This is a genomic window from Nostoc sp. DedQUE08 (genome assembly GCF_034530895.1).
GTDB lineage: Bacteria > Cyanobacteriota > Cyanobacteriia > Cyanobacteriales > Nostocaceae > Nostoc.
In genome coordinates this window covers 1-57308 of record NZ_JAVRCD010000031.1, presented here as the reverse complement: position 1 = coordinate 57308, position 57308 = coordinate 1, and the positions used below count along the sequence as shown (strand labels likewise).

Here is a 57308-nt window from a genome sequence, read left to right as displayed (position 1 = left end):
TGCCAGGTCTTTTTTGCTAGACCTGAAGAATTTAGAACCTGCCGCCTACGAGCGGGTACATGATTTTGTTTTTATTGAGTTAGCCCAAAAGTGGCAGTTGAGCGATCTAAAAGAACTGCGACAGCTTGATAGTGAAGGCATTTTTCACCGCTTCACCCTAGACAATTATCTAATTGGTATAGAAATTAGGGGTGAAATTGTGAAATTTCTGCGTGTCATCCCTATGCCAGATGTTTAAAGTCAAGAGTCAATCAATTTTGGATTTTGGAATTGCGGATTTTGGATTTGTTCCACCTACGTTCGCTTTCTTGGCACGTTTGCGGTAGCGTCTGGTAAAGAAGTGCGGGGCATCAACCGAAATAATTTTTAATCTAAAACTTGTACTGAGCGGAGTCGAAGTATCTAAAATTTAAAATCTAAAATTGGCACGGTCAAAGGAACACTGAAAACTGTAAACTGTATAAGGCTAGGCAGGGATCGCTATAACCTTACATTAAACTGGTTTTTGAAAAACACTTTATTTGAGATTTCCCTATGGATGCTAGGGCACTTTGGCAACGATACCAAAACTGGTTATATTTCCACGAGGGATTGGGACTGTACTTAGACGTGAGTCGGATACGGTTCGATGATGCCTTTGTGGAATCGTTGCAGCCGAAGTTTGACAAGGCGTTTGCGGATATGGCTCAACTAGAGAAGGGTGCGATCGCAAATCCTGACGAGAACCGCATGGTTGGACACTACTGGCTGCGAAATCCTGATTTAGCACCAGCTCCAGAACTTACACAAGAAATAGTTCAAACTCTAGAACAAATCGAAGCCTTTGCGGAAAAAGTCCAAACAGGTGCTATCCATCCTCCTAGAGCAAGCCGCTTCACGGATATTATCTCCATTGGCATTGGTGGTTCCGCTCTCGGCCCCCAATTTGTCGCGGAAGCTCTCGCTCCTGATTTCCCGCCCCTGAAAATTCACTTTATCGATAACAACGATCCCGCAGGTATAGATCGCGTTCTCAATCATCTCCGAAATAGCCTCGCCAGCACTTTGGTATTGGTGATCTCGAAGTCTGGGGGAACACCGGAACCTCGCAACGGCATGATTGAAGTTAAAAAAGCTTATGCCGGACACAATTTGGAGTTTGCCCAATATGCGGTAGCTATTACCAGTGTTGATAGCAACCTCGATAAGCTGGCCAAAGATGAAGGCTGGCTGGCCAGATTTCCGATGTATGACTGGGTAGGAGGACGCACCTCAGAAATGTCTGCTGTGGGGCTAGTACCAGCGGCATTACAGGGGATTGATGTTCGCGCTATGCTAGATGGTGCAAAAGAAATGGATGACGCTACCCGCGTCCCAGATGTAAAAAATAACCCAGCAGCCTTGCTTGCTTTGTCTTGGTACTTTGCAGGCAATGGAAAGGGCGAAAAAGATATGGTTGTTCTACCTTACAAGGACAGCTTATTTTTATTCAGTCGCTATTTGCAACAGCTGGTGATGGAATCCTTGGGTAAGGAAAAAGATTTAGACGGCAACGTTGTCCATCAAGGTATCGCCGTTTATGGCAACAAAGGCTCAACAGATCAACACGCTTATGTCCAGCAGTTACGCGAGGGTGTAGCGAATTTCTTTGCTACCTTCATCGAAGTGTTGGAAGATCGTCAAGGCCCATCCACTGAAATAGATCCAGGAGTTACATCAGGCGATTATCTTTCCGGTTTTCTCCAAGGAACCCGACAAGCGCTTTATGAAAATCACCGCGATTCCATTACAGTCACGATTCCCCAAGTTAATCCCCGAATTGTAGGGGCATTAATTGCTTTGTATGAACGTGCTGTTGGTTTATATGCTAGTTTGGTCAACGTCAACGCCTACCATCAACCAGGAGTAGAAGCTGGCAAAAAAGCTGCCGCCTCTATTCTCGATTTGCAAACACGAGTGGTAGCAGTACTACAAAAAGAAAAAACTCCCCTTTCTCTTGACGAACTCGCCGAGAAGGCAGGCGCATCAGACCAAGTTGAGGCAATTTACAAGATTTTGCGTCACATCCATGCCAATCAGCGGGGTGTAGTTTTACAAGGCAATCTTCAGAAACCCGGTAGTTTGACCGTTTCTGCTAGCTGATAGCTCTAATCTAAATCTTAGATTTTGTCCAAAATTGTTGTCTCAACAACAATTTTTTATTGTGAAGCATCCTAAATAGAAGATATATCTTCTGTCTAGGATGCTTCACTGTATAATTCGTAATTCGTAATTCGTAATTCGTAATTCGTAATTCGTAATTCGTAATTAAGTTTGATCGCTCAATATCGTTCGTCTAAATGTTGCTTTCTTCTCTTCCTTTGCCTAATTACGAATTATTTTAATTATGAATTGCCATCAGGCGTTGATTAAAGTAACTCTTGGGTAAAAAACAGCGATCGGGTAAAAAAGGATTGTTGAGATTTTGACATAAGAAAGTGCTGGGTTTATCCCGATGACAAAATGGTGGCACGATTCCCCAATGTTCTGCTAGCCAAATCCAGTATCCTGTTTCAATTCTGCCGTAGCTTGATACTGTGAGAATTTCTCCAACGCTGTTGTTAATAGATACTAAATCTGATGATGATTTGATGTCAATTAACAGCCATGCTAACTCATCTATAGAAAAGTAATAGCCATTTTCGGCAGCGATGTCGATGAACTGTTGTGGCTCTTTAGCTATTAGTAATTCTTCTTTGAGAGATGGCGTTTTTTGGGCAATATCGAAAAGATCCCAAATCTGTCTTCTCGTAACTAGAAACCAGGCAAGTTCTTCTGCGGTCAAATTATAACCGTTTTCTCTTGCTAACTTGAGAAACGGCTCAAGGCTATCTGTTTCTGCTAGTTGACTTTTCAACTGGAAAGTTTGCTCTACTAGTGACAAGAAATCAATAATCTTTTGCCATGTCACTTTGTCAAAGTTTTTGTTAAATTTTATTTTTTCTTTCCAATAAATGTATTTATCTTCTTTAAGAAAGAAATTCCAAATTTGATAATACATGGGTCATCTTGCCTAAGTTGTAAACTTGGTAGAGGTTTATGATTAATGAACACCAGTGTAGTAAGTATAATGTGTTTCTTCGACAGTACTAAATTTTTATCTCATGTAAATGAAGTTACACAGTAGTTAAGTATAAGATTTTTGTAAAGTTTGTAACTATAAATAATAGTTACTGAGAAAAAGATGAAAGATTGCGATGCCTTGTGGTGGGTTGCAACTAAGATTTTTATTGCTTCTCATAAAATAAAATTAAGTCAATAAATAGTATTAATTATTCATGAAGTAATTAATTGTAAAGCAATCTGTAGTTTAGCTATTTTGAAAAAAACTGCATATTTCTACGGAGAATAAAGCTAAGTATAGCGTATTGTAGAGAAGGTAAGAGGTTAATTGAGGTTTTTTTTATAGCCATCTAAATAATAAAATTACATAGAAAGTCCCAGCGCTCGCCTGTATCTTCCTATTAACTAAAGTTAAGGCAGCACTAAAAAATGGGGTTAGTGAATTATTAGGTTTGTATCTCAACTTTAAGATAAATGCGATCGCACTTCAGTTATTTTTAAACGAACCGCCAATACGCAGAGAAGGCAGAGAGAAGAAAAGAGATAGATTGTACTCGCCTTTATATTTCTGTAAAATAAAGTTAAGACAGCATTAACAAATAGGGCTAATTACTATGGCTGAATCAACTGCAAAACAACCTGCACGTCGAGGCAGAATCTTTCCAGAACGAATTTTACCACCCGAAGAACTTGCTAGACGCAAAGCTGAAGATGAGGCATTTTATCATCGCTGTCGGGAAATTTTTGAGCGTGTACGTCCCGATTTGATTAAGGAACACTACGGCTGGTATATTGCAGTAGAGCCAAATAGTGGTGATTACTTAATTGATGTGGATAAAATGCAAGCTCATAAAAAATCCCTTGAAAAATACTCAAATAGTAGACATTGTGTATTCTGTTTAAATGAAACGGGAACAACTGGCACAATATGATTCAGGGGGACTTTGGAGATAATGGGCAACTATTTTTTGAAATTGATTTGATTACATCTGACGGATTAGATTTGTCTGTAGATGCTATGTTGGATACTGGTTTTACAGGCTTTCTCGCTATTAATAAACAAGATTTAGAGGGTCTAGACTGGTTTTATATTGGTGAGGAATCTCTACGAACTGCTAAGGGAGAATCAAGATTTGATATTTATTTAGGCAAGGTGATATTAAACGAAGAAGAGTATGAAATTAACGTTTATGTGGGCAATGAAATTACGGAAGTATTGTTAGGCTCAGAATGGCTAAAAATTCTGCCGTTGGTGGTGAATTATCAGGCTGGTATATTAACTTTAGGATAACTGCGATCGCAGTTATTTTTAAATGAACAGCAAATACACAGATAAAGCATAGGTAAAAAATAAACTTATTTCACTATCTTTAGTTAATAGGTAAATTGCGGAGAAAGTAAAAGCGATCGCTCTTCCAATCACTACCTTTAATTCGTCCTAAATAGCCTGTTAAAGGTGAGGAAAGCTCAATCAGAATTTCGTGCATTTCTGGTGTTTGTATTCGCTGTGGCGGATGTGAGCCGAAATACGCACCATGTAGAGCTTCAACACCAGCAGATTCTATACCTGAATTTTCTAAATAGTTTTTGACAAGCTGGGTAATGTGCGATCGCAACTTTATAGATTGTTCAACTTTATAAATATAAGTATTAATTTTATCTTCAGCTAAACCAAAGGGAGGTTGTTGCAAACACTCTTTTAGTTCTAACAAATTGATAGAATTTTTGTAGTGTACTTGCAGTTCAACTAACTTTTGTAATGTTTCAGGACGAATTACACTCATTTGATTATTTTTAGTAGTTAAAAGAGCATCAGAAGTTAATTCACCAGCAGCCACAATTATCTTGAGACAACTATCATATTTTTCTTGAAGATGATTTTTACCTAGTTGTATTAGTTGTCCCGGTGTTTTACTGGGAACATTTTCACTTTTGGTAGCTTTACATTCTCCTACTACTGGATAAGGATACTCACAATAAAAATCTACTCCTCCAGCGCCTCCTAATTTGTCAGGGTCTAGGTTTGCTTTAGGATTAGTGTTAGAACAAGAAAATCCTAGTTTTATCAAACTTCTACGAACTAGCCTCTCAAATTCATTACCATCACTAGAATTGCCTACATCAGCAATCTTCTTAATCCAAACTAAATCTGAATCAAATCTTTGATTAGAATGAGCGCTACTCCAACCTAAAAATAGTTTGATATCGTCGTCTAATTGTTTAGCTGCTGGTTGGCTAATGGTTAGGGATGCGATCGCACTCTGCAATTCTTCTAGTTCAGGATGTAGCAGGGGTTCTAGCTTTTCTAATTGGCGTTTGCGTTGGGCGAAGGTGCGATCGTTCAATACTGGTAAATCAACAGATACCTTCAACGGATCAGGTAAACCTATAAACTGGCTTTGTGGATTCACAGCTATTTCAATTGGCTCAGACAACAAATAGACACGCAAATAAGCAAGAAAGATATGCTTCCTTTGCAGCAAAATCTCTTGTAATCCTTTTGTTGTCCAAATATTTAATTGTGACAAAGCTTTTAACGATTCTGAGTTATTTACGATTTGGCACAGTTCACACTTACCCCAAGATTGAATACAAACTGTTTCCGAACTTATTTGAGTAATACTTTTCTGTGTAACCGTCAATAAATTTGACTTGTAGTATTCTTCATTGGGTAACACATTGGTTGAGTTTTCAGACGGATAGAGAGCAAAGGAACGCCCCGGATGAATAAATGTCCGGGGTAGAGCTATAATTATTCGACCCTGTAGCAAACCTTCAACATCGGGAGAAGGTAGACATAAGGCAGTATTGAGCAAAATTAGATTACTCATAAACCAAGTTTAATCATTAAATTATCAAGCATATCATCTAGTTGTTTGGTTACATTTTGATTTTGTATAGGCTGAGTTTCAGCAACACATTCCTCATTTATTAAGCCACTGGGAATTTGACCAGATGGATCGCTTAGAATTTCACGTATTAAGTAGTTATCAACTGCAATTTTGTGTTTAACTATAAACTGAGAAATTTCCTCTTCACTAATTTCATAATCTTTGCAAGCTTGTTTAACAAATAAAATAGCTAAAAGAGGCTTAATATCCTCAATATTAAGCTTTACAAATTCTCCTCCTAAATTTTTAGAAAGTAGTTCATCTAAATGTTCTTTTCCTTTCGTATTAGGTTTCACATCTTTAGCACGAACTAAGCAGCCACGAGTCATATCAAATTTTTTATAATCTATTAACCTTTTCAATGCAGCACTTACAAATTTATTGCTAGATTCTTGCACAACTGCTACTACTATTTTGACAACTCTTCCGTCTTCCTTACCAATAATTCTAAAGTTGAGGTAGCCTTTGTCTACACTTTTGACTATAACTTCCTCAACCTCATCAATTTTTACTCTCTCTACAGTTGCGCCTTTCAGAGTTAATAAACAAAAACTTATAGCATCAGCTATGGTATTACTGTCTTCAAAGTAATTTTCTATTGTGTTATCAAGTGCTGCAAGTTCTTTATTAAAAGCTTGTTCAATTTTATGTAGTGGAGCTGGATCTACTGGTGGTCTTAAAATACCGGGTAAACTCCAATTATTTGTACACCACTGTAAAACCTTTCTAATTATTGGTTTTTCTTTACCAAGCTCTCGTAAATTATTTTCATCAAAAGGATAAACAGGATGAGGCGGAGTTAAGTTATTCGTATCATAAAAATCTTTCAGCCAGTGTGAAACAAGAGTTACTACATCATCACTATTAAGATGCCTTAAATCAAATTTCTTTTCACCAATTCTATCAATAACTGAATCTGCTTGTGGTACAACTTTAACTTGTTGCGTCCAAGTTTCATCGAACATAGCTAGAATTAATACCCCACGTTTAATTCTGCTGTATATATCTTTTGCAAACAGAGCAATAACCTGTGCTCTTGTAAAACCCTGTTCATTACAATTGAGGCTTTCTAACTCATCAAAGCAGATGACTATTGTCCTGTAATCACCAATTAAGTCTAAAATTTGGCATACTGTTTGGAATGCTTCAGCTTCTTTATCGTCTTGGCTAGTATTTGGTAATCCCATAGAGTCCGCTTGTGACTGTGCTAAATCTCTGCCAGCAAGCCAATTAGTTGCAAATGAAACTTTATCTAAAGAAAGTGTCCATAGGATAGCCTGAATCAAATAAGGATTTTCAATATTTGACTTAAGTTTCAGTACTTTAGCAGTCAAGGCATCAACTATCTTGGGATGTTGAGCTAAAACGCCAGGAAATCGCTTCATTAACTCTTGAGGAGTGTAGCTTGACTTATATACCTCATTGACTAAAGTAGTTGCGATCTCTTGCCATTGCATTACACTTTGATTACCAGCTTGTTTTAGACTAGATGTCAATGTGTTTAGAAATTTAGAATGTATTTTGTTTAAGTCACCATAATCAACTTCGCTCATATAGACAAAAAAACTATCACCTTCATCCTGAATATGGTGACGAATCCGACTCATTAAGTGACTTTTACCCAGTCCTTTTTCAGCTTTAATAGTTATACCAATAACTGAACGTTTTCCTGTGCTGATTTGCTCTATTGCCTGATAAACAGCATCTGATGCATGAGCATTTATGGAAGGAACATCAGGAAAAGTTTGGTTCCAGATATCATAATTTCTGACTACTAGTGATCTATCAAATGGGTTATGACTTGTAATAGCTTTGTTGATGTCTGAGTATGAAGAGAAAGAATTAATCATGATTGTGCATCTTCTGAAAATAATTACTAAAAAATAAAAGGGGAAAAAACCGAGTAACTTAGTTTAAAAATTGAGGCGTTTAGCATAACAGCGCAATCCACTGACTTTAGTAGTAATAGAATCTTCAATCTTGTCGGGGGCACTATCTTCTATGCTTCCACCCTGAAGTTGCAAAATGTCCTTCTCCTGAATTTCTAGCAGCCATGTGTTGAAATCTTCACGACTAACCCGATCGCCTATTTCTCTCCTGATACGATAAATTGGCACAAGATCATCTAGGTTATAGTTTTGGTTCAGCTTGTCGTAGACTTCCAACGCCACAGATTTAAACTCGTCGTAAGATGCGATTCCTTCTCTTCGAGACGCTACGCGAATAGAAAGCTCGGCTAACGCACTCTTCCCATTAACTGGTACATCTGCACCAACTACCGCAACATCTATCTGACTAATCCACTTCACCAATGCATTCGCCACCCAAGTGCTAACAGTTGTCTCTTCAAACTTAAAATCGCCACTTTTCAAACCCTCGCCCAATACCTCTAAACCCTTGGGAGATATCAGAGAATATCCCTTTTTGGAAATTGCGATCGCACCCTGCTTCTGTAATTCCTCGAATATGCCCTGATAATCTGCCACCTTCTGGCTTTTGGCTACAATTCGCTTAGTGAGTTGACCCTTCTTAACTTCCTGCTGCGTTCCTCCCAAATCCCACAAAGCCAAAAGAAGACGAGTGCTAGTATTTTTTGATGTCATATTGAGTGTACTTTTTGACAAAAAGCATCATAGTAACTGTATCTTTCTAAGATATTTACATAGAAAAAATAACCGAGAAATTGCTGAATATTTCAGCTAAATAGATTTAGAAAAAATCAACAATATATTTCTTTGGGATGAATGCAGTTTCTCTCAAAGGCAGGATGGAAGACTTGAAAAAACCAATCATCATGAAAGTGAAACGCTGTAGCTGGTGCAGTTACAAATTAAGTGAAATATGTTTTTTCAATCCCAGGTGAAATAACAGGATTTCTAACTTGGTTTTTGCAACAGCAAGGCTTTTAGCAAATACAGGTGATGAAGAAATCCAATGAACACAATATATAAAGAACGTAAAATAGTTTCGCGTCTATTTGCAGTGCTGCTTTCGGCATTGCTAATGGTACCCTTGCTGAGTAGCTGTGGAGGCGGTTCCCAAAAAGCTTCAGCACCACCACCTGTTGATGATACCGTCGGTAGAACAGTGAGCGATCGCCAAACCGAAGCGAAGAAGGGCTTGTCTACAGGACAGAAAGTTGCTATTTTGGCAGGTGCTGCTGGACTTTATTACCTCTACAACCAACATAAAAATGCTCCCCAAGAAGGAGCGCAAGGTAAGTACTATCTTTCCAAGAACGGACGTGTATATTACCGTGATGCTGAACATCGCGCTCACTGGGTAACGCCACCAGCAGAAGGAATTCGAGTACCGGAATCTGAAGCACAAAAGTATCGGGAATTCCAAGGCTATAACCGGAGTGCTACAGGTCGCGATCTAACTGGTATAACTTCATCCGCAGCTCCAGCACTCTAGATCGGCGAAGCGTGTGTACAAAGCGGGTTTCCTGGAGGATAACGCCGATCGCGCCCGTCGGAAACACGAACTTAAATCAGGAGACAGATTATGGTAAATGAATTTTTCCGAAAGGCGAAAGACTTACTTTTGGGATCGAACAGCGATCAAGCCGATCAAGATGCCGAATTCCGCGATCGCAATGTACGTCCAGCTAGCGAAGATCCCTACGGCGATCCCGCAGACCCAGCATCTTACGGCAATGTTCGCCCAGCTAGTGAAGACCCCTACGGCGACCCCGCAGATATCTCGTCTTACGGCAATGTTCGCCCAGCTAGTGAAGACCCCTACGGCGACCCCGCAGACACAGGGGAATTTGGTGATGTCCGCCCAGCCAGCGAAGACCCCTACGGCGACCCCGCAGATCAAGATTACCGCCGTTAACGCAAAACCAATCTGGTGATATTGGTTTTCATAAGGTGATGAATTTTGGAATAACAAATAAGGCAGTGGGATTAGAACCTACTGTCTTTTATTTTGGCTGCTATAGCTGTCGCCAAGTAGTTTAGGACATAAACCTAATATAAAACCTAGACAACAAGCGGCTTTCGGCCCTGTTCCCTGTTAAGAGTTCCCTGTTCTCTGTCCCCTGCTATATTTATACAAATTACGAATTACGAATGATTTCTTGCGATCGCTCAATATTTTGACGCACAGATCGAGCCGAAGTATGCAAACCCTTTCTTTCTTCATCAGTCAGCGTCAATTCCCCTAGCTTCCATCAAATCCAGCGCCAAACCTTGAGGCATTCCCGCAATAATGTCTAGTAAAACTACATCTGCCAGATTTTTTTCTGCAACGCGTTGAGCTAAAGTACTGCCAACCCTACCCGCACCCACGATGGTAACACGGGGTAAATTACAGATAATTGAGGAGTTAGGGAAAGAAGACATAAATTAAGATGCGATTTTTCTCAGCAAAAATTCAGGAGTCAGAATAAATGCCGAATTCTGACTTCTGACTCCTGAATTCTTGTTACTTATTTAAATTCTTCGAGTTGATCCACACGTAACCAAATATTAGGTGTTGGCACTTTCCCAAACTTAATCAAGGCGTAATCACCTTTGATGTCTACAATTTCGCCCTTGCTTTCAAACAAATAAGAAGGAAAGCGAGCATCACTGGCTTTAGCCTCCAGGCTGTTTTCTAGTTTTTCGCGCACAGCGCGAACCATATCTCCTTTTTTGACTGCCATGAGTTCCTCTCTCAAATTTGTAACGTCTTTCACCTGCATTTTAAAAGAGTTTCGAGTTAAAATTCCTAACTCTTGTACAGACGCAATTAATCCCGTCTCATGACTCCCCGCAACGTTTGACACTCGGAGCAAAAATGACTAGATCGCCCAGCTAACCTGATCCGTTGAATTGCTGTACCACAAACTCGACAGGGTTCTCCAGCGCGGTTATAAACCCAGGCTACACCACCATAATTGCCGTTAGTACCTTTAACATTTAAGAAATTACTAAATGTCGTACCACCAGCCTCAATGCTAGTTTCTAACACTTGAATGATGGCGGTTCGCAAACGTTCAATTTGCTTTAGCTGCAAATTTATACACAAGGTTTCAGGTAAAATCCCACTTTTAAATAATGCTTCATCAGCATAGATGTTACCTAATCCCGCCACCACCGATTGATCTAGTAGCGCAGTCTTAATCGGACGGCGGCGGTTTTGGAGTTTGTTTGCTAGATATTCAACAGTAAATTCGGGTGAAAATGGATCTGCTGCCAGTTTTGCCAAACCAGTGATAATGCTTTCTACAGCAACACCAGGCGGAACCCACCATATTTTACCGAAGGTTCGCTGGTCAACAAAGCGTAATTCTTGCCGATCGCCAAAGAATAATCTAACTCGCGTGTGCTTGTGTAATGGTTCATCTCTATCCAGCCATAATAGTTGACCAGTCATTCGCAGATGAACTCCTAGCCAGCCGGAAGACGAGGAGAGTTCGGCGAGGAGATATTTACCGCGACGATGCCAAGTAGCGATGGCTGCGCCAACCCCTCCGGGGTACGCATTATTTTTAATTCCATTAACAAACTCACCAACAGAAAACGGGTAGGCGATGGTGCGATCGAGCAACACATCTCCTCCCGTGATTTCTTGGTTGAGGGTCAATTGATTTAGACCCCTTCGGACTGTTTCAACTTCAGGCAGTTCGGGCATTCAAGCTGAGTTAAGCAAGCAATTGTGATTTATTTGAGGGTTCGAGGAAGAAAAGATGGGGTAGTAACTTACATAGCCGTAGATAGCTCGTATTACTACCCAAAAGAAACCGTAAATACCCGCAGGGCGGCTCTCGTAGATTAGGGTAGGCTAGGACAAAGAATGAATGAACTGAAATTTTCAGACTTCATACTTCAGACTTTAAGACTACCCTTCATCATCGCATCAAACAACTCCCTTGTAGCTTTGCAGCTATTTTTTCGGTGCTTTAGCCTTTGGTGCTTCAACCTCGACTAATTCATCCTGGGCAAAGTTGTTGGTATTGATACCAGAGTAATTGACCTTTTCAAAGCGGACAATTACAGGGTATTTGATGCCGCTTTGGTCGATGGAAGCCACAGTTCCTAGATCCTGAAACCAGTAGGATTCAGGGCGGAGAATACGTACTTTAGAACCACGTTGAACCATGATTATTTTCCCTTTTAGTTATCAATCGCCAATCTAGAGGGCTAATTGATTTCACTCTACAACCTCAAGGTCGCAGCAAGAGTCTTTGTTAAGTTATTTGTCTGAATTGGGGAGTGGGCATTGGATTAGGGAGAGGTTACAGGTGAAAGGTGATAGGGAATAATCTGTACCCTGTAACCTCCTCGCCCCGATCTATTTTTTGAACTCACTACAGGTGAAAGGTGATAGGGAATAATCTGTACCCTGTAACCTGTACCCTATTCCCTTCTTCACTCCCGACTCAATAGCACATCCAAAATTACAAAAGGTATTAGACCCCACTTGACAAGGTACACGTTATAGCGTACCTTCGTTCGCAAAAGGTTATTTGTGCAAAGCTTATGTTTTAGTTAAGACAAACACACTTCCCTCATTACCTCTGCCGATCCGTAAGTCGTTATCTATATAAGTGATATCTAACCAGCCTTGCTGTTTGTCACTCTTGATGGCAAAATCAATTCCGGGAAATTTTCTACCTTCTTCAATTTGTTGGATAAAAGTTACCGGAGAATTGTATTCTATTAAACGTTGTAAGCCGATAATAGAACGCTCAAATTTCACTTGGATACGCCGACCTGAAACTGGCTCAAATTTAGCAGCAACGCTGACTAATCCTTCTAAAAAAGGTAAGCCATAAATCTCAGCGATGTTGTAAACACTGGTAGTATCTACCCGGATATACTGATAGATTTGACCCAGTTTACATAAAGGTAAACGATCTAAGTTTAAAAGAGCCTTGCTAGTGGTGTATAGTAATCGCCAATTGCCATCTAGCAAATTACTAGCTTCCACCGGACGGGGTGTAGGATTAAAGTCTTCTAAATTGGCGATCGCTGCTAAGATAGCTTGTTTCTGTTCTTCGGTCGCCAGTAGACCGCGATTAGTAAGTGCGATCGCATCCATAAGAGCCGCTTTTCCCATCATCGCCTGTCACCTCAAAAATCACTCACTTTCCATCAGCATAAACAAGATATTAATGACATATATGTAGAGCCATAAAAATTACTAAGAATCGCTTGAACTAAGCCTTATGCTTATTAAATAAAAAAATTTCTATCTGAATGCGGATTTATCAACTAAAGGGTTGAAAAGATAACTAAATTAATCCGTGTCAAGTGATAGACTCTAAATGTCAACTTACGTAAACCTTTTCTTGCCCTGACTCGATATGTTGAACTCTCCATTACGTGAAGCAGCTCGTAACCAACGAGCCGATGTCATCCCCCTAAAGCCAGAGTCCTCTTTGTTGGACTGGTTACAAAACAACGGTCGCATCATCGCCCGTGACGTTCACGAACCGGATTTTCAAGCTGACGAAGAAGGAATAGACTCCCTAATGGGTGTAGATGATGGAATTGGCTACGACCTCGATGATGATGAAGATGATGATATAGGAATCGCTGAGAATTAGCCTTTTCAGGCTAGGGACTTGGTAGTATCCCTAGTTAATGGTATTCAATTTTATAAGTGTGGAGTGAAGGGAAACTTCTGTGGACGCTAAATTATCTCCTGAGCAAGGATTAAACATTTCTGGAATCGCTCTAGCCTCTTTATTAGCCGTAGGGTTAGGTACAACAGCATTTTTCTTGGATTCGATGGCCAATCGGCTACCGTGGCAAAGTATGTCGCTAACTCTGCCATTACTGTTGTGTGCGTTGGGTTCAGGTTTGGTGGGCTATTGGGTAATACCTTTACTTCAAGCACTTAAAACTGGACAAATAATTCGTGAAGATGGGCCTCAAGCTCATCTCAAAAAGGCAGGCACTCCCACAATGGGCGGTATATTTTTTATACCTGTATCTGTGTTGCTTGCCTGCATATTGTCTAACTTTTCTAAAGAGGTGCTTGCAGTTTCGGCTTTGACAATCAGCTATGGATTGATTGGCTGGCTCGACGATTGGCAAATTCTGCGCCGGAAATCAAATAAAGGTATATCTCCACAAACAAAACTGGCTTTGCAGGTGAGTTTTGCGGCTATGTTTTGTCTATGGCTGATGTTTAATCAACCTTCTAATATTACAAATATTGCTTTGCCTTGGGTGAGCTTCACACTACCATTAGGATTCCTATTTTGGCCTTTAGCAGGTTTTGTACTAGTTGCAGAAAGTAATGCGACTAATTTAACAGATGGTATTGATGGCTTGGCAGCAGGAACAGTAGCGATCGCACTTTTGGCTTTAGGTGCTTTAGTCGCCCCAACAGCACCAGGATTGATGGTTTTCTGTGCTGCTTTAAGTGGCGGGTGTTTAGGTTTCTTAGCCCATAATCGCAACCCAGCCCGCGTTTTCATGGGAGACACTGGTTCCCTGGCACTGGGAGGAGCTTTAGCTGCTGTAGCACTATTAACAAACAGCTTAGTAGGTCTGTTTATTCTCAGTGGTATATTCTTCGTAGAAACCTTGTCGGTGATGGCACAGGTAAGTTATTACAAAGCCACGAAGGGCCCCGATGGCAAAGGTAAACGTCTCTTGAAAATGGCACCTTTACACCATCATTTAGAACTTACTGGCTGGTCAGAATTACAAGTAGTTGGAGTATTTTATATAATCGCTGCTATTTTGGCTACTATTTGTTTAGCGATCGCTCCATTCTAAATGTTTTAAAAACTGCTTGAATATAAAAAACAACTCCCATATCTTCAGGGAGTTGTTTTTTTATAGAGTAAATTTATAAGTTTCTGATTTCTATGGCAACTGAAGCGCAAAGGATAGTCATAGAGTCAATAGACCTCTTGCAAAAGTTATTTTTGCAAGAGGTGGGAAAAGGTTAAAGGGGAAAGGGAAAATAACAAACCTTTCCCCCTTTTCCCGACTTCTGCAAGAAGTCTAATGTAAAATCTCAAATCTCAAATCTCAAATCTCAAATCTCAAATCTCAAATCTCAAATTGTTTGACTGCTTGAGGTATTCTAAATTTTTTATTCTTCAATTATAAGTATTTACATATTCCCTAACTCGATTCTTCCCTGTTCGCTTTGCCTCAAGCATCGCTTGATTCGCCCGATTTAGAAAATCCTTAACCGTAATCCCTGGTTCTGATACAGCTATTCCAAAAGAAGCGGTGATGCTTTCGAGGAGCCGATCGCCGTCCTTCAATTGCATTTGTTCAATATCTAGCCTTAATTGTTCTACTCGCTTTCTGAGCGTTTCCAGTGTCATATTAGGCATGACAATTACAAATTCTTCACCACCCCATCTGCAAGCAATGTCAAAGGAGCGAATAGATTTTAACAGTAACTGTGCTAATCCCTGGAGAACAATGTTGGCAGTCACGTGTCCATAGCGCGAATTGTAAGATTTGAAGTTATCGATATCAAGAAAAATAATACTAAGAGGTTGTCCCAATCGTTCAGCTTCAGCTAGCCTTTGTTCCGTTATGCTTTCCATATAGCTTTGATTGAATAGTTGAGTCATCCCATCCCGCAAGTTTTCATGGGTTAGACGTTGTTTGATCGATAAATTATTCAGTGCAATGCCTAATGTTCTAGCAATAATCTCAGAAGTTTGTCGATCTTCTAGACTGATTTCATCAAGTGCGTCGAGGTGTAAAATCCCAACTATTTCGCCTTGTCCAAACAATGGAACGCACAAATGTGCGCCGCTAACTGGCTGTATTAAGTGACTACAAATTAATCCTGAATTCCGAGACGATAAAAGATTGAATTTTCCTCTTCGTAATGCCCAACAATCAGATAGTGAAAATATTTCTTTACTGCTTATTTCATCTCCCCAAATCCTATTAATTTGAACATAATTCTTGGAATTAGCAATTATACAGATACAACCACTCATTGTAGGAAACAGCTTGGAACAGGTTAAAGCTACTACTTGATAGACCTCATCTTCAGACTCACAGGAATAAAGCATATCCGCCATATCTGAGAGATATATAAGTTCTCGTTTTTTTGCTTCCAATTCCAGTGTTTTTTCTTTTAGCTGCCGATTTAAGTCAGTTAGCGATCGCTGTGCTTCTATAGATTCTGTAATATCAATACTGATCCCACCGATACGGTAAGCGCCCGTTGCGTAATCGCTAAACGGAAACTTAAACGATAGCCAATAGCACGGCTGATTGTTACCAGATACTTTTACCTCTTCAATTAGCTTCAAAGGACGTAGAGTCTTCAAAACAACTCGATCGTTCTCCATAACCTGCCGTCCCTCTTCTGGATCTGGCAAGAATTCACTATCAGTTTTTCCCAACCATTCTTGTGAATTTATAGAAAATCTAGACTGTATTTCCTGGTTGTAATAAAGCAGTCTAGATTGCTCATCTTTGATATATGCTGCAAAAGGGCCCCGATCTAGGAATAGCCGTTGCATCTGCTGGCTACGTTGCAGTTCGCGGGTATCTTCTTGATATCTAGCGATCGCCTCTACAATTTGATAAGCGGTTGGCATTAGGTAGAGTAAAGCAGATAAAGAAATAAACGCCATTACATCAAGTACGCCTAAATGCAGCAGGGAAACTGCCATATATGGCTCAAAGATTGCCAGAAAGTGATGAAATCCGCAAAATAGTACGAATCCACCCGATAAGAAAAAGGCTAGCCAAAACTTAGGAGGGATAGTTGCCTTAGTTTTGCCAAAGAAAACCCCTATTACTATGGGTATACCAAAGTATGAAAATGCAGTAATGCTATGAGCAATTATGCAATTCCAGTAAATAGGTTCCATTACTGATCTGGTATTAATATTTCATTCGTTTGACTATAATTCTGGGTAGCCTCAATATGTAAGTAGATAAAGGATGATTTCAGTGCCTCATGGCTTAGTTTTACAAAAGTTATCATGGTAACTTTTTGAACGGCTGCTCATGTTACCCCCTTAGCAACCTGACTTACCAAGTGAGTGAGTTCGGGTAAAATCAGTTTTTCCATCGCCAGTCGCACAGCATTACTAGAACCAGGAAGCGAGAAGATTAATTTATCTTGATAAACACCAGCAACAGCGCGAGAAGCGATCGCCCGCGAACCAATTTCTTGATAACTTAAAAAACGAAATAACTCACCAAATCCCGGCAAAGTTTTCTCTAGTAACTTCTCAATAGCATCATAGGTGGTATCTCTTGGTGCAATACCTGTACCACCATTAAAAATTACAGCATCCAAATTTGAGCTTTTGCCCAGATTTTCTATCTGCCCTTGAATTTGTGTTGGTTCATCTTTGATAATCGTGTAGGCTCCTACAGCATGGTTTGCACCAAGGAGTAACTGCTGAATTAGCTGGCCACTTTTGTCTGTTTCCAAAGTGCGTGTATCGCTGACAGTAACCACAGCACAAGTTACTAAAACTCCAGGCAAGTCTGGATGGGGTTGTGGCATTATATGTCACTCATGAACTTTTAATAATGGATAATTGGGCATGGTAAATGGCGCATTCATTGAACATGACAATTACCGATGCCCTATGCCCTAAGCCCTAAGCCCTATGACTCATTTTTACTCAGTCCCAGATCGTTTTCTTCAGCATACCGCTCCATGAAGCGCATAAAGCGATCCCATTCTTGGGCAGATTTCATTACATAAAATGCTTCTAATTCTTCCGGTTTCCCGTTAATAAATTTAGCTTTAACTTCACGGGTAATTATCTCGCCTTCTTCGTCAATCAAGTACATTCCGGTAATATCTTCGGTAGTACCTTGATCTAAAATTTTCGGATTCGTAAAAGTAAACGTCGCTGTACCACTATCCCCAGTACGCGATCGCGTCAAGCGCACATCTGGAGTTACCTCTTCGTCAAGACCTCTAGAAAACTGGATTTTCGCCATGATGAATGAATTTAAACTTTGCTGATGGTTAATTTAATATTCTCTCATCAATTAGAACACCACAGTCTAGAAGCTACTGTGATTCACTTTTTAGTGTATATACTTAAATTGCTTCTTTTTCAAGTAACAAAGTTACGGGGCCATCGTTTTCGATGATAACTTGCATCATTGCACCAAATTTACCTGTTTCTACCTGCAACCCGCTAGCTCTTAACTTACTAACAAAACAATTATACAAATCTTCTGCCGATTGGGGAGGCGCTGAACGGTCAAAAGAAGGACGGCGACCTTTACGACAGTCACCATAAAGGGTAAACTGACTGACTACTAACAAATCACCACCAATGTCTTGTATAGATTTTTGCCATCGGTCGTCTCCTCCTTCGTCAGGAAAAAGCCGCAATTCTAAACATTTACGCACCATCCAGTCGATTTCAGCATCAGTATCGGTATTAGCAATACCTACGAGCAAATTTAGCCCCTGCCCAATTTTACCGACAATTTCATCATTCACTGTAACTTGAGATGATTTAACTCGCTGGATAACAACGCGCATTTTAATCAGAACATTTATCAACGTTTTGATTTTAGAGCAATATATAAAAACTAAAAACAACGATTTTCCATTGCTCAAAATTGATGGCGGAGCCATTGAGAATGCATTCCCAGGTTCCACCTGGGAACGAGTAGTAAGTTTCTAACTTCTAACTTTTATTTGCCAAACCCTTTACCGCGAGAGGTTGAAGGTAGACAAATGCATTTTTCGAGTTGACTAATTAAAGTCTCACGATCCAAATTTTGACCAATCAGTACTAACTGGTTTTTCAGTTGGCCTTTCCATTCATCATCATCCAAGGTGAAGCGTTTACCGCAAAGGTGGAAAATATGACGCTTCGGGCTTTCATCAAACCACATAATCCCCTTGGCTCGGAAGATATTTGAGGGTAGCTGGTTATCTAAGAAATACTGAAACTTCCTAATAGAAAAAGGCTTGTCACTTTGGAAAGAGATGGAAGTAAAACCATCATTTTCTAAATGGTCAGAATGATGGTGATGATCGTGATGGTCGTGGTCATGGTCGTGATGATCGTGACCGCATGTTGAGTGGTCATGGTCATGGTCATGGTCATGGTCGTGATGATCGTGATGGTCGTGTTCATCCACCACTGTGTCAAAATATTTATCTGACTCAAACAGACCAACACTCAGAATTAAAGGAAGTGGCACTTGCGATCGCGTAGCGCGGATAATCCTTGCTCCTTCCTTGACTTCGTTAATTTTTCTTTCTAACTCGTTCAAAGTGGCTTCATCAACCAAATCTGCCTTGTTCAGCACAATGACATCGCCATAAGCAATTTGGCTGTATGCTGCCTCAGAGTTAAATAAATCTAGGCTGTAATTAGCCGCGTCTACCACGGTAATAATCGAATCTAAGCGAGTTAAATCCCGCAATTCTGTACCCAGAAATGTTAAAGCTACTGGTAGCGGATCTGCCAATCCAGTTGTTTCCACTACTAGATAATCTAGATGTTCTTGGCGTTCTAAAACTTTGTAAACTGCATCTACTAAATCATTATTAATAGTGCAGCAGATACAACCATTATTTAGCTCCACCATGTTCTCACCAGTGGAAACAATTAGCTCGTTATCGATGCCAATTTCGCCAAATTCATTTACGAGAACAGCGGTTTTTAACCCCTGTTGGTTGTTGAGGATATGATTAAGTAAAGTCGTCTTGCCACTACCGAGAAAACCCGTAATAATTGTTACTGGCATTCCTTGTTTGGGCGTATCCATTGCCGAAGATTCGGGTGTAACTGCTGATTGCATAGCGCTGTTATCAAATAGTCAAAAAATAGTAATGTAGCGCAGATAGTCCAGAAAACACTAGCATAGGGATGCTGGACTGTCATCCCAGCTGCCTTACCCTATTATTACGTATCTCCCTATTTCAGCATTACTCTGTTATGACCCTAACCCTTTACAATACCCTCACCCGTCGTCAAGAACCGTTTGAAACAGTCGAAACAGGCAAGGTTAAGATGTATTACTGCGGCGTGACGGTGTACGATTACTGCCATTTGGGTCATGCTAGAGCTTGCATCGTTTGGGACGTAGTACGCCGATACCTCCAGTTTATCGGTTATGAAGTGCGATATATCCAAAATTTTACTGATATTGATGACAAGATTCTCAATCGAGCCTGTGCTGAACATTCTTCAATGGAAGCTGTGGCCGATCGCTTTATCAAAGCATATTTTGAGGATATGGCGCGATTGGGAATCAAAGAAGCTGATGAATATCCCCGTGCTACTCATACTATGAATGGCATTTTGCGGTTAATTCATGAGTTGGAAAATAAAGGTTTTGCTTACCCTGCTGATGGTGATGTGTATTATCCAGTGCGGCAGTTTTCTGAATATGGGAAACTTTCGGGACGCAAGTTAGAGGATATGCAAGCTGGCAAAAGCGATCGCGTTAACGTAGAAGATCCAGAATACCAAAAAAAGAAAGACCCCTTTGATTTTGCTTTGTGGAAAGCAGCAAGACCAGGAGAACCTGCTTGGGAATCACCGTGGGGCGCAGGCCGTCCGGGCTGGCATATAGAATGCTCGGCAATGGTGCGCGATCGCTTGGGTGATACCATAGATATTCATGCTGGTGGTGCTGACTTAATTTTTCCTCATCACGAAAACGAAATTGCCCAATCTGAGGCTGTAACCGGAAAACCTTTAGCGCGTTATTGGTTGCATAACGGCATGGTGAAAGTAGATGGTGAAAAAATGTCCAAATCTTTGGGCAACTTTACCACTATTAGAGACTTACTGGATCGAGGAGTTGACCCGATGGCAGTGCGGTTGTTCGTGTTGACCGCTCAATATCGCACACCAATTGATTTTACCGACGAAGCGATCGCCGCAGCAACCAATGGCTGGCACACCATTAAAGAAGGTTTACTCTTCGGCTACCAATACGGGAAATTACTAGGCTGGGATTTAGGGACTGGGGACTGGGGACTAGGGACTGGGAATATATCAATACCCAGTACCCAATACCCAGTACCCAATCCCTATATTGAACGCTTTCAAGAAACTGTAAATAACGACTTTAATTTTCCTGGTGGATTAACAGTGCTGTTTGAATTAGCCAAAGAACTGCGCCGTGAGGGAAATATTCTTGTGCATGAAGGGAAAACCGAAACATCAGCAGATGAGTTACAGCGTCAATGGCAAACACTCGTTACCTTAGCTGGAGTTTTGGGTTTAGAAGCCGAGATAGAAGCCGAAACTCAAACAAGTAATGGTTTCAGCGATGCAGAAATTGAAGTGAAAATTCAGCAAAGGCAAGAAGCACGTATTGCCAAGAATTTTGCCGAAAGCGATCGCATTCGTGACGAACTCCAAGCAGAAGGTATTACGCTAATTGATAGCCGTGATGGCACACGCTGGCACCGGAATTAGAGGAGAATGGGGAGTAGGTAGAAAATTCCCCATTCCCCATTTCCCATTCTTTATTCCCCATTCTTTATGTGGTCTGAACTCAAAAAAGCGATCGCTAGTTTCGATATTCCCGCAGATTGGATCGGTATTAGAGCCGTAAAGGAAACTTCTACTACCCGTTTAGTCCGTGACGCCTTACCCCAACTAAATGGCAAATCCTTCACTGTTGGAGCCATGCTGGAAGTTTTAGTCAATGGCTGTCTGGGTTATGCAGCTACTAACTCTCTAGAATTGTCTTCTCTAGAAGCCGCTGCCCAAACAGCCTATAAACAGGCACTAGCAGCCAGTGAATGGTGGATACATCCCTTCCGTGAAAGTGAGCGTCCTAAAGTCGTTGGTGAATATAAATCTCCATTTATTGAGCCATTGGATGCTCTGAGTCCAGGAGAAATCAACGATTTACTGGTTCGTATTTGCCAAACACTCAAAGTTGATGACAAGATTGTGCAAACCATAGCCAGTGCTAGCACAACTGAGCGAGAATCTTGGTTTATTAGCAGCAATGGCTCAGAAGTCTATCAAAAAATACTATCTATAGGCACAAATTACGGAGCTACTGCCCAAGATGGAGCGGTTGTACAACAGCGCAGCAATAACGGTTCGCAAGCAAACTGTTACCAAGGCGGACTCGAACTATTAAAACAAGAAAACTTATGGCATCGGGTGCGGCAAATAGGCGAACAAGCAGTAGAACTTTTGACAGCAGAAGAATGCCCAACCACCCGTACCAATTTAGTTTTAGCCTCAGACCAAATGATGCTGCAAATCCATGAAAGTGTTGGGCATCCCCTAGAAATTGACCGAATTTTGGGAGATGAGCGTAACTATGCTGGGGGCAGCTTTGTTAATAAAAGTGATTTTGGCAACCTAGTATATGGTTCGCCGTTGATGAACATTACCTTTGATCCTACCGTGCCTGGTGAATTTTCTAGCTATGGCTTTGATGATACGGGTGCTGTAGCAACAAAGGAATACTTGGTTAAAGAAGGAGTACTTCAACGGGGTTTAGGCAGTCTGGAAAGTCAAGCAAGAGCAGGTGTATCAGGAGTTGCTTGTGCCCGTGCTTGCTCATGGAATCGACCAGCGATCGATCGTATGGCAAACTTGAATTTAGAGCCTTTAAACGGCACTTTTGAAGATATTATTGGCGGGATAGAACACGGCGTTTACATGGAATCTAACCGTTCTTGGTCAATTGACGATCGCCGCTACAAATTCCAATTTGGTTGCGAGTACGCTAAATTAATTGAAAACGGCAAACTCACCAAAACCCTTCGTAATCCTAACTATCGCGCCACAACACCAGAATTTTGGCATAGCTTAATCCAAGTAGGAGATGCAACAAACTGGCAAATGTATGGTACTCCTTATTGTGGTAAAGGAGAACCAAATCAGGCCATTTCGGTAGGACACGGTTCACCTGTTTGTGTATTTGCTAATGTCGAAGTTTTTGGTGGAGGAAGTTGAAAAAGTGCAAATACAGCAGTTAGAAGTTAGGAGTTAGAAGTTAACAATTTCTTCAACTCATAACTTTTAACAAGTGGTGGGGGTTCAAGTCCCCTGTCTCTACAGGCAGCAGGTTTTGTGTCGAGGTCTAAATCCACGTCACAAAACGTAATTGCGTTAGCGCAGCGGGGCGTAGCCCATTGCGAATTGCGAATTGGTTTAACTTTTTCCCCCTCTTTATTCCCTATTGATATTTAATTTCTATGAAAATTGAGGAATTATCTGCATTAGAAGTCAGTTTTAATCGACTGATTGAAAGTCTGCTGATTAAAAAAGCTGAAAATGAACAATTCACTGTGAGACTTAGTAGTGAAAGAAGTCAATTTACTCGTTTCAACCATGCGAAAGTGCGACAAACTGGTTGTGTTGCTGATGGTTGGATAGAACTGACTCTGATGGCAGATCAACGCAGCAGTATTAGGCAGTTTCCCTTTACTGGAAATTGGGAGTTAGACTGGCAATTAGCATATCCTGCTTTGCAGGAACTACGCGACGAACTGATTTTATTACCCATCGATCCATATCTAGTTTTACCATCAGGCAATAATACCAGCCGGGAAATACATTCTGGAAATTTATTACCAGAGGAAGCAGTAGTAACAAGTGTATTAGAACAAGTTCCTGAATTAGATTTTACTGGTATATATGCTGGAGGAATAGTAATTAAAGGTTATGGTGATTCCAGTGGTCAAAAACACTGGTTTGCTACTGATTCTTTTAGTTTAGATTATTCTTTATTTTCTACCTCTGAGCAAGCAGTTAAGGGCACATTTGCCGGAAGTGATTGGGATGAATCTGCTTATATAACCAAAATCAGCGAAGCTAAAAAGCAACTTGAATTGCTAGCTCGTCCAATTAAAGAATTACCACGAGGACAATACAAAACTTATTTTGCACCTGCTGCTGTTGCAGATTTATTAGTAATGCTTTCTTGGGGAGCAGTAAGCGAAGCTGATATTCAACAAGGGAACAGTGCTTTAGCTGCTTTATCGCGTCAAGAAAAACAACTTTCGACGGCATTTAGTTTGAAAGAAAACTTTCAGCGCGGATTAGTACCGCGATTTAATGAATTGGGAGAAATGGCAGCACCAGAGTTACCTGTAATAGAAAAAGGATATTTGGTAAATACTCTGGTGAATTCTCGCACTGCTAAGGAATATCAAAAAATTGCCAACGGCGCTAATGGTTCAGAGACTCTGCGCGCGCCAGAAATCAGTCCCGGAAATTTAATCTTTGAGCAGATTCTTCCGAGATTGGATACAGGATTATATTTATCAAATTTGCATTACTTGAATTGGAGCGATCGCCACACTGGTAGAATCACAGGTATGACTCGTTATGCTTGTTTTTGGGTAGAAAACGGAGAAATTACTGCCCCCATTGAAAACTTACGTTTTGATGAAAGTCTCTATCGCTTCTGGGGAGAAAATCTAATAGATTTGACTACTTTTCAAGAATTCATTCCCGAAGTAGGTACTTATGAAAGTCGCCAACTTGGAGGTAGTTTAGTTCCTGGTATGTTGGTGGAAGATTTTACTTACACTTTGTAGTTTTCTTCTGTATAAATATTTATTTTTGGTAGAGACGCACAGTTCACGTCTCTACCAAAAAATTATAAAATTATCTATCTCTGTAAACGGCATTAATTACAATATCTTTAATAGCGAAATAAATAATTAAAAGCAACGATAAAAATTGCTCAAACTGAAGAATTGGATCTAAACGCCAACCTTGAAAAAACAAGATTACTCCGCATATTAACATTATAATTGGTGTAAATATCACTTGAATAATGTAAAGGGCTAAAGCCCAACCTGTAAGCCTAGTTCCACGTTGGGCAAGCCAAACTACTGTTAAAATAAAGTAAATAACTGCCAAAAGAAAATAAATAATTCCAATTAAACCAGCTAAATTTAATCCAAAATTAACTTGAGCGAAAGTAATCATTTATTAGAGATCCTGTTTAATTACAATCCACAAATTTAAATCTATTTCTCGGTAGATTTCCCAAAAAACTTCCCTAATAAAAATAGTTGGGTTTCACTATTGCTTAAAACCCAACTTATAATTTTTCATCATCTCTTATTAGAGCCTTTATCGTTTTTTGCTAGGAGGTGAATTACGCTGGGTGAGGTTATCAATTTGCAATTGTTGCCGTCCATTGGTGATAATTCGCAACATATCTTTGAGATCCTGCTCGATATTTCCCAAAATGCCATCGGCATAAGCATCAGCACCATCTTCAATTTCTTGAGCTTGAGCGATCGCATTTTGTCGCATCAGCTCTAACTCTTGCTGACAAGCATACCGCTTGCGGTCAATCTCGGCGAGAGTTTCTTGCATTATTCCCTCACACTCTTGTTGCACTTGTCGCCGCAATCGTTCAGCTTCTTGTTCCGCCTGGTGAATAATATCGCTTTCAGCTAAAATTTGCGCTCTTTTTGCTTGTGCAGCCTCAACAACCTGCTGTCCATACTCTTCCGCTTCCAGCAGAATTTCGTTCTTTTGGTCAAGAACTGCTGCTGCTTCTTGAAAAAGTGATGGTAAAGCCAGCCGGATGTAATCAAGCTGATCTAGCAACTTTTCCTCATCTATGAGTGTGCGTCCCGTTAGCGGAATCCTGAGACTAGAGAGAACCATTTCTTCTAGGCGGTTGAGTTCCTGCTGAATATCTATGCTTCCCTCTCCACCGAGATATTCTTGAGGGGGGGGATTGCTTCCGTTGAGATTGGGTTCAACATTGGAGATTTCTGATTGTAGCATTGGTATATATCTAGGGCAATGTGTGGGGGAACGAGATGATCGATAGAGCCACCAAACCTTGCAATCTCTTTTACCACACTACTACTTAAAAAACTATACTCATTTGAGGTTGCGAGAAAAACTGTTTCTATTTGGGTAGAAAGAGTTTTGTTGGTGTGAGCCATTTGCAGTTCCACTTCAAAATCTGACACAGCCCGTAAACCCCGGATCAAAACTTGTGCTTGTTGCATTTGAGCATAATTGACAGTAAGACCATCAAAGCTGTCTACTTTTACATTAGGTAAATGTTCTGTAGAAAGACGGATTTGATCTAGCCGTTGCTCCACACTAAAAAGTGGCATCTTGTTAGGGTTCCGTAGTACAGCGACAATCACCCGCTCAAACAGCCGACTACCGCGCCCGATGAGATCGAGGTGTCCCAAAGTAATGGGGTCGAAGCTACCAGGATAAATAGCAATCACAATTTTAAATATATCAAAGTTGTTTAGGTGATTATATTGAAATCATTTTGTGTAACTTACTCAAATCTACCATCTTGCGCTCTCGGTAATGATGGTAAACTCAATTGTTTTAGTGGTACAAGTTATGCTCAACTAAGCGTTAGGAACTAGTGCAAGAAGGCAGAAGGCAGTTCTTGCTGGAGGCAGGAGGCAGAAGGAAAGAAAGCTTATAGCATAAGCCTTTACATTATTGTTGACTGCATAGTTATTTCTACCACACTCCACTAGACTCCTAAATATGAATACTGGATTTTTACCTACGTCCCCACAATGTTGTGGAAGATTTAAGTGTAGTTACAGTATTCGAGACACAAGAAACTCCGTACTTAGCAAAGTGCGCGGGTAGTTAACGAACTTTTCTAGGTAATTTTTCATGGCACTGGATTTTCCCACTTTGCCCTTGGCGTTTCAATTTACTTCTCCAGGACCGATTCTGGTGAAAATAGGGCCACTAAGTATTCGTTGGTACGGCTTGTTGATTGCCACAGCAGTTTTAATTGGCGTCATCCTTTCCCAGAATTTGGCAAAGCGGCGCAATGTTAATCCTGAGTTGCTAGGCGATTTGTTCTTTTGGTTGTTGATTGGGGCAATTCCTGGCGCACGGCTATATTACGTTTTTTTTGAGTGGTCAAAATATGCTCCAACTCCAGGAAAAATTTTTGCGATTTGGGAAGGGGGTATTGCCATTCATGGAGCGATTCTTGGTGGCGTTGTGGCTGCGTTAATCTTTGCCAAAATCAAGCAGGTTTCTTTCTGGCAACTGGCAGATTTAGTAGCACCTTCGCTGATTTTAGGGCAAGCGATCGGACGTTGGGGCAATTTCTTTAATTCTGAAGCTTTTGGCGATCCGACTGATTTACCCTGGAAGCTGTATATTCCACCAGACCATCGTCCTTTAGAGTATGTTAGTTTCGATTACTTTCATCCCACCTTCCTCTACGAATCTCTATGGGATTTAATGGTGTTTACGCTACTAATAACGTTATTTTTCCGGTCTTTATCCGGTAAGCCGCGTCTGAAGGTAGGCACACTGTTTCTCATTTACTGGCCAGCCTATAGCTTAGGACGCTTATGGATTGAAGGCTTTCGCACTGATAGCTTGATGCTGGGGCCATTACGGATGGCGCAAGTAGTCAGTAGTCTAGGAATTTTATTGGGATTAGTTGGATTAGCTTGGCTTTACTTACTCAAACGCCCTTTACCCGATGTAGTTCCTACTGCTAAAGGAAATGGGGGACAAGGGGACAAGGGGACAAGGGGACAAGGAGAATAACTATGCCCTATGCTCAATTCCCAATGACTAAAAAATAAAAAATGCCCCAGAGTATTCTCTAGGGCTTAACCAGGGTGCATCTACCATTACTCTCTACTAGGGAAAGAGGGGGAATCCGGAAAGATACTGAGAAAATATCAAAAAAGTTTTTTGAGGGATTGTCGTGGGTTCTTTTCAAAGTGAATGTACAGAAGACCTAAGCTATAAAAAAACACTGTATGCCATAGACCCATCTGTGTATATTGTCGGAGCTGGCCCTGGAGATCCTGATTTATTAACGGTGAAGGCGCAGAAATTACTGGCTGTTGCTGATGTAATTTTATTTGCTGATTCTTTAGTACCTGAAGAAATTTTAGAACTTTGCCGAAAAGATGCCGAGATAATTAGAACTGCGAATCAGACTTTAGAAGAGATTTTGCCAATTATGATCGATAGAGTGCGATCGCAGCACAAATCTGTAGTCCGTCTCCATTCTGGCGATCCTAGTCTCTACAGCGCCATCCACGAGCAAATGCACCTCTTGGCAGAGGCAAATATTCCTTTTGAAGTCATACCAGGTATCAGCGCTTTTCAAGCTGCTGCTGCCAAACTCAAAGTAGAACTGACTGTACCCGGTTTAGTTCAAACCATTATCTTGACACGCATCAGTGGACGTACAGAAGTCCCCGCCGCCGAAGAATTAGCTACTCTCGCAGCACATCAGGCTAGCCTCTGCCTGTATTTAAGTGCGCGTCATGTCGAAAATGCCCAAGCTAAACTACTCGAACACTATCCAGCCGAAACTCTCATTGCGATTTGCTTTCGCATCGGATGGCCCGATGAAAAAATCAGGGTTGTCCCCCTAAATCAAATGGCAGACTGCACTCATAAAGAAAAACTAATTCGCACTACACTTTATATAATCAGTCCAGCCCTCTCGACAGCCTCGACAGCAAAAGGGCGATCGCGTTTATATCATCCCGAACATAATCACCTATTTCGCTCATCTCATTACTAAATAGTGGGGCATTGGGCATTGGGCATTGGGCATTGGGCATGGGTTATTCTCCTCATCTCCCTTGTCGCCCCATCCCTCATTTCCTCTGCGTTTCGGTAAACTTAACAGTGTAATAAAATCCAAAATTCCAATTCGGTACTATGCCTTTAATTAAAGTGCAAACTTCTGCGTCTGCTCCTCAAAAAGCTGAAATTGAGTCAATGCTTTTAAACCTCTCAGCCAAGTTAGCGAAACATTTGGGAAAACCAGAATCTTATGTAATGACTGCTTTTGAATCAGGAATTCCGATGACTTTTGCAGGGAATACAGACCCAGTTTGCTACATTGAAATTAAGAGCGTTGGCACGATGAAGCCAGAGCAAACCGTAGCAATGAGTCAAGACTTTTGCCAGCAGATTAACCAAACTCTAGGTGTACCTAAAAATCGCATTTATATAGAGTTTGCAGACGCTAAAGGGGCAATGTGGGGCTGGAACGGCACAACTTTTGGTTAATTCCTCATCTTCTTTGGTCAAGACTAACTCGATCTGGCAGGTGTAGGATAGAGATCCTACATCAACTCGTGATTTTTTTATGTCTGCTACGCCTCTTGTATCTCAGGTTGACTTCAACTCAGAAAAATCAGAATCAATTCCTCCCCTTCTAGGCGCTTCTCTGGCGGAGTTAAGCACTTGGGTGCAGCAACAAGGACAACCTGCTTACAGAGGAAAGCAACTGCATGAATGGATCTATGACAAGGGGGTGCGATCGCTAGCTAATATTTCTGTCTTCTCCAAGCAATGGCGGCAAGAAGTAGCAGAAGTTCCCGTTGGGCGCTCAATTTTACATTACCGCTCTGAGGCTCCCGATGGTACAGTGAAATATCTTTTACGATTAACAGACGGGCAAATTATTGAAACTGTTGGTATCCCCACCTTTGCAGAAAGGGGAGAAGGCCCAAAAGCCCGTTTGACAGTTTGCGTCTCTACTCAGGTGGGTTGCCCAATGGCGTGTGATTTCTGCGCTACTGGTAAGGGAGGCTACAAACGCAATCTAGCACGGCATGAAATTGTCGATCAGGTGTTGACTGTGCAAGAAGATTTTCAACAACGGGTTAGCAATGTGGTGTTTATGGGGCTAGGCGAACCGTTGTTGAATACTGAGAATGTCTTAGCAGCCCTAAAATCCCTGAATCAAGATGTCGGTATTGGGCAGCGATCGCTTACAGTTTCTACAGTGGGGATTCGCGATCGCATCCGTCAGTTCGCGCAAAATAATTTGCAAATCACTTTGGCTGTAAGTCTCCACGCACCCAACCAAGCACTACGAGAAAAACTCATCCCTAGCGCCCGCGCCTATCCTCTAGAAGATTTACTGGCTGAATGTCGAGAATATGTAGAAATCACTGGGCGTCGAGTTACCTTTGAGTACATTCTCCTCGCTGGTGTTAACGATTTACCAGAACACGCATTAGAACTTTCAAAATGCTTGCGAGGATTCCAAAGTCATGTGAATTTGATTCCTTATAATCCTATCCAAGAAGTAGACTACAAACGCCCTAATCGCGATCGCATTCAAGCATTTGTCAACGTTCTTAAGCAACAAAATACTGCTGTGAGTGTCCGTTATTCCCGTGGTTTAGAAGCCGATGCTGCTTGCGGGCAACTAAGAGCAAGTAAAAATTAAACTTGTTGCAATCAATTCTATGAATGAATATCAAACCGCAGATAAACAGAGATATGTCTTCAGATACATCTCTGTTTATCTCTGGCGTAAAACCGCTTGAGATCCCTTTGTTAACTTACCTACCGCAGGTAGATTTACGGGAATCCGGCAAATCATGTAAAAAATTTAAATATATAATTTAATTAAGATGAATATCTAAGAAGCAAGAGTTTTATGAAAAATCAAGAGAATGCACTGGATATAACCTTGATTTAGAAAGCTATTCCCAACGCACTAATATTTAGAACACGTCGTCGACTGAAGAATGTTGGCGTAGTCAGCCGTAAGTAGCGCGTAAGCCCATAACGGTAAATAAGACATTAGCTTCAGTTAACTATTGCAAGCCCCTATATTGATATATAGGGAAATTCTGTTGACATTTTAAGGGTTTAGCGATCGCTCAACCCAACCTATAACAATTGAGGAAATAATTATATGTTGAATCGCTTATCGTTGGTTAAAGTATGGCTACCATTGATTGTGCTTGCCAAAGCTTTATCGATTAATTTTCCTGCATCTGCACAAATAATTCAGACGAATCCCCAACAAATAATTCGGACAAATCCCCAACAAATAATTCGGACGAATCCCCAGACACAAGATTCGCTTCAAGAAAGAATCAGACAACAACAAGAACAGCAAAATCAGCAAACACAAGAACGAATGAACGAAACATGGCTACGGCAAAATTTTCAACAACCACAACAACTACAACAACAACAGATAATCCAACAACAAGAATTTACACGACAACGGCAAGAAATGTTGCGTCAGCAACAATTGAGACTACAACAGGAAGGAACAAGACTACAACAGCAGGACTTTTCACAACAGCAACAACTGAGAATACAACAGCAACAACTTAGACAAGATCAACAAATTAGACAACAGCAACAATTTAGGTTACAAGAACAGATCCGACAGCAACAACTCAGACAACAGAATAATCTGTAAAGTCTTTAAAATTTATGACAAGTAAATTTATTATTAGAAATTAGAGAAAATATTCTCTAATTTTTTTTGATTTTTATTATTTAGCGCTGTGCATAAATTCCTGGTGCATAAGCCTCAATTACTTTGCCAGTGCGAGTGCAACTAATCATCAAGTAGTCACAACTAGAGCATTGTGTTCGAGTTAATTGACTATCAGAAATATAATAACGTTCTGCTTGGCTGCCGCAATTTGGGCAGTAAATTTTTTGTACTGTCTGCATTTTAAAACCCCTGGTTGTAATTTATTTTTTATTTGAGAAAACTGCCAGTTAAAGTAGAAAAGATTTTGGTTTGACCCAACTTAACAAACGACTTTAATATTGGCTAATTATTTTAAACAAAATTTCAGATTTGAAAAAACTTCGATTTCTCTCTATACTATCCTATAATTTAAGTGATTTTACCCTCTTACTTTAGGTACATAAATTCTTTTTTAATTAAATGACGCTTAGATATTTACTGATCCCTATGACGAATGCTTTGAGAGAGGCTTATTTATAGTCATCTTGGACAGATACAAAAAATAGCCGTTCTTGTATTCAAAAGTTAAACTACAGAAAATACTGTATATTTAGTAACAAAATAGTTATCTTAAGGATTAGTTAATTTTTGCTGGCAAGATTTATGAGGTGGAATTCTGGTGTGAAAATTTAATCAAAATTACCATAGTTACGAGATATAGTTACGAGATCCCGTAAATTTACGGTATATACACATCTTAAATTCTCGCAGACAAACTTAACAGAATCCTCTGTGAGAGTGGAACTAATACTTTTTCAAGCTAGTTTTAAGTGTGTGTAGTAAGGACTTTAGCTCTTACTACAAACTTGTTTATTCATACATAAATTGAAATTTGACAGACTACTAATCTCCTCAAGCAGGATGAAAATAATCGTAAATTTCTTGAGCCAAACGCGGCCCGATTCCTGGAACCTCGGCAAGTTGTGGGGTTGTCGCTTGGCGAATATAATCAACTGAGCGAAAATGCCCTAGTAGCTGCTTTTGTCGATGATGTCCTAAGCCAGGAATTTCATCTAAACGCGATCGCTTCAATTTATCACTACGCTGTTGACGATGGAAACTGACTGCAAACCGATGCGCTTCATCCCGCAGCCGCCGTAACAGCTGTACCCCTGGTTGTTCTGCATCAGTTGTTAAGGGTTTAGATTCTCCTGGTAAAAAAATCTCTTCTCGCTGCTTTGCTAAACTTACCACTCGCAAGTCTTCTAATAAATTCATTTCTTGCAAGACAGCGACAACTGATGATAACTGACCTTTACCACCATCGATCATGATTAAATCAGGCCAGTCAGGATTACCCAAACGCGCTAATTGCTGATCTTCGGCATATTTACGGAACCGCCGCTGGATGACTTCAGCAAGACTAGCAAAATCATCTGAATGTCCTGCTGTCACCGTAGGATTTTTAATTTTGTAGTGGCGATAGTTCTGCTTTGCGGGTAATCCGTCGATAAACACGACTTGCGAAGCTACAGCATTTGACCCTTGAATATGGGAAATGTCATAACCTTCGATGCGGTGAGGTACATCTGGTAAATCGAGAATGGTGGCTAAATCTTGCATTGCTTGGTGATTGCGATCGCCAAATTTCTGCATTCTTTGCAATTCATACTGAGCATTTCGCTCTACCATCTCAATTAATTCTGCTTTAGTTTGGCGCAAAGGAGTCAGTATTGTAACTTTTTTGCCTTTACGTTGAGTTAAGACATCTGCCAATATTTCCGCATCTGGTAAATCATGCTGTACTAAAATCTCTAAAGGGATTTCTACGGAATCAGCAGTTTGGTAATGTTCCTCCAAAGCTCGTTGTAAAATCGCTCCTGGTTCGGCGTGAGTATCCGCCACAAAGGCTAAACGTCCTACCAATTGCCCAGCGCGAATCTGAAATAGTTGAATGCAGGCGTGCTGTTCGTCGGCTGCCAGTGCGATCGCATCCCGCGAAACAGTATCATCTGGTAAGGAAACTTTCTGGTCGGCTGTCAGAGACTTTAAGCCAGAAATTTGATCGCGAATCCGCGCCGCTGACTCAAAATTCAAGTTCTCAGCGGCTGCATTCATCTGTTGGGTCAAAATATCAATCAGTTCCTGGGTTCGACCTTGAAAAACCATCGCGATTTTTTGGACAATTTTGCGATATTCTTCTGGTGAAATCATCTGTTGACACACACCAGGACAACGCCCTAAATCAAAATTCAAGCAAGGGCGATCTTTAAAAAGTGGTTGGGGTCGTTGTCGCTGGGGAAAAATGCGCTTGCAGATGCGGACAATTTCTCGTAATAAACCAGCATCAGTATAAGGCCCGTAAAATTTATCCTTTTCTTTACCGAATTGGCGTTTACGGGTAATAAAAATTCGCGGATAATCTTCTGACCAAGTAATGCAGAGATAAGGATATTTTTTATCATCTTTGAGCAACACGTTAAAGTATGGCTGGTGCTGCTTGATCAAATTGGCTTCTAGCGCTAAAGCTTCGGCTTCAGTATCAGTGACGATGAATTCAATTTCTGTCACTAACTTGACCATCGTGGCGATACGTTCAGTCTTGTTGTAGCCATCCCGGAAATAGGAACGGACACGCGATCGCAACTTACGCGATTTACCTATATAGATAATGCGATCGCTCCTGTCCCGCATGAAATAAACCCCCGGTTCCGGTGGAATTTCGGCTAGACGGTTTTCTAGTCGTTCTGGCTCTTTAACCAGTGGTAATATTTGAGTAGATATTGTCACAACCAAAATTAGGTAATCTTTCTCTATTTTAAGAAAAATTATTTTTTCGTGCCGATTTAATAAATTATTTATCAAGTAAATACAAAGTAGCAGTCATGAGGGACTGGGGAAAATAATATCGTGTCCGGTTAAAGACTTATCATTAAGACCGCAGTTCTTGCTGGGAGCTCTTAGCTGGGGGAAAGAGGATTTCCTGGTTTTTGCACAGATGCGCGAATTATAACTAATTAGGCGGACATGATATAACTCCTAACTCAGCACGAGCTAAACCCTAGCTATCCATTAACAGCACTCTCAAGTCAGGTAGGCTTTTAGTTTGCACAAAGATAAGTCTGCTGTAGCTAGTTCCTTGCCTTCTCGCAGGGTCGTCGGCTTCTAAGCTAGAGCCTTGCTAGAAAAGTGACTGCAATCTTAGTCATTGGCTGCTACTGTCAGAATAAAAACTTTGCTTTTTGAATCTATAATTAACATTTTTCAATTGATAATACTTTATTATCTGAAATTTTATATTTTAGATTAGATGATAATATCTTGGATTAATTTGTGTTTTTATTAATAAAGAATATATTTGTATATTGGTTAAATAAATATTCAATTAAAATTTTATCTATTGATACTATTTATGTTTATTTGTTGAATTTATAACCTTAAGCGAATTAACGGATTTAGTCAGTTAAATTTACGATTATGATTGATAATATAGTTATTATAATAATTTAGGGCAAGAGCTAAACTATGAATTTACAAGATTTTGAAGTCCAGTATCGTGAGGCTATGGCTGAGACTCTCAATGAATTGCAAACAGCAGTTTTGTTATTAGCGCAAGTACAACAGAAAATTTCAACAATTGGCAGTTCTGTACAAACTCTTAGTGAGTGCGTTGAAGAATTTATTGCTGGCCAAAAAGCAGAATAAAGACACACATAACAAAAAAATTATCTGTTGCGGCAAGTAAACTGTTCTTCAATTGCAAGAATGAGATCCTTGAGTTTTAAAGGTTTGACAAAATAGTTACGTGCGCCCAAACTCAGAGCTAGTTCTCGATCTGCTTTAAAAGCAAAAGCTGAAACCACAATGATAGGTATTTTTGACAAATCAGGTTTTTGCTGGACTTGTTTTAAGAGTGAATAACCGTCAACATCTGGCAATTTCAAGTCCAATAACATTAAATCTGGCTCGAATTTCTCTATGGTTGAGAAAAAAGCAGAACCTTCTGATAAACTTTGGACTTCATAACCACAGTAACTTAGATAGTCACTAAGTAACATCCGATTGAGGTAATGGTCTTCAACTAGTAAAATTCGTCTAACTTTGTGTGACTGCAATGGCTGATTTATATTGAGTAATTGTACTGTCATTGCTAACCTATTATCTGATTATCTTAATTAAAAGCTAGTCATTATTACCATAAACTAAAACAGTAGGGCATTTAAAGAGTGAAATAAATATAAATTGTACTTATGTAATCTAAATCAAAAATATCAATCAATTAAATTTAGCTGCACTACAATACTAAAATGATAGTATTATTAAATGTAGTTAAATCAAAAATTAATCTTTTTTTTACTAATTTAGTATAATCTAGAGTATTAAGTTAACTTCTGTTTTTACAAATTTAGTTGCCTAAATTTTATGAGTAAAACTACTTAAGTAATACTGGTACTTATATTATGGTAATAGCCTTTCCTGAAGCCGTGAGGGTAAGCAATACTATTGTGCAAAATCCATATTATAAATAAATTAACTTGCTAGGGACATACAGATGTAGAATTTTGCAACCGATTCATTTGTTGCAAGTATTTTTAGAAATAGTATAACCTAGAAGATTAAATTTATTATAGCTGCAAGGAATTATTCATCAAAAAAGGGAGCTGTTAGCTCCCTTACTTATTTTTTGGAATGGAAACCGGAGTTTCAACCAGATACTTTTTTTAACTTGCGTTGTGTAACAAAGATACCAGCAACACCTAAAATCCCAAATACTACTGAGGGTTCCGGTACAGAGGATGGAGAGACATACTTAGGTGTTGACCAAGTATAAATTGCACTATAGGATACACCATCATCAGAAGCAGTAATCCCGGATGCAGTGGGGTTAAAGCTATAGGCATAGTAAGTTTGACCACCAGTAACTACCTTAGCAATTTCACTAGCCGCAATTTCACCTTGATATGCATTTAATGCAGCTTGCAGAGTCAGTACATCTTTAAATGATGTGAGTTGAGAGATTTGACCTGGTAGCTGATTTTTGAGAGTATTCAGTTGAGAAATTTGACCTGGTAGTGTTTGATTTTTGAGAGTATTCAGTTGAGAAATTTGACCTGGTAGTGTTTGATTTTTGAGAGTATTCAGTTGAGAGATTTGACTTGTCAGTTGTTGCCTTTTTGTTTGATTGGCTGGAATATTAGGAATTGCGTTGAGTTGTGTTTGCAGTGTGGTAATCTGTCCTGGAATTGCGTTGAGTTGTGTTTGCAGTGTGGTAATCTGTCCTGGAATTGCGTTGAGTTGTGTTTGCAGCGTGGTAATTTGTCCTGGAATTGCGCTCAGTTGTGTTTGTAGTTGTGGAATTGAACTTTCAAGTTGTGAAAGGGTTGGTTGAGTTGTTTGTGAAGGAAACTGTGATTTAATTGCATTCCACTTTTCATCAACCTTAGTAGAAATAGTTGTTGCAAGTTTAGTCTTTACATCCAAGTGACCAACTAATTTCAGTTCCACACCGCCATTCTGACCGAATTGGAAACCACCAATGTTCGGATCTCCCATTCCCAAGGAAGGAAAATAACTAGTTATTAGTGATTTGCTGTCGGCTGAAAACCCGTTCCAAACTGATTGAAATGGTGTGTAGCTACTCAATAAATCGCCTAGCCATTGGGAACCAAAACTATTCCAGTCATTAGCAGTGACACTACTAACGGTGGCACTGTAGTTTCCTTTTGTGGCGGTGAAGCCAACGTTAGAATCTGGGGTTTCGCTACTATACCAAAGCTCAACGTTAGAACTGGAGTCGTTATCTGTCAAAGCTTTGATGGCAGCTTTAGTACCACCTTGGGCATTCCCTTTGATGAAAGTACCATTTGAGCCACCAGTGTAAGTGTTAATTTCTCCATTATTATCAAAACTAAAAGATGTAGCGTGTGCTGGGGCAGTGGCAAGAGCGCTCACACCAATAGCCATTGAGGCACCAATTATAAGTGTCTGAAAAGTCGTTTTCATTGTTTTCAAGTCTCTGTCAGTTTGGAAGTTAAGTTTTAAACTACTGTCGTTTTTAGGCTTGGGCTTTCTTGACCACAGATTTTTTGGCTATACAGATGCTTACCTGCATTGTTAGCCGTCTTTGGTATCTGAGCGTACAAACCCAGTTTAAGAAACGAGGAGACCTGATTGGGTAAAGTTAACGCTGATTATCAATAAAAAGATGAAGAATGTTTTGATAGTTTTATACGTTTAATTACGTATTTTGTCTTAATATATGTAGTTGCTAAAAATACAGTGTAATCTTTTTCAGATCAGTACAATACGGTGATTATTAGGGATGTACAAATGTGCATTAGTGCCAACTAATGCTGAAATCTCCTGACTGTATGAGTTTTGCCCTCACCCCCAGATATTCTCCCCATTTGGAACGGGGGAGGAAATTCTCCAGATCACCTTCTCCCAAATTGGAAGAAAGGGTTAGGGGATGAGGGCAACTCTAAAACGTTTGCTAAACCTAACTTTTACCTGAAGTTGACACCAATGCACAAATGTGTGCCCTAGCGCGTGTTCCATTGATAGACTTTGCCGCCAAAAATCCTTGGCGTTCAGCTTGAGAAGAAATTTAATGAAGAAACTCAGCCATTCTTTCTACAGCAATTTCTAACAAAGGTGGCTCATGCACCAAGGCAAAACGGACATACCCTTCTCCAGATTTGCCAAAGCCAGCACCTGGAGAAACTGCTACACCAGTTTGTTTGACTAGCTGGGTACAAAATTCTACGGAGTTTTCACTCCAAGGTGAGGGCAATTTTGCCCAGATGTACATTGTGGCTTCGGGAGTAGGAACATTCCAGCCAATACGGTGTAAAGCATTGATGAAAGCATCACGCCGCCTCTGGAAGGCGATCGCAGCAGATTTTACGCCAGATTGAGGGCCAGTTAAGGCTGCGATCGCACCATTCAAAATTCCCCGATACTGGTTAAAATCAACGGCGGCTTTTACTTGGCGTAAGGCGTTAATTAACTGAGCATTACCGATGGCATAGCCAATGCGGAAGCCACCCATATTGTAGGACTTGGAAAGGGTGAAAAATTCAATCGAGACGCTTTTTTCTGGATCGGCTTGCAGAATTGAAGGGACTAGGGACTGGGTATTGGGTATTGGGTACTGGGGATTGGGTATCGGGGATTGGAAATTAATGATTCCCCTTGTGTCCTTGTCTCCTTGTCTCCCAGTCCCCAGTCCCCAGTCCCCACTCTCTCCAAATACCAAATCTACGTAGGGGAAATCGTGAACCAGCACGAGATTGTGTTGTTGGCAGAAGGCGACAGCTTCTTGGAAAAAAGATAAAGGTGCGATCGCAGCGGTAGGATTATGAGGATAACTTAATACCATCATCCGCGACTGCGCCAAAACTGGGACAGGAATATCAGCAAAAACTGGTAAAAAACCATTTTCTGCCAGTAGTGGCATCGGGTAGATTTGACCGCTGGCTAGGTAGACTCCCCCCGCATGGGATGGATAACCTGGATCGAGCAACAGGGCAAAATCTCCTGGATTAAGTATTGCTAGGGGTAAATGGGCTGTGCCTTCTTGAGAACCAATTAAAGGTAGTACCTCAGTTTGAGGATCGACTTCGATCCCAAATTTTTGTTCGTACCAGTTGGCTGCGGCTTCGCGGAATCCAAGGGTACCGTTAAATAATAGATAACCGTGGGTACTGCGATCGCCAAGAGATTGGGCGATCGCCTCAAGAACGTGGGCCTCGGCTGGTAAATCGGAAGACCCCAAGGATAAATCAATTACCTCTCGGCCAGCGGCCAAAGCGACAGCCTTGGCTCTGTCCATATCAGCAAATACATTAGATTTTAGGGGTTGTAAACGTTTTGCAAACTGTATGTTAGTCATTTGTCCTTTGTCATTTGTCCTTTGTCATTTGTCCTTTGTCCTTTGATCGAATGACCAATACTTCTCTACCAGAGGCTGCGCCAAGGGCAACGCTCAGTACAAGTGACCAATGACCAATGACTAATGACCAATGACTAATTACTATTTAAGTACGTATCTAAGAGTTCGAGTAATTTATCTTTGCCGATGACTCCCTCGGTGGATATCAAAACTTCCTGGCCTTGAAATAGTCTGAGAGCGGGTACGCCTTCCACTTGATACTGCTTAACAGTCAATGGGTTGGGGTCAATTTCCATTTTAACGACTTTGAGGCGATCGCTATATTTGGTAGCAGCTGAGTTAATCAGGGGCGACATCAATTGACAAGGCCCACACCAGGAAGCCCAAAAATAAACTAATACAGGCTGCTCGGCTTTTAACACTTCGGTTTCAAACTCAGCATCGGTTATGGTGATTACAGCCTTACTCATTGCAGTCTCCATCAGGTGGCGATCGAAGTTGGCACACACAATACTTTATCCCAAAGTCGTCAATAGTCCATAGTTAATAATTTATAGTGATTAGGATTGTTAACTATTGACTAATGACGTAAAATCCCACAGCCAACAGGCGTGGGACTAGCTTAAATAAGTTTTCTGTCAATTTTACAGTTGATCCAATTGCTTGCGTAAGGAATCTAACTCAGCATCAACCACCTCATTAGATTTAGGAGCAGTGGCTTCTTGTTGCGGTGGCAGTTGGGCTTGATTTTGTGGAGCGGCAGGTGGTAGCATCTGGGCTTTCAAGGCTGCCAATTCATCATCAACATCGCTACTACCTTCCAATCGAGCAAATTGGCTTTCTAAATCAGCACCCGCTAACTCTCCTTGTGCCTGGGCCCTGGCTTCTTGCATCAAGACCTTTTCTTCCATCCGCTCGAAGGCAGACATTGCACTGCTGGTATTCATCCCACGCACCATGCCTTGGAGTTGCTCTTGGGCTTTGGCAGTGGTGATTCTCGCTCTGAGCATTTCTTTCTTGGTCTTAGCCTCAGAAATTTTGCTTTCCAGTTGGATTAAATTGCGTTTGAGGGTATCAACTTGGGTGCTTTGGGTATCTAAACTAGCTTTGAGGGCTGTGCTGGTATCCGTATAAGTTTTTTTACGCTCTAAAGCTTGTCGTGCTAAGTTTTCATCACCTTTTTGTAGCGCTAGTTGAGCATTGCGTTGCCATTTATTGATTTCATTTTGGGCATCATTATACTGTTTTTCACTGCGTTTTTGGGCGGCGATCGCTTGGGCTACTCCCTGACGCAGCTGTACCAAGTCTTCCTGCATTTCCAGGATGGCTTGCTCTAGCATTTTTTCGGGGTCTTCGGCTTTGTTAACCAGGTCGTTGAGGTTAGAACTAACTACTCGCTTAATGCGATCGAATAATCCCATAACTTTGTTTTTCCTTGTGTGATTTACGCTTTTTCTTGGACAGTTAGCTTTTTTACTTTTTTATAGCTACCTATTTCAATGTAATCTTTCCAGTTTGAATCAGTACCTCCTAACAACTCTTAATTGTTAAGATATCGCCAAACTGGGGTAATTAGTAGAACTTCAAGAATCCTGAGTTTTGGGTAACTGCTGTTGGGGAGGCTGCTCTGTCTTTTGGCTCTCCTCAGTTAGGATTTTGTGCTGTGTGTTTTCTGACTGCTTGAAAACCTGTACCTTCATCGCCGCCAATTCGGTATCTACATCATTAGATTCCAAAGAAGTAAATTGTGTTTCCAAGTCGTCGCTACTAAGTTGAGCTATGGCTTCTGATTGAGCTTCTATCTGTGAAACTTTTTCTTCCATGCGCTCAAAGGCACTCAGACTGCTAGTAGCAGAAACTCCACCGAGCATTTCTTGGAGGCGATAAGACGCTTCAGCAGAACGGGCGCGGGCAATATACATATCTTTTTTAGTTTTCGCCTCGGAAATTTTTAACTCTAGCGATCGCATATCCTTTTTTAGCCTAGCAACTATCTCGTTTTGCTGCTCTATCTGCGAAAAGAGGGCTGTAGTGGTTTCTTTATAGGCTTGGCGCTTGGTCAAAGCTTCACGTGCTAGAGGTTCATTACCTTGTTGCAGGGCCAATTGGGCGCGGCGATACCATTCTTCTGTTTGAGATTGAGCGGCCGCTGCTTGTCGTTCGGTGCGTTTCTGGGTAGCGATCGCTTGTGCTACACCCTGCCGCAACTGCACCAGATTTTCCTGCATTTCCAGCACAGCTTGCTCCAAAATCTTTTCTGGATCTTCTGCACCACCGATCAAACTATTGAGATTAGCGCGAATCACCCGCAGGATACGCTTGATTAATTCCATATCGGCTCTCCAACGAAATCCAGTTCTGAGTGCTGTTAGCAGGGCGTTTAGCCCGTGCTGAGTAATGAATTTAGTTATAGAGTGCTGAGTGCCTAGTTAAAGTCCTGAGTATAGTAATATTTTTTGTCATAGGGTAGTTATGGAGTGCTGAGTGCCTAATAAAAGTTTTGAGTATAATATTTTTTGTTGTGGGGTCGCAAACAAACAATATTTTGTCTCTACCACTCAGCACGGGCTAAACCTTAGCTATCCGCTAACACAACTCAGCACTTATTGACTCAGGACTGTTATCTCATGGTATCGTAGATTTTTGCAATTCATAGTTACTGAACTCGTGCCTTGATTCCTTTCGCTTCTAACAGTTTCATCTGTTGTTTTACTTGCTCTTTAGTTTTAAAAGCACCCAGATAAATCAATTCTTTGTTAGGCGATAAATAAGCATCAGGAATTACCTGCCGTGCTGAGGCAAAAGCTGCGCCTTTATTATCTATCACTACATGATAAAACCCATCTGTTCCTAGTTTCATTTCTGCATCTGGCTTTGGTGAGGTTGCGATTGGCTTGGGTGAGGTTTTTGTCGGTGAAGTAGAAGGTAAAGAAAGAGGAGGCAAGGATTGTAGTCTCGGTACTGGTGCTAAGGCGATCGGGTTAGTCTGTTGGGCTGTATTGGGGTTAGACAATGCCCCTTGAGGATTTACGGGATTTTGGGGAACAACTGGATTGGGCACTACTGCGGGGGTTGGTTGGACTTTGGGTTTTAAGCCTACTACATCATTGGGATCTCTTACTTCAGGAAACTCTTCAGTAGCTAGATTGGGATATTTGGGTATAGATGTGCTTGGTGGCTGAATTTGAGGTTGGACATTACTCCCAACTTCCTCAGTATTTTCTGGTGTGGGAGAGGAGTTGCCGTTAAATAAGTTGCCTAAATTCCATTGTGGCAAGCTTTTGGGATTGAAGACTGCATAACCCAAGATCAGACTAGCCACCAATAGCAGCAACATGGAGCCAATACCCAAAGGTGATAGCAGACTGTCGCTAGAATTGCTTGGTTTCTTGGTTTCTGGTTGTTCTTCTGTCAGACTTCGCAGCAGTGCTTCACTAGATTCTAAATAGTCATCTGGGTGCTTGGGGCTATCATCTGTTTGCAAGTGATTTTCGCTTTTAGTATTTTTAACGATCGCTGGCACAATGCTGCTATTAAAGTTGGGTGGAGGTGGTGGAAGTTGAGTTTGTGTTTTAGCTGCATTGGCGGTGGAGGGCAGATTAAGATTATTCAGTTCCTCAGTTTTTGCCGTAGTTGGTGCTGGGTTCATCTCAGTATTCACAGCTACAGATGCGGGTGAGACATCAATTTTTGCCGTAGCTGGCGCTGGATTCATCTCAGGATTCACGGGTACAGATGCAGGCGATACGTTGGTTTTAATTTCCGTTGCTGATGACTGAGTTGCGCCCAATATTGTCGAAATGGTAGTTAAGGGTTGGGGTTGTTTGCTGATGTAACTTGCAACACGGGACTGCTTAGATGACACCAAACCAGTTCGCGTGCGTCGGTATCGAGCTAACTCTTGATCTAGCGGCACCTCTAAACTTGCTAGTGCTGCTGCTAGTACTGGTTTCAACCCAGGTGTTTTAGACGATTGATGAGTACTGGAGTCGTTCAGGGAGTTTTGAGTCATTGCCTTTTTGCCTCAAACGTAGATTACTGGAATCAACTTTTAGATAGATATATTTTGTGATAATAGTAGCGGAAATTATTTAAATAGATAGAGTGAGCATTGGGGAGGCAGTGCGGTCTTGGGGTCTCCCCAAGTGGAGCAACTGCCGTCATTGGATATGGGGCATTGGGCACAAGAGGCAGAGGGGCACAGGGGCAGAGGGGAAAGACTTACTGCAACTTCTCCTCGGTCACTGAGCGTAGCCGAAGTGCTGCTCCCCTGCTCCCTTGCTCCCCTGCTCCCTTGCTCCCCCACTTTCCAATCCCTACTCCCCACTTTGAATAATGTCGTTGAAATCAATTAATGATGTTTTAAGGATTCTGGAAAAGCAGTCGAAATGGCAGGAGCAACCATTTCAACGCCTGCTCAAGTGTTGGGCAGAAGTTGTTGGGCCAGTAGTTGCCGCAAATACTAGACCATTATCAATTCAGCGTGATGTTTTGTCGGTAGCAACTTCTAGTGCTGCTTGGGCGCAAAACCTGACTTTTGGTCGCACATCTCTACTTTTAAAGTTGAATAAAAAGCTGCCAACGCCTTTGGTTGATATTCGCTTCTCTACTGCTGGCTGGCAGAATCCGTTGGTGGAAAGAAAACAGCAACAAACGGTTTCGCCTCATGAGCATCCCAGTTACCTTGGTGATGAGATTAACCGCCCTGATGCTGCTATACCTACCAAGGATGTAAATGCGGCTTTTGGACATTGGACGAAGATTGTGCGATCGCGATCGCATGGCTTACCCCTTTGTCCCCAGTGTCAATCTCCCACCCCTCCCGGTGAACTCCAGCGCTGGGAAGTCTGTTCTGTCTGTGCTGCTAAACAGTTTTCAAAGCAAAATAGTTGAGCGATTATTTGTTGAGCAGAGTTTATCCTGAAATAACTTGCTGTCATTACATCAAATCTTTCTGATTCTTGAGAAAAAGTATAATTTGCCGCTAAAATATGCAAAATGTGGTATGTAAAGCAGACTATTTATGTGAAATTCTATGCCTTAAGGATGGCTTAAGGAGGAATTTAAAAGGTTGAATAAATCAAAAGCTTTACTTTTACTCTTGATCCCTAATAAGTTTTAGACGATACGTATATGTAACTGCTTTAGGAATTATTTAAATATATAACAAGATTATAAAAATATCCTGAAGTTTATTTTTTACTTGGGATCGCTGAAACCTATGGAAAATAATGACTTTTTGGCTTTTCTCTGTCTTTATATATAGAAGCAGAATATAAAGATGAAATTCAGCCAGAAACAACACTAAAGATGAATCCGAATGAAACCCATTAAAGTTTTAGCATCTGCCTGTAGATATTGTCGTCATTACCAGCCAGAAGGTCGCCGTGGTGGAACGTGCCAGCAGTTGGGCGCACCAGTTCAAGCGACTTGGAAGGCTTGCTCTTTGGCGCTTCCACCTTTTGCACCTTCTTGGGAAACCTTAGAAGATGCTTGGGGTTTACCAGATGCATCTCCAGTTTTAACATCTTGTCAATCTTTAGCTTCAGATTTCGATAATGCTGCTCTTGCCCCTCTAGAGGAAATAGCTGCCTCCATATCTGAACAGGTAAAAACTAAAGCAGTGGTTATTTAGTCATCCATTATTACTGGACTGAGTTTGTAGTCTGCTTAAAATAAGATTTGTTTTTAAGATTTTTAGTGCTGTAAAAGTTGATATCTACAAAAATCGCACCTCATTTAAGGGGAGCGATTTTTGCAATTCTAAGGTAGCCAAGGAAAAGAGCGAAAATCTGGTGGACGCTTTTCGAGAAAGGCTTGTTTGCCCTCAGTTCCTTCTTCTGTCATGTAATAAAGTAGGGTGGCATTGCCAGCGAGTTCTTGTAAACCAGCTTGTCCATCACAATCAGCGTTAAAAGCAGCTTTAAGACATCGAATTGCGATCGGACTTTTTTCTAAAATCTCTTGCGCCCATTGAATACCTTCGGCTTCTAGTTGTTCCACTGGAACGACGCAATTAATTAAACCCATTTCTAGAGCTTGTTGTGCATCATATTGGCGACAGAGAAACCAAATTTCTCTAGCTTTTTTTTGTCCCACGATGCGGGCAAGATAGCTGGCTCCAAAACCACCGTCAAAACTGCCGACTTTCGGGCCCGTCTGTCCGAAAATGGCATTATCGGCAGCGATGGTAAGGTCGCAAATTAAGTGTAGGACGTGTCCACCACCGATCGCATATCCAGCCACTAAAGCAATCACCACTTTCGGCATCGAACGAATCAGCCGTTGTAAGTCCAGCACATTCAAGCGAGGGATGCCAGTATCATCCACATAACCCGCATGTCCCCGCACGCTTTGATCGCCACCAGAACAGAAGGCATATTTACCATCAGTGTGGGGGCCATAACCAGTAAATAGAACAACACCAATAGTAGTATCTTCACGAGCATTACAGAAAGCGTCGTACAGTTCAAAGACTGTTTCAGGACGAAAGGCATTGCGTTTATGGGGACGGTTGATGGTGATTTTCGCAATGCCATCAGTTTTTTGATACAGAATATCTTCGTAGGTTTTGGCAGTTTGCCAGTTAATTTGCATTGGTATGGAGTGCGCTGTTGCTTCAAGAATTTTATCGCGGACGTAGGGACAAGCGATACCTGCGGTGGTCACTGAGCTAAGTCGAAGTGTGGGCTACGCCTACGCTAAAATTAGTGTCTCAAGCCTTTACAATCTGGTAATTGTCTGGGTGTTGAGGAATAAAAATGCGGCGCGACACCATTTTCTATAAATTATTTAAGCAATTTCCGGGTTTGCTGTTTGAATTAGTAGATGAACCACCTCCAGAAGCAGAAAGTTACCAGTTTGAATCAGTTGAAGTGAAAGAAACGGCGTTTCGGATTGATGGAGTATTTTTACCTCCGCCTGATGCAGTTTCCAAAACCGTATTTTTTGCAGAAGTGCAGTTTCAGAAGGACGAAGACTTATATCACCGCTTCTTCAGCGAATTGTTTTTGTTTCTCTACCGCAACTCTATTCGTTACGATGACTGGTTTGGTGTAATAATTTTTGCTTCTCGCAGCCTAGAACCTTCTAACTCAACAATTCACCGCGCTTTGTTGGAAAGTGGCCAAGTCAGGCGGGTTTATCTGGATGAGTTGGGGGATTTGCGAGAACAACCTTTGGGATTGGGTTTGATGTTGCTGACAAATGTTACTTCTGAAACCGAAGCAATGGAAGGGGCGCGGTTTTTGTTAGAGCAAGCACGGCAACAGTCGGAGCAAGCGATAATTGATTTAGTGACGACGATTATTGTCTACAAGTTTTCTAAGCTTAGTCGAGAGGAGATTGCAACGATGTTGGGACTGAATTTGGAAGAACCACGGGCGATTCGGGAAGCGAAGGAAGAAGGACGAGAGGAAGAAGCGCGATCGCTCATCTTAAGACTATTAAACCGACGGGTGGGTGAGTTTCCTGAGTCGCTTCAGCGCCAGATTCAAGGGTTATCGGTCGAACAGTTGGAAGCTTTAGGTGATGCTTTGTTGGATTTCTCTACTCTTGCTGATTTGGAAGGATGGTTACAAGGTGAAGTAAGCGGGTAAGTTTCACCCAGAGACGCAGAGGAGAAGAGCGATCGCACCCGTTAAAATTCTCAAAGTTACAAATCTGAGGATGGAAGACACGCGGGTATATCAGGAAGCGGTGGGAGAAAGAGTGCGATCGCTCGTTCTCTGACTGTTAAAACGACTATTTGGCGAAATTGCTGAGGAACAGTTGGAAGAGTTAGTTTTGGCGTTGTTGGAATTGAGATTGCGATCGTGGACTTGGAAGGGTGGTTACAAGGTCAACCAAGAGGGGAAATCTAACGTAGAAAAGGAGAGCGATCGCTCATTCTCCTTTGTTTTCAGTTCCTGAAGATGCAAGCAAATTTGTATATTTTGTTTGAAATATATGCTATTTTGGAATTTTTAAGAAATTAATAAACACACCTATTCCTACTCTTATATTAGAATAATCTTCTTGATTGCCAATATATTCCCGCAGTTGCGGAAAAGAATTCAATATATCTTCGATAGCTACATATAAATAAAATACTGTACAAAGTATTGTTTTGAGAATTTCTGCATAAAACTCATCTTTAAAATAGCTATAATTTGGTAGTTCAGAAATAGAGTAAGCGCTTATATGTACATAATTTGATAATAACTTATATAAATATTCATATCTATATTCTATAGTTGTCTGGGATTTTTGAAGTTCAGGTTCTTTTTCAATTAATCTCTTTAAAACGACTTCTTTATCTTTTATAAAACAGCCTTTAAAATTGATTAGTTCATTTTTGAATCCCTGAGAGAATAGAGCTTTATCCCGTAACAACTTATACTTTGTATTCTCCTGGGATATACTTTTGATTTGTTTATAAAAATTATTACTTTCAATCTGAAATTTTAATTTTTGTAATTCTTCTTCAAAAATTTTTGGTTTTTCATCTATTAACTCTTCTGCTTCCATAGATTTAAGCATTTTCTCTCGTTCAAAAATATTATATGCTTCAAATATGAGATATCTTAATTCAAATTCTGAATCATTAATATTTGCTTCAGAAGTCAAATAATAAAATACTCTATAAGCTTCAATTAAGCTTCTTGTTAAAATTGCAACAGATGGAAAATCAAAAGAAACGTTGGCATTAATACTTTGAGGCAAAATTTTAAATATTGTTTCACTTCTTAACTTCATTATATATAAAATACGAATTCTTAATTTATTTCTTGCATCTAATGTTTCTGAATCATATAAAGAATTAAAAATTTTATTAGTTATTATTAGAGTTGACTTGAAAATTTTCAAAAGCATTGGATAGTCTAATTTATACATAAATAATTTTAGTTTTTTAATAGTTTTATCTAACTATATCACTCCTAGATGAGTCGTGAAAAATATAGATAAGGAAACGAACCGCCAAAAACGCCAATGATGCAAAGAGAAGAAAGAAGAAAGAGATATGTAATTTTCACAAATGATTTAGGATTGCTATATCTTAGTTTAAATTATAATATCTGCGGCAAAGTTTTTTAAATTCTCTTGTCGCCACTTGGCATCAGCTTTGCGATTTGTCCATAACTCCAAAACCCGAATTCCTGTAGCTGGGAGCGGGTTTAATTTTTGTTGTAACTGCTGCCAAGAAGTAATGAATTCATGTTGCACATTATAAGTAGCGCACAACTGAGCAAAATCAATATCCTGGGGAGTGCCAAAAAACTCTTCAAATGGTGGCTCAAACTTGGCAATGGGTAACATTTCAAAAATTCCACCGCCATTGTTATTGATTAATACGATCGTGAGATGTCCGACAAACTTATTGCGGATTAAAAAACCATTGGTATCATGTAACAGAGCCAAATCTCCCGTTAACATCACACTACTTTGCTGGCGATGGGCAATTCCTAAAGCTGTGGATAATGTGCCATCAATACCATTTGCACCCCGGTTAAAGTACGATCGCACCCCCAAATTATTCGGTTTCCAGAAATATTCCACATCCCGCACAGGCATACTATTGGCAATAAACAAAGGCGTTTTTGGCGGTAAAATCTGAGAAATTAACCAAGCTGCTTTACTCTCAATGATTTCATCTATTTTCCCCATTGTCTGGTCAATCGCTAACCTAACCTTCGCTTCTGCATTACACCATTCCTGCACATAATCTGAGGATAAAGATAAATTTCTCTCCTCTACTTTTATTCCTTCTACAGATATTCGTAAATGCGTCGTTCTCCCGTGCAAAGGGTCGAGGTTTTGGTCGCTAGGGTCAACTACCCAGCGTCGCGGTTGAGTTGCATCTATCCAGTTACGTAGTTCTTTACTCGTAGGCATTTCACCTACCTGAATCACCATTTCCGGCGCTAGCTGCTTTGCTAGTTGCTGATTTCGCAAAATCAGGTCATAAGTGGAAATCAAATAAGGGTTGAGTTCGGCATAATTTCTGACTGGGGAGAGTCCCTCTGCTAGCACAGGCCATTTGAGAGTTTGGGAAAGGTGCGCGATCGCTCTACAATATTCCTCTGGTTGCTGTGGTTGAGCAACACCTGCGATAATAATGCCGCGATCGCATTCTTTCCATTCTTTGGGAATGGGGAATAGGGCATAGGGCATGGGGCATGGGTTTGCTATTCTTGCGAAAAAGTCTTCTGATTCTAACTGCGATCGCAAATAACTCAAGTCGGTTCCATCAGGAACAGGTGCTAAGGGATCGCGAAAGGGAATATTCAAATGTACTGGCCCCTTTGTAGGAGTTTGCGCTCTTTCCCAGCTATGAATTACTGTTTGTCGCAGGTAAGCTAGCATTCCCAGATCGGCACAGGGTAAGGCTAACTCCGTTTGCCAATTTGGGTAGTTTCCATATAATCTCAATTGATCTACAGTTTGCCCAGAGTGACAATCTCGCAATTCTGGGGGTCTATCGGTAGTTAATATCAACAATGGGACGCGACTATACGAGGCTTCAATGACTGCTGAATAAAAATTTGCTCCTGCTGTACCAGAAGTGCAAACTAGTACCACCGGGCGTCCGGTTGCTTTAGCTTGTCCCAAAGCAAAAAAGGCGGCGGAACGTTCATCAAGAATGGAAATCGCTTCAATCTCAGGTGCTTGTTGAGCAAAGGCGATCGCTAAGGGTGTAGAGCGCGATCCCGGACAAATGATGGCACAAGTCAATCCCAACCGCTTTAGCGTCTCTGTTAAAATATAAGCCCAAAGTTGATTAACATTCGTATAAGCGATCGGCATTAAATCAAACATAGCTATAAAACAATCTTAAATTTTAGATTTTGTCTAGGGAAATTCAATTTAAAATCCATCAATGCGGTGTTGGATTCCATCACCGCCACGCGAGTTTCTGGGAAAGAAAATCTCCAAGCAAACTTGCTGAACTTTCTACAAAATGCACAATTTGCTCTCAAACTTTTATGGACTGCATTCATTTAACGGGAATTCGCGGCTATGGCTACACTGGGTATCTACCAGAAGAACAGGTGCTAGGACAATGGTTTGAGGTGGATGTGAGGTTATGGTTGGATATCTCCACAGCGGCCAAGACTGACGCGATCGAAGACACTTTAGATTATCGCAGCGTCATTAGCTTGACACAACATCTGATCAAAACGTCTAAATTTGTTTTGGTGGAGAAATTGGTAACAACGATCGCAGATTCTATCCTCCAAGAGTGCGATCGTGTAACAAAAGTCCAAGTCACTCTCAGCAAACCTGCCGCACCTATTCCAGACTTTGGTGGCAGAATTAGCATTGAACTGACTAAAATCAAGTCCAACCTTTAATTCACAAAATGTGTTTTTTTGCAATATCTATCAGCCAGCAAAGAACAGGGGGTTTACGTGGAGCTTGGAAGTGTCTCACAATAAGAATCTTTCCTGCCATTGGCACCAGTACCTATTGATTAACAAAAAACTAAAAAATACCGCGAACGGCTGATGAACATTTAACTTACATATTTTTAGAGGAGAGGAATTGTGATTAAGTATTAACCAGAAGCTGTAGGGCTAGTATTTTATTTTTAAAATACGCTTAGTGGCGTGGCAAGGCTAAAATAGTGCATTAAAAATATCTCAGCTATTGATATGTCAGACACATAACTATTTTTATATTGCACATATTTAGGCTTACCATGCTATTACAATACAATAATACTGAGATTTTTTTAATTATGGTTGTTAGATGAATATTTCTAAGAAATACGAGTTTACTGTTCATTAAATATTTCAGATAGCTTAAACTCTAATCTAGAACTCCTCTGATATGATATAAAAGCTATTTGTAGGTAAAGCAGCATCAAACTTTTTAATCACAGATTAAGATTAATTATTAATAATTAAATTAATGTAGATTAATATATTACATCCAAGACACTCTAGATTTTTTTAATTATATTAAAGTAATATCCTGTGATTTTATGAAAAATTTTTCTTGATTAATTTGTATATAGATATTATACTTAGTATTTATACTTTCCCAATAGAATTATTGTATACATTTTAAAATCAGTTTTTGAGTGCTTGATAATTGCATTCTAATTTTGATTTGATGTTAGTAGCATCATATTAGCTACATAAATTAATCAAAATTAGCTTTGATAATCATATATAGCAATCCTAAATGAGATCCAAACAAATATGTTCCCTGTTAAGAGTTCCCTGTTTCCTGCCTCAAAGGGTAGTTTGTAAATCAAATAGGATTTCTATAAATTTCTGGAGATTAATAATATGATGCTATTTACTCATTAGTCAGTATTAATATCAAGTAAGAATACAGGATAGTTAGAGATTGTTTATGAGAAGATAAGCACTTTTGACTTGAGTTGACACTGACAACAAGAATCTGAACTTTAGCAAACAGGTTATCGTAACATGTTCGCCCGCAAAATCTTAATTGTTGAGGATGAAAAAAATCTAGCCTCAAATATTAGAAAAAGTTTACAAAAATTAGGTTATTTAGTATCAGAAATAACTGAATCTGGTGAGGAGGCAATAAAAAAGGTAGCAGAAAATCATCCACATTTAGTATTAATTGATATCTGTCTAGCTGGAGAAATAGACGGTTTCCACGTAGCTGATATTATTCAGAATCACTTTCATGTGCCTGTAGTATATCTAACGGAGTATTCGGAATATAAAAGATTACATAAAAATCAGCTAAGTGAGCCTTTTAGTTACATAGCCAAACCATTTATTGAAAGTGATTTACATTTTGTGATTGAAATGACACTGTACAAACATCAGAGCAAAAAAATATTATACGAAGAAAAACAGAGGTTGATGGCAATTATTAATAGTATGGGCTGTGCGGTGATTGTTACCTATGCAAATGGTTGTATTGAAATGATGAATCCCATAGCAGAACTAATCACTGGTTGGAAGCAAAGTGAAGCGTTGGGGAAAGATTTAATAGAAGTCGTTAACTTAGTTAATAAAGATGTAGGAGAAAAAATTGAAAATGTAGCTACTTATGTAATCGAAGCAGGTGAAATTTTCAATTTACCAGAAAACTGTACATTGATTACTAAAGATGGTAAAGAAATAGCGATTGGAGATAATGTTGCACCTATCCGCGATCGAGATGGCAATATTACTGGCGCGGTTTTAGTGTTTCAAGACATCACTAAACGTAAGCAGACAGAGGCACAACTGATCCGCAATGCATTTTATGATGGGCTAACAGAATTACCGAATCGTGTTTTATTTTTAGATCGGCTCAGACAAACTATTGAACGTAGCAAACGCAGAAGCGACTATTATTTTGCAGTTTTATTTTTAGATTTAGATGGCTTCAAAGAGATTAACGATCGCTTTGGGCATGGAATAGGGGATGATTTTTTAGTAGCGATCGCTAGACGTTTAGAGTCATGCTTACGTAGTGGCGACACTGTAGCACGATTTGGTGGTGATGAGTTTACTGTTCTTTTGGAGGATATCAAAGACATTACCGACGCTACCAATGTTGCCAAACGTATTCAAGACTCGTTAAGATTGCCAGTTAACCTGAATGGATATCAATTATCTGCTACGGCTAGCATTGGTATTACTTGGAATTTTAGTAATTATGAGGAGCCTGCAACTCTACTACGGGATGCTGATATTGCGATGTACCAAGCTAAACGGCAGGGAAAAGCTACTTATGCCATATTTAGTTAAGAATGGAATATGCTAATCTAGGCGCTACTAAGGTTATGGTATACAACCGAGAAGCCATATAATTCTGTCATGGAAAAAACCGAAAAACAGAAAATGCTTGCAGGCGAATTATATCTGGCCGAAGATCCAGAATTGGCTGCCGACATGAAGCGAGCCAGTCGTCTGTTGCGAAGATACAATTCTACAACCGAAGAACAGCAAGAGCAACGGCAGCAAATTTTGCAAGAATTATTTGGAAAAATCGGTCAAAAAGCAGCAATTGTGCCACCCTTTCACTGTGACTATGGCAGTAATATTTTTGCTGGCGACAAATTGTATATGAACTATGGCTGTGTAATTTTAGACTGTAATCCAGTTCACATTGGTGAAAATGTTTTATGCGCTCCTTATGTGCAAATTTATACCGCTTATCATCCTGTAGAGCCAGAAATTCGTCTTTCTGGTAGAGAATTAGCTGCCCCAATTAACATTGGTAATAATGTCTGGATTGGTGGCAATGCAATTATTTGTCCAGGTGTAACTATTGGTGATAACACAACAATTGGTGCTGGTAGTGTAGTTGTCAAAGATATACCTGAGAATGTTGTCGCTGCTGGCAATCCCTGCCGCGTTATTCGGTATTTATCCTAGAGTTTAAAATTTATAACCTCTAGCAATCCAATAGAGCCAGTCAGCGATCGCGTCTTGAGTTTCACTGTCAGCATCAATGGCTGCTATTTCAGATAATTTTGCAGAATATACATCATCATCCTTACCATTAATATAAGCCACTTCTACATACATATCTTTCAAGCACTCATCATCTGGGGCCATTCCCAGTACTTCCACTTGTTTCTCCTCGACAGCACCTGATTTGCGTCCCTTCTTAGTCCATGTAGCCATAAAGGGAAAATTCAGAGTCTCTTCAAGGTAGTAGTACCAACCCATAGCTCGGTCTTCTTTGTCTTCAGCATCTACAACAATCTCTGTTTTAATGCGATGCTCTCGGTTTTCGTCGGCTTCAACACTAGGCATAAGATAACACTTTGCGTATAATTCATTTTGATAATACTACCAAAATGTTTCTAAAATCATACTTAAATATATCTATGATGTCCGCTTAATTACTTATTAACCTCCCAAAACCCCACCCTTTAATCCCCTCTTTGCAAACTCTTAGGGGTGGGTGGGCTGAAATGGCTGTGGGAATCATAACTAATTATCTGTAAATGATATAAACTCTACAAAAAACCGCTTGTCATTGACAAGCGGTTTTCTAGTTATTGTTCTTAAGGGGAACTTATTCGTTGCACTAAGATAGATGCAAAATTTTTCAGAAATTAAACAAGTCTCAAATCTGGATAATTTGCTAACACATCATCAGATGTGAGGGTATCATTTTCAGCTTGAGGAGTCCAAAGAACTTCAATTGCTAGAAGCTTGTCGCTAGGGATACTACCAATTTGCCGTAAAGCTTGACGCAAATCATCAGCACTATTGATAGCTGTGGGGATGTCAAACTTACCTAGTGTCGCCGCCAGCAAGGTGACAACAATGTATTCGCCAGGGCCTTCGGTAAATAGACGCGTGGGGTTGTCGAGTTCGCCAGCCGGAGGTAAAGCATCTTTGGCAAGAGCTGCTCTTAGCTGGTTGTTGACATTAGAAAGAGTTTCTTCGCTAAACTTGCTGCGTTCTGCCAGTGACAGTCGATTAAACTGACTTTCAGCTGAATTTAAACTGGCTTGTTGAGTGCCACCACCTGCATATACAAAGTATTCCGGATGGCGAAGTAAAGCTAGACTGGCTTCTTGGAGAATTTCTGCTCTGCCTTCGGGAGTGTTAGTATCAGCAGTTTCAGCAATGTGGTTGAGTTCATTTTGCAATTCACGGGCTTGAGCTAACAAACCTACTTGCAAACGAGTTACAGAAACAGGAGAGTTACTGCTGTAATCTGCTTCTGGTGTTTCACCGCTAGAGACGCGGCGGAAAGTTTGCAATAAGAAATTAGCGATCGCAAAGAAAATTAAGATGCTAAACAGACCACCAAATCCTCCGCCAATACCCCAGAAGGGAAGTAGGAAGGGAAAGCCAAAGCCACCACCAAAGCCACCACCGTAACCACCCCCAGGATAGTATCCGCCTCCGCCAGGAGGTGCATAGGTGCGCGGTGTATAGGTGCGGCTAGAAGGCGCTCTAAAGGAGCCACCACCGATACGACCCCCACTGCGGGCTGCTAACGCGCCGTCAGCGTGACCAAGAGCCAAAGCTAACACCAAGCTTAGGGCTAAGAAGGTTTTTAACAGCGGTTTGATGGTTTGTTGTAGTTTTTTACGCATAAGACAATCGCTTGAAAAACGAAATTATTATTTATCATTTCTCCCGATGGTGGGAGCAGTCTTGCAGGATGTTGCTAACGCTAGCCCGTAACAAGCAAGTTTGTAGCATTCACGTAGTATTACCTTTTCGAGGCTACATATTCAATTTACCGCGTCTTATCTTGGGTAAGTAGCGATCGCAGGGGGGATTTCTCGACTGGGGAACCGTACCGGAAGACATGTTTATCCTCACAGAAATTGCGATGTCTATGATGCGCTACGTCTACGGGCAATGGTTTGCTATGCCTCGGACTAGTTTCAGACTACAGTTTTGAATTATACAGATGATTTTAATTTTTAGTGATTATTTTGACTAATTTTTTAATCCTTCACTGAATAAGTAGTACTACTTCTGAACTTATTACAGGATTTACGCAACTGGCATATCATCTTATTTTCAGTTCGTAGTGTTCGCGTAGCGTCTCGCAGAGAGGACTAAAGTCTTCAAAATAAGGGCTAGAGCCGCTTACTACAAACTACAAATCCGATTTTTTTGTGACTTGCGTAAGTCCTATTATTACTCAATATTTAGCACGGGCAAAACGCCTAGCTCCCACCAACAGCACTCATTAATACATTTAGAGGCTGATAATTTACGTGTACGTAGAAAGATAATAAGTGTCTGTAATCCTTATAAATAATTTTTCACAATAGACATAATGTTGCAACTAAGTAGCTATAAAAATTTTGGCATTTTGGCACATCTACTTTAAGTGTTTAGGATATTTTATTGAACGTAGCTAAATTTCGGAATTTTCACAGCAGATGTTTACTGAGCATTTTCGCTACAAGTGTTAGCTTTGATTTTTTGTTCATTATGCACAGAAACTCTCAAAGAATGAGAAATTTGCAACAAAAATAAAATCAACACAACAAAAAAACAATCTTTTTGGCTAATCTTCTAAAATAGGCTTCAAATTTGTCTACCAAATTCGTTTTAAAAGAAATAAAATAATAATGATGGCTTTGAAAGTAATTCTAATTGTAAATATTAAAAACTATTTGAAATATAGTCATCAATTTTATTATGGAACATATTTCTCAACTAACAGCCGAAATCAGAGATAAAGCTGCATACCCAGATATCCTAGTCATATCCCGGATCTTTCTGCCGAAAGAAGCTGTAATTGGGGAATATATCTACAATCGTTGTCTGCAAGATCCAGAACGAATAATTGTACTGGCAGCTAGTTGCTCGGGAGATCGAGTATTTGATAAGAGTCAACAGTTTCCTGTGTATCGCTGGTATTATCCTAAATATTGGCGTAGTGGCTATGTGGGAAATATCCTCAAACCTTTGGTCAATATCGTCTGCTCATTTGTCCTAGCAATTAAACTCTATTTTCGCTATCACTATCGTTATATAGAGTGGGGCCACGGCTATGATTTTCCTTCACTGTTGCTATTGAGCTATTTGTTACCTATTCGCTTTTTTATCTATCTGCACGGCAACGATCTTCTTTGCACTTTACACAATCCCGTGCTGCGATCGCTATTTAAATTAACACTTCATAGAGCCGAAGGCATTGTTTGTAACAGTTCTTATACAAGAGATTACCTCAGAACTGCTTTCCGATTAAATACTCCTACCCACGTCATTAACCCCGTAATCAGACCAGAAAAATTTGGTAATAATGTAGCCAGTCCCAGTAGCCTTGATGATTTACGGGTTCGCGTGCGTCAGGCATACAACATTCCTGATTCAGCAATAGTGATTCTCTCCATCGGCAGACTAGTAAAACATAAAGGTTTCGACCGAGTAATTGATAACATCCCAATATTGCTAACTTTTGGGGTTGATGTCCACTATATACTCTGCGGGCAAGGGCCAACTGAGTCAGAACTGAAATCTCTAGCGCATCGTTTGCGAGTAGATAAGCGCGTCCACTTTGCCGGATATGTGCCAGAGCGAGAATTAGCAGGTTATTATGCAGCTTGCGACATATTTGCCATGCTGACTTTATCAGATACTAAACCTAATAATATGGAAGGTTTTGGTATGGCTTATTTAGAAGCAAGTTACTTCGGTAAGCCGATAATTGCCCCTCGTTTAGGTGGTGTTCTAGATACAGTTCAGCATGAAGAAAATGGGATACTCGTTAATCCCAATTCTGGTTATGAAGTTTTTCAAGCTTTCAATCGGTTGTGCAAAGACCAACAACTACGCGAGCAACTCGGTCGTAAAGGTAAAGAATTAGCCAAGCGTAAAACTCTCCATCGCTCGCTTTATAAAGCAGGCGTTGCATAAATGCGGGATGAATCATGGAAACACGGGTATTTCTCTATACTTA

General features: G+C 40.5%; 55 protein-coding genes and 2 pseudogenes (1 of these 57 running past the window's edge). 26 read left to right on the top strand and 31 right to left on the bottom strand.

What is annotated here, in order from left to right; genetic code table 11:
* Both RMY64_RS20600 and RMY64_RS20595 read left to right on the top strand, forming a co-directional pair.
* A protein-coding gene (locus RMY64_RS20600) for a cytotoxic translational repressor of toxin-antitoxin stability system (protein ID WP_251959737.1) crosses the window boundary here: on the top strand, positions 1-238 show its 3' portion. It extends 20 nt beyond the left edge of the window; only the last 238 of its 258 coding nucleotides appear in the window; the start codon falls outside the window, past its left edge; it ends in the stop codon at positions 236-238.
* Between the two features lie 296 nt (positions 239-534).
* Positions 535-2121, top strand: coding sequence for a glucose-6-phosphate isomerase (locus RMY64_RS20595; RefSeq protein WP_322700968.1), 1587 nt, complete (start codon positions 535-537; stop codon positions 2119-2121).
* A 238-nt stretch (positions 2122-2359) separates the two neighbouring features.
* On the opposite strand, the gene RMY64_RS20590 is transcribed toward RMY64_RS20595, so the two are convergent.
* Positions 2360-3019, bottom strand: coding sequence for a Nif11-like leader peptide family natural product precursor (locus RMY64_RS20590; RefSeq protein WP_322674982.1), 660 nt, complete (start codon positions 3017-3019; stop codon positions 2360-2362).
* Between the two features lie 676 nt (positions 3020-3695).
* Here RMY64_RS20590 and RMY64_RS20585 point away from each other — a divergent pair.
* Both RMY64_RS20585 and RMY64_RS20580 read left to right on the top strand, forming a co-directional pair.
* Complete coding sequence (locus tag RMY64_RS20585; RefSeq protein WP_322674981.1) at positions 3696-4013, top strand: hypothetical protein; 318 nt, start codon at positions 3696-3698, stop codon at positions 4011-4013.
* The gene (locus RMY64_RS20580; RefSeq protein ID WP_322674980.1) at positions 4010-4372 is read left to right on the top strand and encodes an aspartyl protease; all 363 of its coding nucleotides are present in this window, start codon (positions 4010-4012) and stop codon (positions 4370-4372) included. The genes RMY64_RS20585 and RMY64_RS20580 overlap by 4 nt, the downstream gene beginning before the upstream one ends.
* Before the next feature lie 79 nt (positions 4373-4451).
* Here the strand turns inward: RMY64_RS20580 and RMY64_RS20575 are convergent, their stop codons facing one another.
* From RMY64_RS20575 to RMY64_RS20565, 3 genes are all read right to left on the bottom strand, one after another.
* A complete protein-coding gene (locus RMY64_RS20575; RefSeq protein WP_322674979.1) occupies positions 4452-5912 on the bottom strand; it encodes a DUF1802 family protein in 1461 nt (486 codons plus the stop codon).
* Positions 5909-7822, bottom strand: a complete 1914-nt coding sequence (locus RMY64_RS20570) for a P-loop NTPase fold protein (RefSeq protein ID WP_322674978.1) — start codon at positions 7820-7822, stop codon at positions 5909-5911. Before RMY64_RS20570 ends, RMY64_RS20575 begins: the two co-directional genes overlap by 4 nt.
* Before the next feature lie 63 nt (positions 7823-7885).
* The gene (locus tag RMY64_RS20565) at positions 7886-8575 is read right to left on the bottom strand and encodes a hypothetical protein (RefSeq protein ID WP_322674977.1); all 690 of its coding nucleotides are present in this window, start codon (positions 8573-8575) and stop codon (positions 7886-7888) included.
* Between the two features lie 331 nt (positions 8576-8906).
* Here RMY64_RS20565 and RMY64_RS20560 point away from each other — a divergent pair, with 331 nt between their 5' ends.
* The gene (locus RMY64_RS20560; protein ID WP_322674976.1) at positions 8907-9389 is read left to right on the top strand and encodes a hypothetical protein; all 483 of its coding nucleotides are present in this window, start codon (positions 8907-8909) and stop codon (positions 9387-9389) included.
* Positions 9390-9479: 90 nt separating this feature from the next.
* Complete coding sequence (locus RMY64_RS20555) at positions 9480-9812, top strand: translation initiation factor (protein ID WP_322700967.1); 333 nt, start codon at positions 9480-9482, stop codon at positions 9810-9812.
* Positions 9813-10129: 317 nt separating this feature from the next.
* Here the strand turns inward: RMY64_RS20555 and RMY64_RS20550 are convergent.
* The 5 genes and pseudogenes from RMY64_RS20550 to RMY64_RS20530 form a co-directional block, all read right to left on the bottom strand.
* A pseudogene (locus RMY64_RS20550) lies at positions 10130-10321 on the bottom strand (lactate/malate family dehydrogenase); the annotation flags it as partial.
* Positions 10322-10407: 86 nt separating this feature from the next.
* Positions 10408-10623 carry an NAD(P)H-quinone oxidoreductase subunit O gene (locus tag RMY64_RS20545; protein WP_322663474.1) on the bottom strand — a complete coding sequence of 72 codons (216 nt, stop codon included), beginning with the start codon at positions 10621-10623 and terminating at the stop codon, positions 10408-10410.
* Positions 10624-10709: 86 nt separating this feature from the next.
* A complete protein-coding gene (locus RMY64_RS20540; RefSeq protein WP_322674901.1) occupies positions 10710-11594 on the bottom strand; it encodes a DNA-formamidopyrimidine glycosylase in 885 nt (294 codons plus the stop codon).
* A gap of 252 nt (positions 11595-11846) precedes the next feature.
* The gene (locus tag RMY64_RS20535; RefSeq protein ID WP_094349537.1) at positions 11847-12062 is read right to left on the bottom strand and encodes a photosystem I reaction center subunit IV; all 216 of its coding nucleotides are present in this window, start codon (positions 12060-12062) and stop codon (positions 11847-11849) included.
* Between the two features lie 378 nt (positions 12063-12440).
* Entirely contained in the window at positions 12441-13025 is a 585-nt protein-coding gene (locus RMY64_RS20530; RefSeq protein ID WP_322700966.1) for a PAP/fibrillin family protein, read from the bottom strand.
* 244 nt (positions 13026-13269) lie between these two features.
* On the opposite strand from RMY64_RS20530, the gene RMY64_RS20525 reads away from it, so the two are divergent.
* Positions 13270-13512 carry a DUF3134 domain-containing protein gene (locus RMY64_RS20525; protein WP_322700965.1) on the top strand — a complete coding sequence of 81 codons (243 nt, stop codon included), beginning with the start codon at positions 13270-13272 and terminating at the stop codon, positions 13510-13512.
* Between the two features lie 79 nt (positions 13513-13591).
* Positions 13592-14695: a phospho-N-acetylmuramoyl-pentapeptide-transferase gene (mraY, locus tag RMY64_RS20520; protein ID WP_322674904.1), complete on the top strand. Its 1104-nt coding sequence runs from the start codon at positions 13592-13594 to the stop codon at positions 14693-14695.
* A 329-nt stretch (positions 14696-15024) separates the two neighbouring features.
* Here the strand turns inward: mraY and RMY64_RS20515 are convergent, their stop codons facing one another.
* From RMY64_RS20515 to RMY64_RS20495, 5 genes are all read right to left on the bottom strand, one after another.
* Positions 15025-16776, bottom strand: coding sequence for a diguanylate cyclase (locus RMY64_RS20515; protein WP_322700964.1), 1752 nt, complete (start codon positions 16774-16776; stop codon positions 15025-15027).
* Between the two features lie 137 nt (positions 16777-16913).
* On the bottom strand, positions 16914-17426 hold the full coding sequence (locus tag RMY64_RS20510) for a MogA/MoaB family molybdenum cofactor biosynthesis protein (protein ID WP_322683632.1): 513 nt from the start codon (positions 17424-17426) through the stop codon (positions 16914-16916).
* Between the two features lie 101 nt (positions 17427-17527).
* Positions 17528-17869 (bottom strand): photosystem II reaction center protein Psb28, encoded by a 342-nt coding sequence (gene psb28, locus RMY64_RS20505; protein WP_322674906.1) that lies wholly within the window; start codon positions 17867-17869, stop codon positions 17528-17530.
* 103 nt (positions 17870-17972) lie between these two features.
* On the bottom strand, positions 17973-18425 hold the full coding sequence (gene dtd, locus RMY64_RS20500; RefSeq protein WP_322674941.1) for a D-aminoacyl-tRNA deacylase: 453 nt from the start codon (positions 18423-18425) through the stop codon (positions 17973-17975).
* A 155-nt stretch (positions 18426-18580) separates the two neighbouring features.
* Complete coding sequence (locus RMY64_RS20495) at positions 18581-19699, bottom strand: GTP-binding protein (RefSeq protein ID WP_322683602.1); 1119 nt, start codon at positions 19697-19699, stop codon at positions 18581-18583.
* 137 nt (positions 19700-19836) lie between these two features.
* On the opposite strand from RMY64_RS20495, the gene cysS reads away from it, so the two are divergent.
* The 3 genes from cysS (at position 19837) to RMY64_RS20480 (ending at position 24425) form a co-directional block, all read left to right on the top strand.
* Positions 19837-21330 carry a cysteine--tRNA ligase gene (gene cysS / locus RMY64_RS20490; RefSeq protein ID WP_322700963.1) on the top strand — a complete coding sequence of 498 codons (1494 nt, stop codon included), beginning with the start codon at positions 19837-19839 and terminating at the stop codon, positions 21328-21330.
* Positions 21331-21396: 66 nt separating this feature from the next.
* Positions 21397-22836: a TldD/PmbA family protein gene (locus tag RMY64_RS20485; RefSeq protein WP_322690232.1), complete on the top strand. Its 1440-nt coding sequence runs from the start codon at positions 21397-21399 to the stop codon at positions 22834-22836.
* A gap of 242 nt (positions 22837-23078) precedes the next feature.
* Positions 23079-24425, top strand: a complete 1347-nt coding sequence (locus tag RMY64_RS20480) for a TldD/PmbA family protein (RefSeq protein WP_322700962.1) — start codon at positions 23079-23081, stop codon at positions 24423-24425.
* Positions 24426-24495: 70 nt separating this feature from the next.
* Here RMY64_RS20480 and RMY64_RS20475 read toward each other — a convergent pair whose 3' ends face one another.
* The 3 genes from RMY64_RS20475 to coaD all read right to left on the bottom strand — a co-directional run bounded on the left by RMY64_RS20475 (position 24496) and on the right by coaD (position 26099).
* Positions 24496-24822: a Ycf66 family protein gene (locus RMY64_RS20475; protein ID WP_322674911.1), complete on the bottom strand. Its 327-nt coding sequence runs from the start codon at positions 24820-24822 to the stop codon at positions 24496-24498.
* A gap of 147 nt (positions 24823-24969) precedes the next feature.
* Positions 24970-25638, bottom strand: a complete 669-nt coding sequence (locus RMY64_RS20470) for a DivIVA domain-containing protein (RefSeq protein ID WP_322674912.1) — start codon at positions 25636-25638, stop codon at positions 24970-24972.
* Positions 25548-26099 carry a pantetheine-phosphate adenylyltransferase gene (gene coaD / locus RMY64_RS20465; protein ID WP_322674913.1) on the bottom strand — a complete coding sequence of 184 codons (552 nt, stop codon included), beginning with the start codon at positions 26097-26099 and terminating at the stop codon, positions 25548-25550. The genes RMY64_RS20470 and coaD overlap by 91 nt, the downstream gene beginning before the upstream one ends.
* A gap of 412 nt (positions 26100-26511) precedes the next feature.
* Here coaD and lgt point away from each other — a divergent pair, with 412 nt between their 5' ends.
* The 5 genes from lgt to RMY64_RS20440 all read left to right on the top strand — a co-directional run bounded on the left by lgt (position 26512) and on the right by RMY64_RS20440 (position 31066).
* Positions 26512-27411: a prolipoprotein diacylglyceryl transferase gene (gene lgt, locus RMY64_RS20460; RefSeq protein WP_322674914.1), complete on the top strand. Its 900-nt coding sequence runs from the start codon at positions 26512-26514 to the stop codon at positions 27409-27411.
* Positions 27412-27625: 214 nt separating this feature from the next.
* On the top strand, positions 27626-28408 hold the full coding sequence (cobM, locus tag RMY64_RS20455) for a precorrin-4 C(11)-methyltransferase (protein ID WP_322674942.1): 783 nt from the start codon (positions 27626-27628) through the stop codon (positions 28406-28408).
* 140 nt (positions 28409-28548) lie between these two features.
* Positions 28549-28902, top strand: coding sequence for a phenylpyruvate tautomerase MIF-related protein (locus RMY64_RS20450; protein WP_322674915.1), 354 nt, complete (start codon positions 28549-28551; stop codon positions 28900-28902).
* A 79-nt stretch (positions 28903-28981) separates the two neighbouring features.
* On the top strand, positions 28982-30073 hold the full coding sequence (gene rlmN / locus RMY64_RS20445; RefSeq protein ID WP_322674916.1) for a 23S rRNA (adenine(2503)-C(2))-methyltransferase RlmN: 1092 nt from the start codon (positions 28982-28984) through the stop codon (positions 30071-30073).
* 474 nt (positions 30074-30547) lie between these two features.
* On the top strand, positions 30548-31066 hold the full coding sequence (locus tag RMY64_RS20440) for a hypothetical protein (protein ID WP_322674917.1): 519 nt from the start codon (positions 30548-30550) through the stop codon (positions 31064-31066).
* Between the two features lie 80 nt (positions 31067-31146).
* Here RMY64_RS20440 and RMY64_RS20435 read toward each other — a convergent pair whose 3' ends face one another.
* Positions 31147-31326 (bottom strand): replication restart DNA helicase PriA, encoded by a 180-nt coding sequence (locus RMY64_RS20435; protein ID WP_118168842.1) that lies wholly within the window; start codon positions 31324-31326, stop codon positions 31147-31149.
* 295 nt (positions 31327-31621) lie between these two features.
* On the opposite strand from RMY64_RS20435, the pseudogene RMY64_RS36855 reads away from it, so the two are divergent.
* A pseudogene (locus RMY64_RS36855) lies at positions 31622-31711 on the top strand (hypothetical protein); the annotation flags it as partial.
* A gap of 267 nt (positions 31712-31978) precedes the next feature.
* On the opposite strand, the gene uvrC reads toward RMY64_RS36855, so the two are convergent.
* Positions 31979-33856, bottom strand: coding sequence for an excinuclease ABC subunit UvrC (uvrC, locus tag RMY64_RS20430; protein ID WP_322674918.1), 1878 nt, complete (start codon positions 33854-33856; stop codon positions 31979-31981).
* A gap of 735 nt (positions 33857-34591) precedes the next feature.
* On the opposite strand from uvrC, the gene RMY64_RS20425 reads away from it, so the two are divergent.
* The gene (locus RMY64_RS20425; RefSeq protein WP_322674919.1) at positions 34592-34771 is read left to right on the top strand and encodes a hypothetical protein; all 180 of its coding nucleotides are present in this window, start codon (positions 34592-34594) and stop codon (positions 34769-34771) included.
* Positions 34772-34791: 20 nt separating this feature from the next.
* Here the strand turns inward: RMY64_RS20425 and RMY64_RS20420 are convergent, their stop codons facing one another.
* From RMY64_RS20420 to RMY64_RS20390, 7 genes are all read right to left on the bottom strand, one after another.
* Positions 34792-35214, bottom strand: coding sequence for a response regulator (locus RMY64_RS20420; protein WP_322690238.1), 423 nt, complete (start codon positions 35212-35214; stop codon positions 34792-34794).
* Between the two features lie 556 nt (positions 35215-35770).
* Positions 35771-37069 (bottom strand): NF038130 family PEP-CTERM protein, encoded by a 1299-nt coding sequence (locus tag RMY64_RS20415; RefSeq protein ID WP_322700961.1) that lies wholly within the window; start codon positions 37067-37069, stop codon positions 35771-35773.
* A gap of 604 nt (positions 37070-37673) precedes the next feature.
* Entirely contained in the window at positions 37674-38960 is a 1287-nt protein-coding gene (locus RMY64_RS20410) for an LL-diaminopimelate aminotransferase (protein WP_322674922.1), read from the bottom strand.
* A gap of 134 nt (positions 38961-39094) precedes the next feature.
* Positions 39095-39430 carry a thioredoxin family protein gene (locus RMY64_RS20405; protein WP_322683631.1) on the bottom strand — a complete coding sequence of 112 codons (336 nt, stop codon included), beginning with the start codon at positions 39428-39430 and terminating at the stop codon, positions 39095-39097.
* Between the two features lie 174 nt (positions 39431-39604).
* Entirely contained in the window at positions 39605-40381 is a 777-nt protein-coding gene (locus RMY64_RS20400; RefSeq protein WP_322674924.1) for a PspA/IM30 family protein, read from the bottom strand.
* Positions 40382-40543: 162 nt separating this feature from the next.
* Positions 40544-41293 (bottom strand): PspA/IM30 family protein, encoded by a 750-nt coding sequence (locus RMY64_RS20395; RefSeq protein ID WP_322683590.1) that lies wholly within the window; start codon positions 41291-41293, stop codon positions 40544-40546.
* 323 nt (positions 41294-41616) lie between these two features.
* Positions 41617-42972, bottom strand: coding sequence for a hypothetical protein (locus RMY64_RS20390; RefSeq protein ID WP_322674926.1), 1356 nt, complete (start codon positions 42970-42972; stop codon positions 41617-41619).
* 323 nt (positions 42973-43295) lie between these two features.
* On the opposite strand from RMY64_RS20390, the gene RMY64_RS20385 reads away from it, so the two are divergent.
* Both RMY64_RS20385 and RMY64_RS20380 read left to right on the top strand, forming a co-directional pair.
* Positions 43296-43853: a DUF721 domain-containing protein gene (locus RMY64_RS20385; RefSeq protein ID WP_322674927.1), complete on the top strand. Its 558-nt coding sequence runs from the start codon at positions 43296-43298 to the stop codon at positions 43851-43853.
* Between the two features lie 427 nt (positions 43854-44280).
* Positions 44281-44595: a hypothetical protein gene (locus RMY64_RS20380; RefSeq protein ID WP_322683587.1), complete on the top strand. Its 315-nt coding sequence runs from the start codon at positions 44281-44283 to the stop codon at positions 44593-44595.
* A gap of 128 nt (positions 44596-44723) precedes the next feature.
* Here the strand turns inward: RMY64_RS20380 and menB are convergent, their stop codons facing one another.
* Positions 44724-45557 (bottom strand): 1,4-dihydroxy-2-naphthoyl-CoA synthase, encoded by an 834-nt coding sequence (gene menB / locus RMY64_RS20375; RefSeq protein ID WP_322690266.1) that lies wholly within the window; start codon positions 45555-45557, stop codon positions 44724-44726.
* Positions 45558-45721: 164 nt separating this feature from the next.
* Here menB and RMY64_RS20370 point away from each other — a divergent pair, with 164 nt between their 5' ends.
* Both RMY64_RS20370 and RMY64_RS20365 read left to right on the top strand, forming a co-directional pair.
* Positions 45722-46558 carry an Rpn family recombination-promoting nuclease/putative transposase gene (locus RMY64_RS20370; RefSeq protein WP_322700960.1) on the top strand — a complete coding sequence of 279 codons (837 nt, stop codon included), beginning with the start codon at positions 45722-45724 and terminating at the stop codon, positions 46556-46558.
* A 172-nt stretch (positions 46559-46730) separates the two neighbouring features.
* Positions 46731-46871: a hypothetical protein gene (locus RMY64_RS20365; RefSeq protein ID WP_322700959.1), complete on the top strand. Its 141-nt coding sequence runs from the start codon at positions 46731-46733 to the stop codon at positions 46869-46871.
* 39 nt (positions 46872-46910) lie between these two features.
* Here the strand turns inward: RMY64_RS20365 and RMY64_RS20360 are convergent, their stop codons facing one another.
* Both RMY64_RS20360 and menD read right to left on the bottom strand, forming a co-directional pair.
* Positions 46911-47834: a DUF5677 domain-containing protein gene (locus RMY64_RS20360; RefSeq protein WP_322700958.1), complete on the bottom strand. Its 924-nt coding sequence runs from the start codon at positions 47832-47834 to the stop codon at positions 46911-46913.
* 168 nt (positions 47835-48002) lie between these two features.
* Positions 48003-49757 carry a 2-succinyl-5-enolpyruvyl-6-hydroxy-3-cyclohexene-1-carboxylic-acid synthase gene (menD, locus tag RMY64_RS20355; protein ID WP_322700957.1) on the bottom strand — a complete coding sequence of 585 codons (1755 nt, stop codon included), beginning with the start codon at positions 49755-49757 and terminating at the stop codon, positions 48003-48005.
* 167 nt (positions 49758-49924) lie between these two features.
* Between menD and folB the strand changes: the two genes are divergently transcribed.
* From folB to RMY64_RS20340, 3 genes are all read left to right on the top strand, one after another.
* The gene (folB, locus tag RMY64_RS20350; protein WP_322674934.1) at positions 49925-50293 is read left to right on the top strand and encodes a dihydroneopterin aldolase; all 369 of its coding nucleotides are present in this window, start codon (positions 49925-49927) and stop codon (positions 50291-50293) included.
* Positions 50294-51379: 1086 nt separating this feature from the next.
* Entirely contained in the window at positions 51380-52663 is a 1284-nt protein-coding gene (locus tag RMY64_RS20345) for a diguanylate cyclase domain-containing protein (protein WP_322700956.1), read from the top strand.
* A gap of 69 nt (positions 52664-52732) precedes the next feature.
* The gene (locus tag RMY64_RS20340; protein WP_322700955.1) at positions 52733-53293 is read left to right on the top strand and encodes a sugar O-acetyltransferase; all 561 of its coding nucleotides are present in this window, start codon (positions 52733-52735) and stop codon (positions 53291-53293) included.
* Between the two features lie 3 nt (positions 53294-53296).
* On the opposite strand, the gene RMY64_RS20335 is transcribed toward RMY64_RS20340, so the two are convergent.
* Both RMY64_RS20335 and RMY64_RS20330 read right to left on the bottom strand, forming a co-directional pair.
* Complete coding sequence (locus RMY64_RS20335) at positions 53297-53677, bottom strand: calcium-binding protein (protein WP_322674937.1); 381 nt, start codon at positions 53675-53677, stop codon at positions 53297-53299.
* Positions 53678-53982: 305 nt separating this feature from the next.
* Positions 53983-54978: a DUF1517 domain-containing protein gene (locus RMY64_RS20330; protein ID WP_322683578.1), complete on the bottom strand. Its 996-nt coding sequence runs from the start codon at positions 54976-54978 to the stop codon at positions 53983-53985.
* Positions 54979-56044: 1066 nt separating this feature from the next.
* On the opposite strand from RMY64_RS20330, the gene RMY64_RS20325 reads away from it, so the two are divergent.
* On the top strand, positions 56045-57265 hold the full coding sequence (locus tag RMY64_RS20325) for a glycosyltransferase family 4 protein (protein WP_322674939.1): 1221 nt from the start codon (positions 56045-56047) through the stop codon (positions 57263-57265).
* Positions 57266-57308: the final 43 nt, after the last annotated feature.

What these genes read in the sequence shown, in the direction of transcription:
- RMY64_RS20595 (WP_322700968.1), top strand. Translation starts at nt 535, where the DNA reads ATGGATGCTAGGGCACTTTGGCAACGATACCAAAACTGGTTATATTTC.
- RMY64_RS20590 (WP_322674982.1), bottom strand. Translation starts at nt 3,019, where the DNA reads ATGTATTATCAAATTTGGAATTTCTTTCTTAAAGAAGATAAATACATT.
- RMY64_RS20585 (WP_322674981.1), top strand. Translation starts at nt 3,696, where the DNA reads ATGGCTGAATCAACTGCAAAACAACCTGCACGTCGAGGCAGAATCTTT.
- RMY64_RS20580 (WP_322674980.1), top strand. Translation starts at nt 4,010, where the DNA reads ATGATTCAGGGGGACTTTGGAGATAATGGGCAACTATTTTTTGAAATT.
- RMY64_RS20575 (WP_322674979.1), bottom strand. Translation starts at nt 5,912, where the DNA reads ATGAGTAATCTAATTTTGCTCAATACTGCCTTATGTCTACCTTCTCCC.
- RMY64_RS20570 (WP_322674978.1), bottom strand. Translation starts at nt 7,822, where the DNA reads ATGATTAATTCTTTCTCTTCATACTCAGACATCAACAAAGCTATTACA.
- RMY64_RS20565 (WP_322674977.1), bottom strand. Translation starts at nt 8,575, where the DNA reads ATGACATCAAAAAATACTAGCACTCGTCTTCTTTTGGCTTTGTGGGAT.
- RMY64_RS20560 (WP_322674976.1), top strand. Translation starts at nt 8,907, where the DNA reads ATGAACACAATATATAAAGAACGTAAAATAGTTTCGCGTCTATTTGCA.
- RMY64_RS20555 (WP_322700967.1), top strand. Translation starts at nt 9,480, where the DNA reads ATGGTAAATGAATTTTTCCGAAAGGCGAAAGACTTACTTTTGGGATCG.
- RMY64_RS20545 (WP_322663474.1), bottom strand. Translation starts at nt 10,623, where the DNA reads ATGGCAGTCAAAAAAGGAGATATGGTTCGCGCTGTGCGCGAAAAACTA.
- RMY64_RS20540 (WP_322674901.1), bottom strand. Translation starts at nt 11,594, where the DNA reads ATGCCCGAACTGCCTGAAGTTGAAACAGTCCGAAGGGGTCTAAATCAA.
- RMY64_RS20535 (WP_094349537.1), bottom strand. Translation starts at nt 12,062, where the DNA reads ATGGTTCAACGTGGTTCTAAAGTACGTATTCTCCGCCCTGAATCCTAC.
- RMY64_RS20530 (WP_322700966.1), bottom strand. Translation starts at nt 13,025, where the DNA reads ATGATGGGAAAAGCGGCTCTTATGGATGCGATCGCACTTACTAATCGC.
- RMY64_RS20525 (WP_322700965.1), top strand. Translation starts at nt 13,270, where the DNA reads ATGTTGAACTCTCCATTACGTGAAGCAGCTCGTAACCAACGAGCCGAT.
- RMY64_RS20515 (WP_322700964.1), bottom strand. Translation starts at nt 16,776, where the DNA reads ATGGAACCTATTTACTGGAATTGCATAATTGCTCATAGCATTACTGCA.
- psb28 (WP_322674906.1), bottom strand. Translation starts at nt 17,869, where the DNA reads ATGGCGAAAATCCAGTTTTCTAGAGGTCTTGACGAAGAGGTAACTCCA.
- dtd (WP_322674941.1), bottom strand. Translation starts at nt 18,425, where the DNA reads ATGCGCGTTGTTATCCAGCGAGTTAAATCATCTCAAGTTACAGTGAAT.
- RMY64_RS20495 (WP_322683602.1), bottom strand. Translation starts at nt 19,699, where the DNA reads ATGCAATCAGCAGTTACACCCGAATCTTCGGCAATGGATACGCCCAAA.
- cysS (WP_322700963.1), top strand. Translation starts at nt 19,837, where the DNA reads ATGACCCTAACCCTTTACAATACCCTCACCCGTCGTCAAGAACCGTTT.
- RMY64_RS20485 (WP_322690232.1), top strand. Translation starts at nt 21,397, where the DNA reads ATGTGGTCTGAACTCAAAAAAGCGATCGCTAGTTTCGATATTCCCGCA.
- RMY64_RS20480 (WP_322700962.1), top strand. Translation starts at nt 23,079, where the DNA reads ATGAAAATTGAGGAATTATCTGCATTAGAAGTCAGTTTTAATCGACTG.
- RMY64_RS20475 (WP_322674911.1), bottom strand. Translation starts at nt 24,822, where the DNA reads ATGATTACTTTCGCTCAAGTTAATTTTGGATTAAATTTAGCTGGTTTA.
- RMY64_RS20470 (WP_322674912.1), bottom strand. Translation starts at nt 25,638, where the DNA reads ATGCTACAATCAGAAATCTCCAATGTTGAACCCAATCTCAACGGAAGC.
- lgt (WP_322674914.1), top strand. Translation starts at nt 26,512, where the DNA reads ATGGCACTGGATTTTCCCACTTTGCCCTTGGCGTTTCAATTTACTTCT.
- RMY64_RS20450 (WP_322674915.1), top strand. Translation starts at nt 28,549, where the DNA reads ATGCCTTTAATTAAAGTGCAAACTTCTGCGTCTGCTCCTCAAAAAGCT.
- rlmN (WP_322674916.1), top strand. Translation starts at nt 28,982, where the DNA reads ATGTCTGCTACGCCTCTTGTATCTCAGGTTGACTTCAACTCAGAAAAA.
- RMY64_RS20440 (WP_322674917.1), top strand. Translation starts at nt 30,548, where the DNA reads ATGTTGAATCGCTTATCGTTGGTTAAAGTATGGCTACCATTGATTGTG.
- RMY64_RS20435 (WP_118168842.1), bottom strand. Translation starts at nt 31,326, where the DNA reads ATGCAGACAGTACAAAAAATTTACTGCCCAAATTGCGGCAGCCAAGCA.
- RMY64_RS20425 (WP_322674919.1), top strand. Translation starts at nt 34,592, where the DNA reads ATGAATTTACAAGATTTTGAAGTCCAGTATCGTGAGGCTATGGCTGAG.
- RMY64_RS20420 (WP_322690238.1), bottom strand. Translation starts at nt 35,214, where the DNA reads ATGACAGTACAATTACTCAATATAAATCAGCCATTGCAGTCACACAAA.
- RMY64_RS20415 (WP_322700961.1), bottom strand. Translation starts at nt 37,069, where the DNA reads ATGAAAACGACTTTTCAGACACTTATAATTGGTGCCTCAATGGCTATT.
- RMY64_RS20410 (WP_322674922.1), bottom strand. Translation starts at nt 38,960, where the DNA reads ATGACTAACATACAGTTTGCAAAACGTTTACAACCCCTAAAATCTAAT.
- RMY64_RS20405 (WP_322683631.1), bottom strand. Translation starts at nt 39,430, where the DNA reads ATGAGTAAGGCTGTAATCACCATAACCGATGCTGAGTTTGAAACCGAA.
- RMY64_RS20400 (WP_322674924.1), bottom strand. Translation starts at nt 40,381, where the DNA reads ATGGGATTATTCGATCGCATTAAGCGAGTAGTTAGTTCTAACCTCAAC.
- RMY64_RS20395 (WP_322683590.1), bottom strand. Translation starts at nt 41,293, where the DNA reads ATGGAATTAATCAAGCGTATCCTGCGGGTGATTCGCGCTAATCTCAAT.
- RMY64_RS20390 (WP_322674926.1), bottom strand. Translation starts at nt 42,972, where the DNA reads ATGACTCAAAACTCCCTGAACGACTCCAGTACTCATCAATCGTCTAAA.
- RMY64_RS20385 (WP_322674927.1), top strand. Translation starts at nt 43,296, where the DNA reads ATGTCGTTGAAATCAATTAATGATGTTTTAAGGATTCTGGAAAAGCAG.
- RMY64_RS20380 (WP_322683587.1), top strand. Translation starts at nt 44,281, where the DNA reads ATGAAACCCATTAAAGTTTTAGCATCTGCCTGTAGATATTGTCGTCAT.
- menB (WP_322690266.1), bottom strand. Translation starts at nt 45,557, where the DNA reads ATGCAAATTAACTGGCAAACTGCCAAAACCTACGAAGATATTCTGTAT.
- RMY64_RS20370 (WP_322700960.1), top strand. Translation starts at nt 45,722, where the DNA reads ATGCGGCGCGACACCATTTTCTATAAATTATTTAAGCAATTTCCGGGT.
- RMY64_RS20360 (WP_322700958.1), bottom strand. Translation starts at nt 47,834, where the DNA reads ATGTATAAATTAGACTATCCAATGCTTTTGAAAATTTTCAAGTCAACT.
- menD (WP_322700957.1), bottom strand. Translation starts at nt 49,757, where the DNA reads ATGTTTGATTTAATGCCGATCGCTTATACGAATGTTAATCAACTTTGG.
- folB (WP_322674934.1), top strand. Translation starts at nt 49,925, where the DNA reads ATGGACTGCATTCATTTAACGGGAATTCGCGGCTATGGCTACACTGGG.
- RMY64_RS20345 (WP_322700956.1), top strand. Translation starts at nt 51,380, where the DNA reads ATGTTCGCCCGCAAAATCTTAATTGTTGAGGATGAAAAAAATCTAGCC.
- RMY64_RS20340 (WP_322700955.1), top strand. Translation starts at nt 52,733, where the DNA reads ATGGAAAAAACCGAAAAACAGAAAATGCTTGCAGGCGAATTATATCTG.
- RMY64_RS20335 (WP_322674937.1), bottom strand. Translation starts at nt 53,677, where the DNA reads ATGCCTAGTGTTGAAGCCGACGAAAACCGAGAGCATCGCATTAAAACA.
- RMY64_RS20330 (WP_322683578.1), bottom strand. Translation starts at nt 54,978, where the DNA reads ATGCGTAAAAAACTACAACAAACCATCAAACCGCTGTTAAAAACCTTC.
- RMY64_RS20325 (WP_322674939.1), top strand. Translation starts at nt 56,045, where the DNA reads ATGGAACATATTTCTCAACTAACAGCCGAAATCAGAGATAAAGCTGCA.